Annotated in this window: 60 protein-coding genes and 1 pseudogene (1 of these 61 running past the window's edge); 22 read left to right on the forward strand and 39 right to left on the reverse strand. The window is 35.0% G+C overall.

Annotated features, from left to right (window positions below; translation table 11 throughout):
- Positions 1-221 precede the first annotated feature (221 nt).
- The 10 genes and pseudogenes from purT to tsaE all read right to left on the reverse strand — a co-directional run bounded on the left by purT (position 222) and on the right by tsaE (position 10942).
- Positions 222-1403 (reverse strand): formate-dependent phosphoribosylglycinamide formyltransferase, encoded by a 1182-nt coding sequence (gene purT / locus H3T83_RS08230; RefSeq protein WP_198215521.1) that lies wholly within the window; start codon positions 1401-1403, stop codon positions 222-224.
- Between the two features lie 90 nt (positions 1404-1493).
- The gene (locus H3T83_RS08235) at positions 1494-2792 is read right to left on the reverse strand and encodes an adenylosuccinate synthase (protein WP_086365684.1); all 1299 of its coding nucleotides are present in this window, start codon (positions 2790-2792) and stop codon (positions 1494-1496) included.
- A 19-nt stretch (positions 2793-2811) separates the two neighbouring features.
- On the reverse strand, positions 2812-3774 hold the full coding sequence (gene hflC, locus H3T83_RS08240) for a protease modulator HflC (RefSeq protein ID WP_065579016.1): 963 nt from the start codon (positions 3772-3774) through the stop codon (positions 2812-2814).
- A gap of 14 nt (positions 3775-3788) precedes the next feature.
- Entirely contained in the window at positions 3789-5003 is a 1215-nt protein-coding gene (gene hflK, locus H3T83_RS08245; RefSeq protein WP_198215522.1) for an FtsH protease activity modulator HflK, read from the reverse strand.
- 23 nt (positions 5004-5026) lie between these two features.
- Positions 5027-6322: a ribosome rescue GTPase HflX gene (gene hflX / locus H3T83_RS08250; protein ID WP_198215523.1), complete on the reverse strand. Its 1296-nt coding sequence runs from the start codon at positions 6320-6322 to the stop codon at positions 5027-5029.
- A gap of 21 nt (positions 6323-6343) precedes the next feature.
- Positions 6344-6589, reverse strand: coding sequence for an RNA chaperone Hfq (hfq, locus tag H3T83_RS08255; protein ID WP_065555596.1), 246 nt, complete (start codon positions 6587-6589; stop codon positions 6344-6346).
- Positions 6590-6901: 312 nt separating this feature from the next.
- Positions 6902-7813, reverse strand: coding sequence for a tRNA (adenosine(37)-N6)-dimethylallyltransferase MiaA (gene miaA, locus H3T83_RS08260; protein WP_198215524.1), 912 nt, complete (start codon positions 7811-7813; stop codon positions 6902-6904).
- The gene (gene mutL, locus H3T83_RS08265; RefSeq protein WP_198215525.1) at positions 7810-9669 is read right to left on the reverse strand and encodes a DNA mismatch repair endonuclease MutL; all 1860 of its coding nucleotides are present in this window, start codon (positions 9667-9669) and stop codon (positions 7810-7812) included. Before mutL ends, miaA begins: the two co-directional genes overlap by 4 nt.
- A gap of 20 nt (positions 9670-9689) precedes the next feature.
- A pseudogene (locus tag H3T83_RS08270) lies at positions 9690-10394 on the reverse strand (N-acetylmuramoyl-L-alanine amidase); the annotation flags it as partial.
- Between the two features lie 59 nt (positions 10395-10453).
- Positions 10454-10942: a tRNA (adenosine(37)-N6)-threonylcarbamoyltransferase complex ATPase subunit type 1 TsaE gene (gene tsaE, locus H3T83_RS08275; protein ID WP_086361140.1), complete on the reverse strand. Its 489-nt coding sequence runs from the start codon at positions 10940-10942 to the stop codon at positions 10454-10456.
- A 145-nt stretch (positions 10943-11087) separates the two neighbouring features.
- Between tsaE and tusB the strand changes: the two genes are divergently transcribed.
- The 3 genes from tusB to H3T83_RS08290 all read left to right on the forward strand — a co-directional run bounded on the left by tusB (position 11088) and on the right by H3T83_RS08290 (position 13198).
- Positions 11088-11369, forward strand: coding sequence for a sulfurtransferase complex subunit TusB (gene tusB / locus H3T83_RS08280; RefSeq protein ID WP_065579023.1), 282 nt, complete (start codon positions 11088-11090; stop codon positions 11367-11369).
- 154 nt (positions 11370-11523) lie between these two features.
- A complete protein-coding gene (locus tag H3T83_RS08285) occupies positions 11524-12087 on the forward strand; it encodes a Sua5/YciO/YrdC/YwlC family protein (protein WP_198215526.1) in 564 nt (187 codons plus the stop codon).
- A 4-nt stretch (positions 12088-12091) separates the two neighbouring features.
- Positions 12092-13198, forward strand: a complete 1107-nt coding sequence (locus H3T83_RS08290) for an anhydro-N-acetylmuramic acid kinase (RefSeq protein ID WP_198215527.1) — start codon at positions 12092-12094, stop codon at positions 13196-13198.
- A gap of 33 nt (positions 13199-13231) precedes the next feature.
- On the opposite strand, the gene H3T83_RS08295 is transcribed toward H3T83_RS08290, so the two are convergent.
- The 3 genes from H3T83_RS08295 to H3T83_RS08305 all read right to left on the reverse strand — a co-directional run bounded on the left by H3T83_RS08295 (position 13232) and on the right by H3T83_RS08305 (position 15160).
- On the reverse strand, positions 13232-14011 hold the full coding sequence (locus H3T83_RS08295) for a Cof-type HAD-IIB family hydrolase (RefSeq protein WP_086320017.1): 780 nt from the start codon (positions 14009-14011) through the stop codon (positions 13232-13234).
- A gap of 2 nt (positions 14012-14013) precedes the next feature.
- Positions 14014-14697 carry a DnaA inactivator Hda gene (hda, locus tag H3T83_RS08300; RefSeq protein ID WP_065579026.1) on the reverse strand — a complete coding sequence of 228 codons (684 nt, stop codon included), beginning with the start codon at positions 14695-14697 and terminating at the stop codon, positions 14014-14016.
- A 202-nt stretch (positions 14698-14899) separates the two neighbouring features.
- Positions 14900-15160, reverse strand: coding sequence for a hypothetical protein (locus H3T83_RS08305; RefSeq protein WP_086365807.1), 261 nt, complete (start codon positions 15158-15160; stop codon positions 14900-14902).
- A 523-nt stretch (positions 15161-15683) separates the two neighbouring features.
- Between H3T83_RS08305 and mnmG the strand changes: the two genes are divergently transcribed.
- Positions 15684-17576 (forward strand): tRNA uridine-5-carboxymethylaminomethyl(34) synthesis enzyme MnmG, encoded by a 1893-nt coding sequence (gene mnmG / locus H3T83_RS08310; protein ID WP_065579028.1) that lies wholly within the window; start codon positions 15684-15686, stop codon positions 17574-17576.
- Positions 17554-18153, forward strand: coding sequence for a 16S rRNA (guanine(527)-N(7))-methyltransferase RsmG (gene rsmG, locus H3T83_RS08315; RefSeq protein WP_198215528.1), 600 nt, complete (start codon positions 17554-17556; stop codon positions 18151-18153). Before mnmG ends, rsmG begins: the two co-directional genes overlap by 23 nt.
- A 30-nt stretch (positions 18154-18183) precedes the next feature.
- On the opposite strand, the gene H3T83_RS08320 is transcribed toward rsmG, so the two are convergent.
- Positions 18184-19416 carry an N-acetylmuramoyl-L-alanine amidase gene (locus H3T83_RS08320; protein ID WP_086320019.1) on the reverse strand — a complete coding sequence of 411 codons (1233 nt, stop codon included), beginning with the start codon at positions 19414-19416 and terminating at the stop codon, positions 18184-18186.
- A gap of 254 nt (positions 19417-19670) precedes the next feature.
- Between H3T83_RS08320 and miaB the strand changes: the two genes are divergently transcribed.
- The 6 genes from miaB to H3T83_RS08350 all read left to right on the forward strand — a co-directional run bounded on the left by miaB (position 19671) and on the right by H3T83_RS08350 (position 26958).
- Positions 19671-21098, forward strand: a complete 1428-nt coding sequence (miaB, locus tag H3T83_RS08325) for a tRNA (N6-isopentenyl adenosine(37)-C2)-methylthiotransferase MiaB (protein WP_086321121.1) — start codon at positions 19671-19673, stop codon at positions 21096-21098.
- A gap of 66 nt (positions 21099-21164) precedes the next feature.
- Positions 21165-21638: a zinc-ribbon domain-containing protein gene (locus H3T83_RS08330; protein WP_198215530.1), complete on the forward strand. Its 474-nt coding sequence runs from the start codon at positions 21165-21167 to the stop codon at positions 21636-21638.
- Positions 21639-21669: 31 nt separating this feature from the next.
- On the forward strand, positions 21670-22683 hold the full coding sequence (locus H3T83_RS08335) for a PhoH family protein (RefSeq protein WP_232351142.1): 1014 nt from the start codon (positions 21670-21672) through the stop codon (positions 22681-22683).
- 29 nt (positions 22684-22712) lie between these two features.
- Positions 22713-24653 (forward strand): penicillin-binding protein 2, encoded by a 1941-nt coding sequence (mrdA, locus tag H3T83_RS08340; protein WP_034900928.1) that lies wholly within the window; start codon positions 22713-22715, stop codon positions 24651-24653.
- A 2-nt stretch (positions 24654-24655) separates the two neighbouring features.
- Entirely contained in the window at positions 24656-25762 is a 1107-nt protein-coding gene (gene mrdB / locus H3T83_RS08345; protein WP_065579035.1) for a peptidoglycan glycosyltransferase MrdB, read from the forward strand.
- Between the two features lie 14 nt (positions 25763-25776).
- Positions 25777-26958 carry a serine hydrolase gene (locus H3T83_RS08350; protein WP_034900930.1) on the forward strand — a complete coding sequence of 394 codons (1182 nt, stop codon included), beginning with the start codon at positions 25777-25779 and terminating at the stop codon, positions 26956-26958.
- A 186-nt stretch (positions 26959-27144) separates the two neighbouring features.
- Here H3T83_RS08350 and fliR read toward each other — a convergent pair whose 3' ends face one another.
- From fliR to fliF, 13 genes are all read right to left on the reverse strand, one after another.
- A complete protein-coding gene (gene fliR / locus H3T83_RS08355; protein ID WP_198215531.1) occupies positions 27145-27948 on the reverse strand; it encodes a flagellar biosynthetic protein FliR in 804 nt (267 codons plus the stop codon).
- 5 nt (positions 27949-27953) lie between these two features.
- Positions 27954-28223, reverse strand: coding sequence for a flagellar biosynthesis protein FliQ (gene fliQ / locus H3T83_RS08360; protein ID WP_034900933.1), 270 nt, complete (start codon positions 28221-28223; stop codon positions 27954-27956).
- Positions 28224-28244: 21 nt separating this feature from the next.
- Positions 28245-28988 carry a flagellar type III secretion system pore protein FliP gene (fliP, locus tag H3T83_RS08365; protein WP_370528027.1) on the reverse strand — a complete coding sequence of 248 codons (744 nt, stop codon included), beginning with the start codon at positions 28986-28988 and terminating at the stop codon, positions 28245-28247.
- A 3-nt stretch (positions 28989-28991) separates the two neighbouring features.
- On the reverse strand, positions 28992-29393 hold the full coding sequence (locus H3T83_RS08370; RefSeq protein WP_110453951.1) for a flagellar biosynthetic protein FliO: 402 nt from the start codon (positions 29391-29393) through the stop codon (positions 28992-28994).
- 20 nt (positions 29394-29413) lie between these two features.
- Positions 29414-29794, reverse strand: coding sequence for a flagellar motor switch protein FliN (gene fliN, locus H3T83_RS08375; protein ID WP_198215532.1), 381 nt, complete (start codon positions 29792-29794; stop codon positions 29414-29416).
- Positions 29787-30824 carry a flagellar motor switch protein FliM gene (gene fliM, locus H3T83_RS08380; protein ID WP_034900939.1) on the reverse strand — a complete coding sequence of 346 codons (1038 nt, stop codon included), beginning with the start codon at positions 30822-30824 and terminating at the stop codon, positions 29787-29789. Before fliM ends, fliN begins: the two co-directional genes overlap by 8 nt.
- A 5-nt stretch (positions 30825-30829) precedes the next feature.
- A complete protein-coding gene (locus tag H3T83_RS08385) occupies positions 30830-31297 on the reverse strand; it encodes a flagellar basal body-associated FliL family protein (RefSeq protein ID WP_034900941.1) in 468 nt (155 codons plus the stop codon).
- A 214-nt stretch (positions 31298-31511) separates the two neighbouring features.
- Entirely contained in the window at positions 31512-32690 is a 1179-nt protein-coding gene (locus H3T83_RS08390; RefSeq protein WP_198215533.1) for a flagellar hook-length control protein FliK, read from the reverse strand.
- Positions 32680-33144: a flagellar export protein FliJ gene (gene fliJ / locus H3T83_RS08395; RefSeq protein ID WP_034900944.1), complete on the reverse strand. Its 465-nt coding sequence runs from the start codon at positions 33142-33144 to the stop codon at positions 32680-32682. The genes H3T83_RS08390 and fliJ overlap by 11 nt, the downstream gene beginning before the upstream one ends.
- A 17-nt stretch (positions 33145-33161) precedes the next feature.
- Positions 33162-34544, reverse strand: a complete 1383-nt coding sequence (fliI, locus tag H3T83_RS08400) for a flagellar protein export ATPase FliI (protein WP_198215598.1) — start codon at positions 34542-34544, stop codon at positions 33162-33164.
- Entirely contained in the window at positions 34528-35304 is a 777-nt protein-coding gene (locus H3T83_RS08405; RefSeq protein ID WP_198198743.1) for a flagellar assembly protein FliH, read from the reverse strand. The genes fliI and H3T83_RS08405 overlap by 17 nt, the downstream gene beginning before the upstream one ends.
- On the reverse strand, positions 35297-36295 hold the full coding sequence (gene fliG, locus H3T83_RS08410; RefSeq protein WP_034900950.1) for a flagellar motor switch protein FliG: 999 nt from the start codon (positions 36293-36295) through the stop codon (positions 35297-35299). The genes H3T83_RS08405 and fliG overlap by 8 nt, the downstream gene beginning before the upstream one ends.
- Positions 36295-37995 (reverse strand): flagellar basal-body MS-ring/collar protein FliF, encoded by a 1701-nt coding sequence (gene fliF / locus H3T83_RS08415; RefSeq protein ID WP_198215534.1) that lies wholly within the window; start codon positions 37993-37995, stop codon positions 36295-36297. Before fliF ends, fliG begins: the two co-directional genes overlap by 1 nt.
- Positions 37996-38170: 175 nt before the next feature.
- On the opposite strand from fliF, the gene fliE reads away from it, so the two are divergent.
- Entirely contained in the window at positions 38171-38473 is a 303-nt protein-coding gene (gene fliE / locus H3T83_RS08420) for a flagellar hook-basal body complex protein FliE (RefSeq protein WP_198215535.1), read from the forward strand.
- Between the two features lie 340 nt (positions 38474-38813).
- Here the strand turns inward: fliE and fliT are convergent, their stop codons facing one another.
- Genes fliT through fliD form a run of 3 tightly spaced genes read right to left on the reverse strand, consistent with a single transcriptional unit; the run spans position 38814 to position 40999 of the window.
- A complete protein-coding gene (fliT, locus tag H3T83_RS08425; protein WP_198215536.1) occupies positions 38814-39161 on the reverse strand; it encodes a flagellar protein FliT in 348 nt (115 codons plus the stop codon).
- Positions 39162-39178: 17 nt separating this feature from the next.
- The gene (fliS, locus tag H3T83_RS08430) at positions 39179-39556 is read right to left on the reverse strand and encodes a flagellar export chaperone FliS (protein WP_198215537.1); all 378 of its coding nucleotides are present in this window, start codon (positions 39554-39556) and stop codon (positions 39179-39181) included.
- A gap of 9 nt (positions 39557-39565) precedes the next feature.
- A complete protein-coding gene (gene fliD / locus H3T83_RS08435; RefSeq protein ID WP_198215538.1) occupies positions 39566-40999 on the reverse strand; it encodes a flagellar filament capping protein FliD in 1434 nt (477 codons plus the stop codon).
- Between the two features lie 559 nt (positions 41000-41558).
- Between fliD and H3T83_RS08440 the strand changes: the two genes are divergently transcribed.
- The 8 genes from H3T83_RS08440 to flgL all read left to right on the forward strand — a co-directional run bounded on the left by H3T83_RS08440 (position 41559) and on the right by flgL (position 49007).
- On the forward strand, positions 41559-42371 hold the full coding sequence (locus tag H3T83_RS08440; protein WP_034900970.1) for a flagellin: 813 nt from the start codon (positions 41559-41561) through the stop codon (positions 42369-42371).
- A 186-nt stretch (positions 42372-42557) separates the two neighbouring features.
- Entirely contained in the window at positions 42558-43274 is a 717-nt protein-coding gene (locus H3T83_RS08445) for an RNA polymerase sigma factor FliA (protein ID WP_198215539.1), read from the forward strand.
- A 190-nt stretch (positions 43275-43464) separates the two neighbouring features.
- A complete protein-coding gene (flhD, locus tag H3T83_RS08450; protein WP_034901072.1) occupies positions 43465-43785 on the forward strand; it encodes a flagellar transcriptional regulator FlhD in 321 nt (106 codons plus the stop codon).
- A 13-nt stretch (positions 43786-43798) separates the two neighbouring features.
- Positions 43799-44404: a flagellar transcriptional regulator FlhC gene (gene flhC / locus H3T83_RS08455; protein ID WP_198201501.1), complete on the forward strand. Its 606-nt coding sequence runs from the start codon at positions 43799-43801 to the stop codon at positions 44402-44404.
- A gap of 58 nt (positions 44405-44462) precedes the next feature.
- Complete coding sequence (gene motA / locus H3T83_RS08460; protein WP_034900975.1) at positions 44463-45350, forward strand: flagellar motor stator protein MotA; 888 nt, start codon at positions 44463-44465, stop codon at positions 45348-45350.
- Positions 45350-46246 carry a flagellar motor protein MotB gene (gene motB / locus H3T83_RS08465; protein ID WP_065579048.1) on the forward strand — a complete coding sequence of 299 codons (897 nt, stop codon included), beginning with the start codon at positions 45350-45352 and terminating at the stop codon, positions 46244-46246. The genes motA and motB overlap by 1 nt, the downstream gene beginning before the upstream one ends.
- Before the next feature lie 163 nt (positions 46247-46409).
- The gene (flgK, locus tag H3T83_RS08470; RefSeq protein WP_198215540.1) at positions 46410-48053 is read left to right on the forward strand and encodes a flagellar hook-associated protein FlgK; all 1644 of its coding nucleotides are present in this window, start codon (positions 46410-46412) and stop codon (positions 48051-48053) included.
- A gap of 15 nt (positions 48054-48068) precedes the next feature.
- Positions 48069-49007 (forward strand): flagellar hook-associated protein FlgL, encoded by a 939-nt coding sequence (gene flgL / locus H3T83_RS08475; protein WP_086353940.1) that lies wholly within the window; start codon positions 48069-48071, stop codon positions 49005-49007.
- 291 nt (positions 49008-49298) lie between these two features.
- Here flgL and flgJ read toward each other — a convergent pair whose 3' ends face one another.
- From flgJ to flgB, 9 genes are read right to left on the reverse strand one after another with little or no spacing between them, the layout of a single operon-like run.
- Complete coding sequence (flgJ, locus tag H3T83_RS08480) at positions 49299-50324, reverse strand: flagellar assembly peptidoglycan hydrolase FlgJ (protein WP_086353941.1); 1026 nt, start codon at positions 50322-50324, stop codon at positions 49299-49301.
- A gap of 15 nt (positions 50325-50339) precedes the next feature.
- Complete coding sequence (locus H3T83_RS08485) at positions 50340-51446, reverse strand: flagellar basal body P-ring protein FlgI (RefSeq protein WP_034900984.1); 1107 nt, start codon at positions 51444-51446, stop codon at positions 50340-50342.
- 11 nt (positions 51447-51457) lie between these two features.
- Entirely contained in the window at positions 51458-52135 is a 678-nt protein-coding gene (locus H3T83_RS08490; protein WP_110448819.1) for a flagellar basal body L-ring protein FlgH, read from the reverse strand.
- A gap of 22 nt (positions 52136-52157) precedes the next feature.
- Complete coding sequence (gene flgG, locus H3T83_RS08495; protein ID WP_034900989.1) at positions 52158-52940, reverse strand: flagellar basal-body rod protein FlgG; 783 nt, start codon at positions 52938-52940, stop codon at positions 52158-52160.
- A gap of 18 nt (positions 52941-52958) precedes the next feature.
- Positions 52959-53714, reverse strand: a complete 756-nt coding sequence (locus tag H3T83_RS08500) for a flagellar basal body rod protein FlgF (protein ID WP_198196295.1) — start codon at positions 53712-53714, stop codon at positions 52959-52961.
- 14 nt (positions 53715-53728) lie between these two features.
- Positions 53729-54940, reverse strand: coding sequence for a flagellar hook protein FlgE (gene flgE, locus H3T83_RS08505; protein ID WP_198215541.1), 1212 nt, complete (start codon positions 54938-54940; stop codon positions 53729-53731).
- A gap of 16 nt (positions 54941-54956) precedes the next feature.
- On the reverse strand, positions 54957-55676 hold the full coding sequence (gene flgD, locus H3T83_RS08510; RefSeq protein ID WP_034900995.1) for a flagellar hook assembly protein FlgD: 720 nt from the start codon (positions 55674-55676) through the stop codon (positions 54957-54959).
- A 13-nt stretch (positions 55677-55689) separates the two neighbouring features.
- The gene (gene flgC / locus H3T83_RS08515) at positions 55690-56097 is read right to left on the reverse strand and encodes a flagellar basal body rod protein FlgC (RefSeq protein WP_086353945.1); all 408 of its coding nucleotides are present in this window, start codon (positions 56095-56097) and stop codon (positions 55690-55692) included.
- Between the two features lie 2 nt (positions 56098-56099).
- Positions 56100-56510, reverse strand: a complete 411-nt coding sequence (gene flgB, locus H3T83_RS08520) for a flagellar basal body rod protein FlgB (protein ID WP_034901000.1) — start codon at positions 56508-56510, stop codon at positions 56100-56102.
- A 192-nt stretch (positions 56511-56702) separates the two neighbouring features.
- On the opposite strand from flgB, the gene flgA reads away from it, so the two are divergent.
- Both flgA and flgM read left to right on the forward strand, forming a co-directional pair.
- A complete protein-coding gene (flgA, locus tag H3T83_RS08525; RefSeq protein ID WP_198215542.1) occupies positions 56703-57329 on the forward strand; it encodes a flagellar basal body P-ring formation chaperone FlgA in 627 nt (208 codons plus the stop codon).
- Positions 57330-57407: 78 nt separating this feature from the next.
- A protein-coding gene (flgM, locus tag H3T83_RS08530) for a flagellar biosynthesis anti-sigma factor FlgM (protein ID WP_065579058.1) crosses the window boundary here: on the forward strand, positions 57408-57671 show its 5' portion. Its footprint extends 36 nt past the window's final position; only the first 264 of its 300 coding nucleotides appear in the window; it begins with the start codon at positions 57408-57410; the stop codon falls past the right edge of the window.

Genomic DNA, 57671 nt, shown 5'->3' on the forward strand with positions numbered 1-57671 from the left:
CCGTAGACTTTTAATTTTTCGTCTCGTAAGTGCCCACACAGATTGTCTGTTTCTTCTTTTTAAAGAGCTGACAGCGTTTTAATTTGCTTCACAATTTCTTGCTTCAGTTTGCTGTCTCAAGGGTTGCGTATGTTACTCATTTCACCTGTCTACGTCAACCCCTATTTTACAAAATTTGCTTTTTTTTCTTCAAGTGATTGCTTTTTACTCAATAAAGCCATTTAAAAGGTTATTTTTAGCTGTTTAATAGCATTAACAGCCTTTTCAACCGCTTTTTCTACAGTTGGCGCTTTAGCTAATGCAACTCCCATTCTTCTTATACCTTTTACTTCAGGTTTACCAAATAAACGTAGATCAGTGTCTGCTTCACTTAGTACTTTATCTAAATTAGAGAATGCAACTTTGTCAGAATCACCATTTGCGATTAATACTGCTGATGCACTAGCACCATATTGTTCTATTAAAGGTATTGGTAATCCTAAAATCGCTCTAGCATGTAATGCAAATTCAGAAAGATTTTGCGATATTAATGTTACCATGCCGGTATCATGTGGTCGCGGAGATACTTCACTAAACCAGACTTGATCACCTTTCACAAACAATTCAACGCCAAATAATCCGTAACCACCTAAAGCTTCTGTTATTTTGGTAGCAATATCTTTCGCTAAAGACAATGCGTTAGACGACATTGGCTGTGGTTGCCATGATTCTCGATAATCACCATTTTCTTGTCGATGACCAATAGGCTGGCAATATGAAACACCACTAATATGTCTAACGGTTAATAACGTTATTTCATAATCGAAGTCAACAAAACCTTCAATAATAACTTTACCACTTCCGGCACGACCGCCTTCTTGAGCATATTTCCATGAAGATTCAATATCAGCTTCACTTCTTAATAAAGATTGCCCTTTACCAGAAGAACTCATAACCGGTTTAACTAAGCAAGGAAAACCGATTTCCTTAACTGCGAGTTTATATTCAGCTTCATTTGATGCAAAACGGTATGGTGAGGTTGGTAAGTTAAGTTCTTCTGCGGCCAGACGACGAATACCTTCACGATTCATGGTTAATTGCGTCGCTTTAGCGGTAGGGATAACAGTAAAACCTTCTTTTTCTAATTCTACTAAGGTGTCAGTAGCAATTGCTTCTATTTCAGGAACAATATAATCTGGCTTTTCTGCTTCAATTATTTTTCTTAGCTCATTACCATCTAGCATATTAATAATATGACAACGATGGGCTACTTGCATAGCGGGGGCATTGGCATAACGATCAACAGCAATAACTTCACATCCAAAACGTTGTAATTCAATAACAACTTCTTTGGCTAATTCACCGGCTCCACAAAGTAATACTTTGGTAGCACTTGATGAAAGTGGTGTCCCTATTTTTGCCATAGTATCCTCTTAGAGATTTAATGATTATACTTTATTAACAAGCAAAAAATAAAAAATCGGGATAGTTACCCCGATTTTCTGTATGCTAAATTACACCGAATATGGATCACGTAAAATCATAGTTTCACTTCGATCTGGTCCAGTCGAGATAATATCAATTGGTGTTTCAGTTAATTCTTCAATTCGCTTGATATAAGCTTTAGCCGCTTGTGGTAAAGCGTCATAACTTTTTATACCAAAAGTTGATTCGCTCCAACCTGGCATAGACTCATATACTGGTTTAACTAAACTCCAATCTTCAGCGGCAGCCGGTGCATTTTTAATCACATCACCATTCGGTAATTGATAACCAACACAAATTTTTACCTCTTTAAGACCATCTAAAACATCAAGCTTAGTTAAACAAAAGCCAGAAACTGAATTAAGTTGTACCGCTTTGCGTACCGCAACAGCATCAAGCCATCCAGTACGGCGACGACGACCGGTGGTTGCACCAAATTCATTACCTTGCTTACAGAGATATTCACCAACCTCATCAAATAATTCCGTTGGGAAAGGACCTGCACCAACACGAGTTGAATAAGCTTTAACAATACCTAATACATAACCAACATAACGAGGACCAAAACCAGATCCTGTTGCTACGCCACCAGCAGTAGTATTTGAAGAAGTCACATAAGGATAGGTACCATGATCGATATCAAGTAAAGTACCTTGCGCACCTTCAAACATGATTCTTTCGCCATTTTTACGCGCATTTTCAAGTAATGTAGGAATATCAGCAATCATTGCCACCAAAATATCAGCAATCGCTAATGTTTCATCAAGTACTTTCTGATAATCAACAGCTTCTGATTGATAGTAATTGACTAAATGGAAATTATGATATTCCATAACTTCTTTTAATTTTTCAGCAAATGCCTGACGATCACGCAAATCACCAACACGTAGTCCACGACGGGCTACTTTGTCTTCATATGCAGGACCAATACCACGACCGGTGGTACCAATTGCTTTATTACCACGAGCTTTTTCTCGGGCTTGGTCTAATGCTATATGGTAAGGCAAAATTAAAGGACATGATTCTGAAATAAGTAGCCTTTCTTTCACTGGAATACCGTTATCTTCAAGCTCTTTCATCTCTTTCATAAGTGCTTCAGGACAAAGTACAACACCATTAGCAATAATACTTATGACATCATTATGCAAAATACCAGATGGTATTAAATGCAATACTGTTTTTTCACCATTAATAACTAAAGTATGACCAGCATTATGTCCGCCTTGATAACGTACTACATATTTGGCTTTTTCTGTGAGTAAATCAACAACTTTACCTTTGCCTTCATCACCCCATTGTGTACCTAGCACAACAACATTATTACTCATAGTTTATTTACTCATTGTATTATTTGTTAGACTTTAATTTCATGTATTGGAAAAATTCACTATCAGGGCTAATGACCATAACATCATTACCTGTAAAGCTTTGTTCATAAGCTTTTAAACTACGAATAAAGCTAAAAAACTCAATATCTTTACCAAAAGCGTCAGCATAAAGTTTAGCTGCATTTGCATCACCTTCACCACGAATTGAACGAGATTGACGTTCAGCTTCTGATATAATTTTGGTTTTTTCAAATGTAGCTTCAGCTCTTATTTCCTCAGCTTGTTTGATACCATCATAACGTTTGTCACGAGCAATAACTTCACGTTCGGCTCTCATGTTAGCATAAATTGATTCAGAGACTTCAGCAGGGAAGTTAATTTGTTTAATTCGAACGTCAATTACATCAACACCGAAAGCCCTCAAGCTAGTTTTACTGTTTTCAGGATCTTTTTTCGCATCAGTAACTAATTTATCAATCGGTAAATTTTCTTCACCCTCTTGTGATGAACCATTTAACGAATCTTTAACTCGCGCCATTAATGAATTTCTTGATTTGGTATCGGCATTAGAATCATTAATGATATCTCGATTATTTAGTTTACCAATCTCAGAACGTAAACGACCATTTAAGCGAGCTAAAATTAAGTCATTAACATCATTACCACCGGCAATAGTTTCGTAATAACGGTTAAAATCAACAATTTTCCATTGCACAAAATAGTCCACAATCAGTTCTTTCTTTTGTACATTAAAAAAACGTTGTTCATTATTATTATTTGAACTATTGGTAGTTTGGATTTTGGCATCAATAGTTTTAACGCTATCGATTAATGGCATTTTAAAATGTAACCCAGGTTCAGATAAACCAATAATTTTATTAAAACGTAAAACGACACCACGAGTACCCTCTTCTATCACATAGATACTTGAAAAAAGTACGCCAATTAAAATTAAAACTATAGGAATCAATAATTTTCGCATATTCTTTTTTCTCCTTATCGACCCATAGTTCGTCTAGTGCGATTATTAGAATTATTATTAGTAGTAGTTGAGCTATGATTTTCTGCTTCAACACCATTTTGTTGAGCATTTTCTGCATCTAAAGGATTTGGCAGATTAATATTATAATCACTATCAGAATTTGCTGTAGTTGATTCAGATGATTGCTCATTTTTATTTTTTAATAATTGTTCTAACGGTAGTACTAATAAATTACCACTCTTATCATTAACAATAACTTTTTGCGTTTTAGCTAATATTTTTTCCATCGTTTCGATATATAAACGATCTTTAGTAATTTCGGGCGCAGCTTTATATTGCGGTAACAATTTTTCAAACCGAGCAACATCACCAATTGCTTCTAATTCTACTTTTACTTTATAAGCATTTGCATCCGCTAGAATGGTCGCCGAACGACCTTCAGCTTGCTGAACTAATTGGACTTTATCTGCTTTAGCTTGTTTTATTTCACGTTCACTATCATTTTGAGCTCTAATTGCATCAGCATAAGCATCTTGTACCTCTACAGGAGGACGAGCAACTTGGAAGTTAAGATCGACAATAGTAATCCCCATATCATAATGAGAAATAACATTATTTAATTCATCTTTAGTACTATCTTCTAAATCAGAACGACCATCTGAAATGATGGCATCGATGTTAGAACTACCTACTGAAGTCCTCAGCGCACTATCAGCAGCTTGACGTAAACTATCTTCAACATTAGTCACATTAAATAAGTATTTAACTGGATCACTAATACGATATTGTACGTTCATTTCAACAAAGACTAAGTTCTCACCTTTTTCACTTGTTGTGATGATATCGCCATGCACATTGAAGTTATAAGTACCTTGCGTATCGACTTTATAAACTTTATCAATAAATGATGGATTCCAATTCAAACCAGGTTGGATAATTTCAGATTGAACTTGCCCAAAACGAGTTATTACCCCGCGTTGATTTTGTTTGATAGTATAAAAACCACTTACCGCCCAAATTAGGATAAGAACAACTATCACTGACAAAATAATTTTTGAACTATTCATTGATAGCTTAATATCAGAAGGTCCTCGATTATTACCTGAACTCCCTTTTTTGAAGAGATCTTTAATTTGGTCGAATATTCCTCCCGTCGAATTGGAAGGTTTCTTATTATTTCCCCATGGGTCGTTATCTTGTCCGTTATTACCGGGCTGATTCCACGCCATATTTTATATGCTCCATTTAACAATTAGTTGTTATTTTGCGTATTGATTAAGTATAACAGATCTGGCTCTTGTTTACAGAGGCGATTCCATTCAATTAAAGGCATTCTTATATTTAGCTCAAAACTGCCGTCATCTTTAATGACTTCATGTTCCACCGCATTTAATTTATATAAACGGCTTCTAAGTTTTGCTAGATGGATAGGCAAGTTTAATTGACAAACTTGAATCTTACCGGCAAGCCGTTCTTTTAATGCAGTAAATAAGAGATCTAATCCTAAACTATTTTGTGCTGAAATCCAAACTCGAATTGGCACACCATTTTCATCACGATCAATACTTGGTTGCTTACCTTCCATTAAATCAATTTTATTCATTACCAACAAAGTAGGAATATCATGGGCATCAATTTCAAGTAAAACTTCATCAACAGCTTGAATGTTATCTAATAAATTAGGATCAGCAGCATCTACAACATGTAATAGCAGTGATGCTTCTTGTGTTTCAAGTAAAGTCGCTTTAAAAGCTGCAACCAGATCATGAGGTAAATGACGAATAAATCCAACCGTATCAGCTAAAACAACTTCGCCAACATCATCAACCATAATGCGTCTTAAGGTTGGATCCAGCGTAGCAAATAATTGATCAGCAGCATAAACATCAGCATTAGTTAGTGCATTAAATAGTGTCGATTTGCCAGCATTGGTATAACCAACTAGTGATACCGTTGATAAATCTGCTTTTTGTCTAGATTGACGATTTTGATTGCGTTGTTTTTCAACTTTCGCAAGTCTTGATAAGATTAACTGAATACGATGACGAATTAATCGTCTATCGGTTTCTAGCTGAGTTTCTCCAGGACCTCGTAAGCCTATACCACCTTTTTGACGTTCTAAGTGAGTCCAACCTCGAACTAAACGTGTTGACAGATATTGTAATTGCGCTAATTCAACTTGCAACTTACCTTCATGGGTTCGAGCACGTTGAGCAAAAATATCCAGAATCAATCCTGTTCTATCCACTACACGACATTCACATAGTTGTTCTAAGTTTCGTTCTTGAGTTGGGGTTAAGGTATGATTGACTAGAATAACTGAAGCATTCAGTTCTTTTACTTTATCGGCAATTTCTAACGCTTTACCTTCACCAATAAAATATTTAGCTTGCGGGGACTTTCTTGAGGTTGTCACAATATCGAGAATTTCAATTTGAGCAGAAGAAACTAACACTTCAAACTCTTTTAAATCCTCGATATCGCTTTCTTGAGGGAAGAATACATGGACTAATAAAGCAGACTCGCCACCTTTATATCGCTCAAACAATCACATTCTCCACTCAAATAATTAGCTTTCGCTTTCCTCTTCAGGCTGAGATACTAAACCAGAAATTGGTCTTGAAGGAACAACAGTAGAGATTGCGTGTTTATATACCATTTGACTAACAGTATTTTTTAATAAAATAACAAACTGATCAAATGATTCAATTTGTCCTTGTAATTTAATACCGTTAACTAGATAAATTGATACTGGAATATGCTCGCGACGAAGCAAATTCAAATAAGGATCTTGTAATGACTGCCCTTTTGACATGAGTTTATCCTTTAAGATGAAATAAAAATATAAAGATAAAATAAATATACAATCGAAATGATGATTTATACGATTGCAACATAACATACTTATGTAGTATTTATCAAAATAACATAAAAAACCCAGCTCTTAAACTAATCAACTACAATTTATGCACAAATAACTAAAAATTTAAAAAATTAACGAAATTCATACAAAAAAACATACATGATAGATATTCTAAATTTAGAAAGGTTTCCTAAATGAAAAATTTCTGTTTATTATTATAATCAAATAGAAAAAACGCTAATACCTATTGCTGTAATTTATAATTTAAAAAATATGCTTAAAAACAGTATCTTTATTATCTTGATTTAACCATGTTATCGGTTGTTTCCAGCCTCTTAGCCAAGTAATTTGCCGTTTCGCTAATTGACGAGTAGCACAAATACCTTTGAACACCATCTCATCATAACTAGTATCGCCATTGAGATATTCCCACATTTGACGATAACCTACACAACGGATAGAAGGTAGATTGGTATGCAGATCAGAACGCTGCATAAGTGTTTTTACTTCTTCTTCAAAACCTTGATCTAACATCTGTAAAAAACGTTGCTCAATACGTTGATGTAACTCAGCTCGATCTTCCGGCATAATAGCTAGCTGCATAATGTCATAAGGTAATGCTTCACCACTTTCTTGGGTAAGCTCAGTTAAACTTTTACCAGAAATGAGATAAACCTCTAATGCACGATTAAGCCGTTGCGGATCATTTGGATGAATTCGCTGAGCTGACACTGGATCAACCTTTTTTAACTCCTCATGAATCGCTTGCCAACCTAATTTATTGGCTTTTTCTTCAATTTGCTGCCGTATATCACTATCCGCAGCAGGAAGAGGTGAAAGTCCTTCAATTAAAGCTTTAAAATACAGCATTGTTCCACCAACCAGTAATGGCGTTCGACCATTACTTAACGATTTTTCAATTTCTTCAATCGCATCATGCCGAAAATTAGCTGCCGAGTAACTTTCAGCTGGATCGCAGATATCAATCAATTTGTGAGGATATTTTTGCTGTTCTTGTTTAGTTGGTTTGGCACTACCAATATCCATACCACGATAAATAAGCGCCGAATCAACACTAATAATATCAATCGGATATTTGTCGTAAAGTTCCATGGCAAAAGCCGTCTTACCGGATGCAGTGGGCCCCATTAATGAAATAATTTTTGCTTTATTCATGATAAAATTGATTGTGATAAAGATTGAAGATCAATCGGATACAAAAACGTATCTTTTTTTAATAAATTAATATCTATCTGTTCTAGTTGTGCTAATAGCTGGATAGCTTTGGTTACACTCCAACTCTCCACATAATTATCACTACTATTTTCTGCCAACCACATTGCAATTTGCGTAGGATCGATAACAGACGATTGATCAGATAAAAGAAAATCAATTAAACTTGGTAATAATTGTTGCCAATTAGTAGTTCGCAACATTTTCGGCACATTATGCAAATGAAATTTGGCTTTATCAATATAAAAATCAAATCCTAAAAAATTTAATTGCGGTCGATAATCACTTAATACTTGTTGTTCTTTTTGATTGACTAAAATTGTTAGTGGAATCAGTAGTTTTTCTGACTCTTGAGATAATAATTTTATTGCTTTTACTTTTTGCTCAGCAATATTTAACTTCATAAGCATAAATGTTTGCTGACTATCTTGCAATTTTTCAAGTAAAGCTATATCAGGTTGAATAACGGTTAATACTCGACCAAACTGTACTAATGAAGAGCTATCAAGTTGCTGTTGCAGTGATTGTAATGGTACATTTCGTTTAGGAAATAACCCCTCAATAACCGCTTGTTGTGGTGCAGTTATTGAATCATTATCATCGGCTAACGGCAACTGATTAGATTGCGTTTTCTCAATTTCAAAGCTTGGTTTAGTATCAATTAACTGACCATAAATTGCATTTTCTTTAACATGATTAATCGGTTTTTTGGGTAATACGTTAGTCGTAGAATAGCTTTTAGGCTCCGCAGTTATTTTTTGATTAAAAATATTTTCACCAGCAGCTTGTCGATTTGGTGTTATTACCACTTTTTCATCATCGGCAAGCTGTTGGCTTGATTCAAGAGCCATAACAATAGCTTGATAAACAAAATCATGTACTAATCTTGCTTCATGAAAACGTACTTCGTGTTTAGCAGGATGAACATTAACATCAACCTGTTTAGGATCGATTTGTAGAAAAACCACATAACTTTGTTGCTCATTGGTTCGGCTAATATAAGCTTGGCGCAGCGCATGATTAATTAATTTATCTTTTATTACTCGACCATTAACGTAAAAATATTGTAGATCGCTTATTTCATTACTTGCTACCCAACCTTGAATTAACAAATCATCATGTTGCCAATCTAATTTTACTGCTTTTTGCACAAATGTACGTCCACAAACCAATTCAACGCGTTTTTCAAGTGCAGATGCTCGATACTGTTTAATTAGTTTTCCATTATGTTGCAGATTGAAAGTGACATCAGGCCGAGCCAGAGCTATACGCCTAACAAATTCTTCAATATGCATAAATTCAGTTTTTTCGGTCTTTAGAAAACGACGCCGAGCAGGGGTGTTATAAAATAAGTCCAGAACTTCAACCGAAGTACCAACAGGATGTGCCGCAGGTTTAATGGTTGGTTTCATATCTCGACCTTCAGCATAAACTTGCCATGCCTCAGATTGATCGGCGGTACGTGACGTTAAAGTTAATCGAGCAACAGAACTAATACTAGCCAATGCTTCACCACGAAAGCCTAAGCTCATTATGCTATCTAAATCATCCAACGAGCTAATTTTACTAGTCGCATGGCGAGCTAAAGCTAATGCTAATTCGCTTTTAGCAATACCACCACCATTATCACGGATGCGAATTAATTTACTACCGCCTTGTTCAATATCAATATCAATTTGCGTACTACCTGCATCAAGGCTGTTTTCAACTAACTCTTTAATTACTGATACTGGTCGTTCTACCACTTCACCAGCAGCAATTTGATTAGCTAGTTGCGGTGATAGAATTTGAATTGCCATTAATGCTGTTCTCCAAAATTAGGATTTTTTTTGACATAATTTTTTATGCCTTGATAAATCAGTTTAGCGATCTTGTCTTGATGAGCATTACTAGCCAACAAACTTTCTTCAGCTTGATTAGTAATAAATCCAACCTCAATCAATATTGAAGGGATATCAGGTGAACGTAATACGCCTAAACTAGCATGTTCAGGTACACCTTTATGCAATTTAATAACCCCTTTCATCTCTTTTAAAACCTGACTAGCAAGTTCATAACCAACACGCTGCGAATAAGAGAATTGTAAATCGAGTACTGCTTGGCTTAAATTTTGGTCGTGATCATCACTTAATGCATCACCAGCGCCACCTAATAACTGTGACTGTTTTTCATCCTGTTCCAGCCAACGCCCCAATTCAGTATCAGCGCGTTTAGTAGATAATACCCAAATTGATGCACCAGAAGCATTACGATTCGGTGCGGCATCAGCATGGATAGAAATTAGTAAGTTTGCCTTATTTTTACGCGCAATATCAGAACGCTGAGGAACTGAAATAAAATTGTCGGTATTACGGGTTAAAACCCCTTTAAAATTAGGATCTTTATTTAATAAATTAGTTAATTTTTTAGCTATCGATAACGTTACATTTTTTTCATATAAATCATTTTTACCAACAGCACCAGAATCCTTACCACCATGTCCAGCATCGACGGCAATAACAACTTTTGCCGCATAAGCTGAACTACATAGTAGTAATAATATAAAAAAAGTTAATATTTTCTTCATTGTTTTTTCGCTAATTTTTATTGTAATGGATTGATAATAGCTTGACCTTTTTCACTATTAGCTTGCACACTAACCGTACGTTCAAGTGCTGAATAGGCCAAATGAATTTCAATATCAGCAGCAGGTAACATACCTCTTGCCTGCATAGGCCATTCAATCAAACAAATAGATCTTGAGGAAAAATATTCACGAATTCCCATAAATTCTAACTCTTCTGGATCACCAAGGCGATATAAATCAAAATGATAAACGGAAAATGTATCAAATTGATAAGGTTCAACTAATGTATAAGTTGGACTTTTAACATTACCTTGATGACCTAATTGTTGCAAAAAACCACGACTAAAAGTAGTTTTACCAGCTCCGAGATCACCAATCAGATAAATAACAATTGCACTATCATGATTAGATAAATAATTTAAACACTGTTTTGCCAACTGTTTACCAAACAATATTGTCTCTTGTTCGTTAGCTAATTGTTCATTGGCTAAAATAATGGGTTTCATAACGAATTCTTTGCTCAATAAATAGCCCTTATTATATACTAATAACTATTAAAGATGTACCAACTAAGATTAAGTTGAATTTTTACCGAAAAAATTTTGAGGAACGGGGTTTTTTAAGGGTAAATTTGACGCTAAAAGAGGAAAAATGTTACATACCATTGCAACAGCGAACCAATCAACAATCGATCCAACGTTAATTTCAGCGCAAGATGCCGTACTATTTTGGCAAAATGGTGTAATTATGTGTTGTCAAGATAACCCTACATTAAATACTATTTTGCAAAACACCCATCATTGTTATGTACTTGATAACGACATTAATGCTCGAGGCTTAGGCGACCTAATTGATTCAAGAGTTAAAATTATCAACCTGCAACAGGTTATTGATTTAACAGTTAACTATTTTCCGCAAATGAATTGGGAATAATTTTGCTATTTTCGATAAAAGCTAATTTATCTATCACAGCAAATAAGCGATATTCATTGTAATAACATTATTAATTCTATTGTTGCCAATTTGCAAATAGTCTTACCTGAGTTTAATATAAATTTTAATAATATTGGGTAAACATGTAAATTTGATGGCAAACTTATTAACTCTACTAGAAATTAATCGACTGTTACAAAAAGGTGAAGTTGTTGCTTATCCAACTGAAGCAGTTTTTGGTTTAGGTTGTGATCCTGATAGTGAATCAGCAGTGTATAAACTGTTAAATCTAAAACAACGTTCAGTTGATAAAGGATTGATTTTAATTGCCAGTCATTATCAACAACTGATCCCTTATATTGATCAATCGGCAGTAACGAAAGAACAAATACAAATGGCGTTTAACAGTTGGCCGGGACCAAATACCTGGATTTTTCCCAAGAATACTAATACCCCTGATTTTTTAAGTGGAAAATATCAGTCCATTGCTGTTCGAGTTACCGATCATCCTTTAGTTTGTAAATTGTGTGATTTATTTGCTAAGCCATTAGTTTCAACCAGTGCCAATCTTTCTGGCCATCCAGCTTGTAAAACAGCGTTAGAAGTGGCGAACCAATTCGGTAATAATTTTCCCATTTTAGCTGGTCAAACAGGCAATCGTTCACAACCATCAATCATTCGCGATGTGTTAACTGGCGCTATAATTCGACAGGGGTAATATTATGCAAAATTTATATATTGGTGTAATGTCGGGTACCAGTATGGATGGAGTAGATATTGCATTAGTTGATATCAGCAATGGAAAAATTACTGCTATTGCTAGTGATTGCTATCCAATGCCAAACGAAATTAAAACTCGATTATTAACGCTTTGTAATAGTAAACAAACATCATTACAAGATTTAGGCGAACTCGATCATCAACTCGGCATACTTTACGCTAAAAGTATTAATCAATTTATAAAACAAAATAATATTGATAACAAACAAGTTAAAGCGATTGGCTGTCATGGACAGACTATTTATCATTCGCCGAATGGTGATAATCCATTTACTATGCAAATAGGTGATGCCAATATCATCGCCGCCCAAACAGGCATTACAACTATTGCCGATTTTCGTCGTAAAGATATGGCTTATGGTGGTCAAGGTGCGCCATTAGTTCCTGCTTTTCATAAAGCAATATTTTTAAACTCGGCAATTAACTGTGTAGTGTTAAATATTGGCGGTATCAGTAATATTTCTGTGTTAATACCAGACCAACCAGTAATTGGCTACGATACCGGCCCAGGTAATGTATTGCTTGATGGTTGGATAAATAAAAGCCTCGGAACAAGCTATGACAAAGATGGTTTATGGGCAAAATCAGGTAAAGTAAATCAAAACTTATTAAGTGAATTATGTAATGAAGATTATTTCCAATTACCCGCACCAAAAAGTACTGGCAGAGAATTATTTAATTTAGCTTGGCTGATGCAAAAATTAACTGACTTTGCTTTAAATGGCCAAGATATTCAAGCGACATTGGCAGAATTTACTGCTACCACAATTGCCCAAGAGATTAATAAATTATCAATAAAAATGCATTTACCATGTCAATTGTTAGTCTGTGGAGGTGGCGCAAAAAACCCACTCATTATGGAACGCTTATCAATATTATTACCCAAATGGCAAGTTTTAACGACTGATGTTAAAGGGGTGAACAGTGATGATATGGAAGCGATCGCTTTTGCTTGGCTTGCTTATTGTAGAATAAATAATATTCCATCCAATATTCCAGAAGTTACTGGAGCAAGCCAATCTGTATGTTTAGGGGTTATTTATCAATAACCTTATTTTATCTACTGATTTTTATATATAAATCTAAATTAAACCAAATTTTTGCAGTGCTTTAGCAATACCATCGTTATCATTATTATCGGTTATATACTCAGCTTTATCTTTCAAATCATCAACTGCATTAGCCATAGCGATTGGATGATCAACGGTTAAGAACATTTCTAAATCATTCATGCCATCACCAAATGCATAGGTAGGTACATTATCAAAACCTTTAGTTTTTATTAATTCATTAATGCCATTACCTTTCGATCCGCCATGGTTAAAAACATCAACACAATAATGAGTATTACGAATAAAAGTTAATTCAGGAAAGACTTCTCGATAAGCTGATTCACCTTGTTCACAAAGTAATAACAACATCTGAAGAGGTTCTTTTAAATAAATTTGATCATCAACAGGAGGAATTTGTAGTTTTAAAGAACGATAAAACTGTTCAGTAGCTTGATTAATTTCACTGACGCGCATTTTATTATAATTATAAAAAGACAAAGGAATATTCATCTTTTCTCGTGAAAATTCATACAATCTAGTAATAACATTTTTATCAATATTATTAGTAAATATGACTTCTTTTTCATAAATAACAACTTGGCCATTCATTGCTATAATCGAATTTATACCTGTATCTTTCATCAATTTAGCAGCTTCCATAGGTGTTCGGCCTGTTGCTATCATTGGTATAATATTATTTTGTTTTAATTTTTCAATTGCTGTATAAGAACTTGGCAACACTTCTATATTACTATCAAATAAAGTACCATCTAAATCAAAAAAAACGATAGCTTCAGGTTTTTTAGTCATTTTTATAAATCCAAAATATTTTTAATAAAAGGAATGGTTAATTTGCGTTGTTGAGCTAATGTTGCAACTTCAAATTTTTCCATTAAGGAAAACAATGTTCGCATATCGCGATTAACCCGTTTTAATAAAAACAAGCCAACTTCAGTTGATAACTCAAAACCACTCAATTGTGCTCTAAGTTGCAAAGCTTTTAGTTTATCTTCATCATTTAACTCTTTTAGCTGATAGACTTGCCCCCAAGTTAATCTTGAAGCTAAATCAGGTAAGATAAAAGGAATTTGTTTAGGCGGTGCGCAAGCAGTAATCAAAAGTTTACTAACATTTTTTTCAGTTAGACGGTTAAATAAATCAAATATTGCCTCTTCCCAATCTCGATGACCCGCTATAGCATCAATATCATCTAAACAAACCAAATCATAATTATCTAAACCTTGTAAAATTTCTGGAACCAATAACACATGTTGTTTTAATGGAATATAACTAGCTAATTTATTTTGGCTTGAAGCATGTAATAGATGCGTACGACCAGCTGCGCTTGCTGACCATATATAAAAGACATTAAAACCTTCCCTATCAAGTAAGGTTTGCAAAGAATCAAACAATAGCTGATTATCACCTACGTAGAAACTATCAAATGTTTCGTTATTAGGTAATATAAAAGGTAAAGGCAACTGTGAAAGAGTAATAAAATAACCTCACAATAAAAATACAATCGTACTAAGTATAAATTTGCTTTCACAAAAATCAATCACTTTTATAGAGAACAAAACAAGTTAGCAAAAGCAGCTATTAAAAGTCGATATATAAAAACTAGTTAATTTACAAAAAACCAAATAATAACATAGCTAAAATGCTATATAGCTATAAACTTTAACTTATTATTATTAATTAATAATAAAATAAATTATTTTCATCTTTTCTAGGAAAGAACCTTTTAGAAGGTTTCACACTATTATGCTGCTTTTTTTGTTTTAATTTAGCTACTTTTTTATTAGTAAAACGTCTTAAATCCATTCTAGCTATTTTCGGCAGATTTAAAGTTTTAAAAATTTTCTCGGCTATTTTTGCTTTTTTATTAACATTAGGTATAGATTCAATAATCATACCAATACTACAAAAAATACTACTACCAAAGAATATAGGTTTCATAAAAGAGATATATTCAGCTGTTAAATGAAGTAGTTGATAGAGACTGCCCAAGCTAAAATATAAAGAACATAAAAAAAACCATAACAACAAGGCTAATTTATAAACAATAAAAGATAAAAATTTAAGCAATCAAACTTATTTTTTGTGGATAACTCTGTGATAAACAACGATCATAAGCTGTTATAATCGCATTAATAACCTTAATTTAAATCAAGATTGTGGATAAATAAGATAGTTATAAACAAGTTTAATTAAAAAAAGATCCGATCAATTAACAGAATTAACTGATCAATAAGATCATATAAAATAAGCACAAAAATTAGTTATCAACAAAAACGATCTAACTTAATAATAGTAAAAATAAAAAGATCATATAAAAGATCTTATTTAATTTAGATCGCGATCAAAATAGATCATTTGACGTAATAAAAAAGATGAGTAAAATTCGTAACGCTAAATAAAACCAAATCACCTGATCAAAAATAGTGATCATCTATCAGTAATATAAAAAACGAGGCTTTATATGTTTTATCCAGATCTTTTTGATGTCATCGTCGTTGGTGGAGGCCATGCCGGAACTGAAGCTGCAATGGCATCAGCAAGAATGGGCCGAAAAACATTACTTTTAACGCATAATATCAATACATTAGGACAAATGTCCTGCAATCCAGCAATCGGTGGTATTGGTAAAGGGCACTTAGTAAAAGAAATTGATGCTATGGGCGGATTAATGGCTCAAGCTATAGATCGTGCAGGGATCCAGTTTCGGATCTTAAATAGCAGTAAGGGACCAGCGGTAAGAGCAACACGTGCTCAAGCGGATCGATCTTTATATCGTAAAGTAATAAGAACTACATTGGAAAACCAAGAAAATCTAATGTTGTTTCAACAATCTGTTGAAGATGTGATCATCGAAAACGATCAGATCACCGGTGTAGTTACCCAAATGGGCGTCTCTTTTAAAGCAAAAGCTGTAGTACTTACAACAGGTACCTTTTTAGATGGTAAGATCCATATAGGTTTAGATAATTATAGTGGTGGTAGAACTGGCGATCCCGCTTCGATCGGTTTGTCCAAATCTTTACATCAATATCCATTTAGAATGGGACGATTAAAGACAGGAACACCGCCACGTATTGATGCCAGAACAATAGACTTTTCGAAATTAGGCACTCAATATGGTGATGATCCAGTGCCAGTATTTTCATTTTTAGGCGATGCTAAACAGCATCCTAGACAGATCCCTTGTTATATAACAAGTACTAATGAAACAACCCATGAGATCATTCGCAATAGCTTAGATCGTAGTCCTATGTACACAGGTGTGATTGAAGGTGTTGGCCCGCGATATTGTCCGTCTATTGAAGATAAAATAATGCGTTTTGCTGATCGTAATTCTCATCAGATCTATTTAGAACCAGAAGGGTTAGATAGTAATGAGATTTATCCAAATGGGATCTCTACCAGTTTACCGTTTGATACCCAATTAGCTTTTGTCCGTAGTATGAAAGGACTAGAAAATGCGAATATAGTAAGACCTGGTTATGCTATTGAGTATGATTATTTTGATCCGCGTGATCTTAAACCAACTTTAGAAAGCAAAGTGATCAAAGGCTTATTTTTAGCGGGTCAAATAAATGGTACTACCGGCTATGAAGAGGCTGCTGCTCAAGGTATGTTAGCAGGTTTAAATGCGGCAAGATTTGTATATGATCAAGATCAATGGTTCCCTACTCGTGATCAAGCTTATTTAGGGGTGCTAGTTGATGATCTTTGTACTTTAGGCACAAATGAACCTTACCGTATGTTTACTTCGCGTGCTGAATATCGCTTAATGTTACGTGAAGATAATGCCGATATTCGTTTAACCGAAATAGGCCGACAACTTGGCATGGTTGATGATTATCGTTGGCAACGATTTAATGAAAAATTTGAAGCTATAGAACAAGAAAGAGCACGCCTTCGTGATATTTGGGTTCACCCTCATATTGAAACAATCGATGAAGTTAACGCGGTACTAAGTGCTAATTTAACCAAAGAAGCTAATGGTGAAGAGTTACTTAAACGTCCTGAAATGAGCTACAAAACACTACAATCATTATCGCTTTTTGCACCAGGTTTAACTGATACTCAAGCCGCTGAACAAGTTGAGATACAAGTAAAATATGATGGTTATATAAAATTACAGATTGAAGAAATTGAAAGACAAAAACGAAATGAAGAAACCCTTATACCTGAGCACATTGATTATGCTGAAATATCAGGGTTATCTAATGAAGTCGTTGCTAAATTAAAACAGCATAAACCTGTTTCAATTGGCCAAGCTTCACGTATTTCTGGCATTACGCCAGCGGCAATTTCAATGTTATTAGTTTATTTAAAAAAGAAAAACTATGTTAAAAAAGAAACTCATTAATCTTATTGATCAAACGGATCTTTCGATCAATTCTCAACAAATTGATCTGTTGATCGATTATGTTGAAATGCTTAATAAATGGAATAAGGCTTACAATTTAACCGCAGTGCGCGATCCTAGTGAAATGTTAATTAAACATATTATGGATAGTTTAGTTGTTTCACCTTATTTGGTTGGTAATACTTTTATTGATGTGGGAACGGGTCCTGGATTACCTGGGATCCCTTTAGCCATCATTAATCCTGATAAGCAATTTGATCTGGTGGATAGTTTAGGTAAAAGGATCCGCTTTTTAAAGCAAGTTCAATTTGAATTAAAATTAAAGAATATTCAACCAATTCAAAGCCGTATAGAAGAATATAATGAGAAAAAATTTGATGGAATCATCAGCCGAGCATTTGCTTCTTTGCAAGATATGCTAACTTGGTGTAAACATCTTCCTAACCCGCAAGGATCATTTTACGCATTAAAAGGTAGCGATCTTGATGCGATCCCTGATGGGTTTACTCTTAAACAAAATATTAAACTGACTATTCCGGAATTAAATGCTGAACGACGATTAATGATCATTCAGTAAAGGTAAAATTGATCTAAAAAAATTATTAGATCAATTTTTACGACGTTTTAAATAATCTTTAATACCATCAACTATTGCTTTAGATACTTGATTTTGGAAGGAAGCAGTCTTAAGTTTTTGCTCTTCATTGATATTACTAATAAAGGCTGTTTCAACTAAAACTGATGGGATATCTGGCGCTTTTAATACCGCAAAACCCGCTTTTTCAATCGATGGTTTGTGTAGTTTATTCACGTTTTTCATTCGATTTAAAATAGCTGAACCTAATAATACCCCATTAGACAACGTTGTTTTTTGTACTAAATCTAAAATCGTATTATCTAAATATTTATCACCACTTCTACTCACCCCACCTATTTGGTCGGCATCATTTTGGGTTTGTGCTAAATAACTGGCTGCTGAACTACTGGCACCACGGGTTGATAAAGCAAATACCGATGATCCTTTAACAGAGCGATTAGCAAAAGCATCAGCATGAATCGAAATAAATAGATCTGCATGTAAAGATCGTGCTTTTGCTACGCGAACTTTTAAAGGTATAAATACATCTTCATTACGAGTCATATATACTTTGATATTGGGTTCTTTTTTTAGCAAATTGTAAGTGCGTCGAGCAATTTGCAACACAATATCTTTTTCTCTAGTCTTTTTATAACCAATAGCGCCAGGATCTTCACCACCATGACCCGGATCAAGCATAACGATAATGGGTGAATTTTTCTTCTTATTGGATGGTGATTTTATTTGCGATTGTTTTTTATTGAGATCGCCTTTTTGATACTCTTCTAAGAGTGCTAACAGTGGATCATCATCAGTTATAGCTGGTTTAGATGGATAAAGATCAACAACTAATCGATGTTTGAATTCAGCAATTGGTGGTAATGTAAATGTATTTGGATCAATACCTTGTTTTAATTCAATCATCAAACGAACAGTTTTTGGATCTAACTGCAATGCCCGAATAGATTTAATAAAAGGATCTCGGCTTAGTACTTTTGTTGAAATCGTTTTTAGAATTGGATTTAAATTGAGATTATCAATATCAATAACAATACGGTCGGGGTTGTACAAATTTGCATGTTTATAATTAAGTTTGGCGTTTGATTCTAACGTTATTCGTGTATAAGTTGATGATGGCCAAACACGCACAGCAATAACCTGAGCCATTGCCGCAGCAAAGCCAACTCGCGTGACAGACAATAAACAAGTCGCAATAATGCCTTTAATTAAAAAGCGCTTTGTTGGACTAAATGTTTTTGACATACCTAAATACTTATATTGTTAAAAATATTAATAGGGCGAGAATAATAACATAAAATAAAAAGAATGATTATCATAATCAGTTGTTTTTTCGATAAATAAATAACTAATTGTTTATTTTTTATGTATAAAGTAATAAATATAGTTTTTTATATTTATTATAGACCCTACAATCACAAAGGATTACAATATGGCTCGCTAAAATCGCGGATTTAAACCCGTTTTCATTTTAACAATTAAATATAGCTGAGTTATTGATGAGCAAAAAATTACATATCAAAACTTGGGGCTGCCAAATGAACGAATATGATTCAACTAAAATGGCAGATCTCCTTGAATCCACCCATGGTTTAACCTTAACAGAAAATGCCGAAGAAGCAGATATTTTATTATTAAATACCTGTTCTATTCGAGAAAAAGCCCAAGAAAAAGTTTTTCACCAACTAGGTCGTTGGAAAAATTTAAAACAACATAACCCTAATATTATTATTGGTGTTGGTGGTTGTGTCGCATCACAAGAAGGTGCCCATATTCGTAAACGAGCGCCTTTTGTTGATATTATTTTTGGACCACAAACCTTTCACCGTTTGCCAGATATGATTGAACAGATCCGCAGTGGTAATGGCCAGCATGTTGTTGATGTTAGTTTTCCTGAAATTGAAAAATTTGACCGTCTCCCCGAACCTCGCAGTGAAGGTCCAACGGCATTTGTATCCATAATGGAAGGATGTAACAAATACTGTACTTATTGTGTGGTACCTTACACCCGTGGTGAAGAGGTAAGTCGACCTTGTGATGATGTAATTTATGAAATTGCTCAGTTAGCAGAACAAGGTGTTCGTGAAGTGAATTTATTAGGGCAAAACGTAAACGCCTATCGCGGACCAACCTTTGATGGTGATATATGTTCTTTTGCAGAACTATTACGTTTGGTTGCTGCTATTGATGGTATTGATCGTATTCGTTTTACCACTAGCCATCCAATTGAATTTACCGATGACATTATTGATGTTTATCGTGATACGCCTGAACTGGTTAACTTTTTACATTTACCAGTACAAAGTGGTTCTGATCGCGTATTGAACTTGATGAAACGAACCCATACTGCAATTGAATATAAATCAATTATTCGTAAATTACGTAAAGTTCGCCCAGATATTCAAATCAGTTCTGATTTTATTGTTGGTTTCCCGGGTGAAACCCAAGAAGATTTTGAACAAACTATGAAATTGATCGCTGATGTTAATTTTGACTTAAGTTATAGCTTTGTTTATTCAGCTCGTCCGGGTACGCCTGCTGCGGAAATGGAAGATAATGTTTCTGAAGAAGAGAAAAAACAACGGCTCTATATTCTTCAAGAGCGAATCAATCAACAAGCTATGCAATTTAGTCGTCGCATGTTGAATACCGTACAACGTATTTTAGTTGAAGGTCCATCTAAAAAGGATCTTATGGAATTAACCGGCCGAACTGAAAACAATCGAATTGTTAATTTTGCTGGCAATCCAAATATGATTGGTAAATTTGTTGATGTTGAAATTACCGATGTTTATCCTAACTCATTGCGTGGTAAAGTAGTGAGAACTGAAGATCAGATGGATCTACGGGTTAGTGAATCACCAATATCAGTTATTTCGCGAACTCGTAAAGAAAATAATTTAGGCGTTGGTATTTATCAACCATAATTATACAAATAGAAGTGTAATTTAATTAATAATTAAAGATGATAATTTATAAATAAGGAATATTAAATGTTTATTGTATTTGGTACAAAAGGACGTGAAGTTAATGAACATACAGGGCAATTTAATTGCCCAAACTGTTGTGCTCAGCAAAATATTGCTGGTGATCAAAAACAACATCAGTATACGCAAATAAAGGTAGCTAAATATTTTACACTATTTTTTATTCCTATTTTTAGTTTTCAAACTTTAGGTCGATATATTAAATGTCAACACTGTAATTCTGACTTTAATGAAAGTGTTTTAACTTATATACCACCTACATTTGAACAGCAAGTGGCATCTTATATTGAGCAAGAGTTAAAAAGTGGTACACCTATCACGATGGTTATCAATAAGTTGAAAAGCCAAGGATTAGATAATAATCAGGCAACTAGTGCTGTGAATAATATAGTTGGTGACGATATAGTGACTTGTCATCATTGCCATATGGATTTTTTAAAAGGTGTTGAAAAATGTTCTTTATGTGAAGAGCGTATTTAGTCATTAACCTGAATAATTAGAGGACTTATCATTGAATATTACGACCCATGAAACTATGCTAGAACCAGCAGATAATCAGCGACTTAATAGTCTTTGTGGTCCTTATGATGACAATATTAAACAACTTGAACGTCGTTTAGGGATTGAAATAAATCACCGTGGTAATCTCTTTGCCATCACTGGTGATACCATCTGTGTAAAAGCTGCATCTGAAATATTACAATCGCTTTATAAGCAAACTAAACAAAAAGATAATATTATCGATATTGAACCCGAGCAGATACATTTAGCCATTAAAGAATCTGGTGCATTAGAAAAAGCCAAAGAGCATCTTCCTGCGTATGTTGATCTGCATGGTAGTAAGCAAGTCATGATAAAAACCAAACGTGGAGTAATAAAACCACGTACGCCTAATCAGGCTCAATATATTGCTCATGTATTAGATTATGATATTTCTTTTGGTATTGGTCCGGCTGGTACCGGAAAAACCTATCTAGCGGTAGCCGCAGCGGTTGATGCACTAGAAAAACAGCAAATTAGACGTATCGTTTTAACTCGCCCTGCGGTTGAAGCTGGCGAAAAACTAGGTTTTTTACCTGGTGATTTAAGTCAAAAAGTCGATCCTTATTTACGTCCACTTTATGATGCATTGTTTGAAATGCTTGGTTTTGAAAAAGTTGAAAAACTAATAGAAAAAAGTGTTATTGAAGTTGCTCCATTAGCCTATATGCGTGGGCGTACGCTTAATGATGCATTTATTATTCTTGATGAAAGCCAAAACACCACAATTGAGCAAATGAAGATGTTTTTAACGCGAATTGGTTTTAATTCTAAAGCGGTCATCACTGGTGATATTACGCAAATTGATTTACCGCGTCACCAAAAATCAGGATTACGCCATGCTATCGAAGTCTTAAGCGAAGTTGATGATATTAGTTTTAATTTTTTCAAGAGTGAAGATGTCGTTCGCCATCCTGTCGTAGCTAGAATTGTTAATGCTTATGAAAAATGGGAACAACAACAACACAAGCAACAACAGTCATAAACAGAATTTAGAGGAGTTATATTATCTCTATTTCAGGTAAAACAAAAAAGGGCAATATTCGCGATCACTCAGCAGAAACAAACTTATTTTTGCGTAGAGCGTTGTTTGCATTTGTGGTAATTATTCTATTAATTTTTGTGTTATTAGCCAATTTAGCTGATCTACAAATTTCAAACTTTAGTTATTACAGTACCAAATCAAACAACAATCGTATTGAAATTATCCCTATTCCTCCTAGTCGCGGTATGATTTATGATCGTAATGGTACGCCATTGGCGATAAATAATATTACCTATCAACTTAATATTGTTCCTGATAAAACCAAAAACCTTAACGAACAGTTTGAACAGTTAAAAACGATTGTTGATTTAACTGATGAAGATATTGAGAATTTCCAAAAGGAACGCCGTAATTATCGGGCTCATCGACCCGTACCACTAAAAGAAAATCTAACCGAAAAACAAATAGCACGTTTTATTGTTGATCAGCATCGCTTTCCGTTTGTGTCGATTGTTAAAATTCAACATCGATATTATCCGTATGGCGCTTCACTTACCCATATTCTTGGCTATATATCTAAAATAAATACTCAAGATAAACAACGTTTAGAAGAAGAAAATAAAGCCAGCGATTATGTGGCTACTTTTAACATTGGTAAAATGGGGATTGAACGCTATTACGAAGATGTTTTACATGGTACGGCTGGTAATGAAAAGGTTGAAGTAAACAGCCGAGGTCGTATTGTTCGCTTACTTGAACAACATCCACCACAAGCCGGTGAAGATATCTATTTATCCATCAACCTAAAATTACAACTCTATATTGAATCACTGCTTGCTGGCCGAAAAGCATCAGTTGTTGCTATTGATCCCAATAATGGTGAAGTATTAGCAATGGTGTCTAGCCCTAGTTATGACTCAAATGATTTTGTTGGTGGTATTTCCAGTAAAAAATATAGTGAGTTACTTAATGATCCAAGTAAACCACTATTTAACCGAGCTTTACTTGGTGCTTATCCTCCTGCTTCAACGGTAAAACCATTTATTTCGATAGCCGCTTTAAGTGAAGGAGTCGTTTCACCCAAAAGTGTGGTTAATGATCCTGGCTGGTGGCAATTACCCGGTACAGAAAGACGTTATCGAGATTGGCTAAAATGGGGGCACGGCCATGTTGATGTATTACGAGCAATTGAAGAATCGGTGGATACCTATTTTTACCAGGTTGCTTATGATATGGGTATTGATCGCCTAAATTTATGGATGACTAAGTTTGGTTATGGTGAGCGTACCGGTATCGATATTTCAGCTAATGAAGAGACTCGTGCGGTTATGCCAAGTCGCGAATGGAAATTGAAGCGCCATAAAAAATCTTGGTTACAAGGTGACACCATTCCGGTTGGTATAGGTCAAGGTTATTGGACTGCCACACCTATGCAAATGGCTAAAGCCTTAACCACATTAATTAATAACGGTAAAACTTTTACGCCGCACTTTTTACTCTATAAAAAAAGTGACATTATTAATACTAATCAGAATCAACCAACTATTGATCCCGAAAAATATGTTGAAACTAATAGCCTAGTTGATGTTAATCCAGCCTATTGGGCATTAGCTAAAGAAGGTATGCATCGAGTTATGTTTGGTGCTCGAGGTACTGCACGTAAAGTTTATGCTGGTGCTAAATATCAAGCTGCAGGTAAGTCAGGTACTGCTCAAGTTTATGGTTTAAAAGAAAACGAAACTTATAATGCCCATAAAATACCGGAACATTTACGTGACCATGCCTTATTTATCGCTTATGCACCTTATGATAAACCGAAAATAGCGCTAGCTATAGTCCTTGAAAATGGTGGCGGTGGTAGCTCCAATGGCGGTGCAGTAGCCCGTAAAATATTGGATTATTATCTTGAGGGTGATAACTCAACAGAATTAGATGATGCATCATCATCGACGACAGGACATGAAGATTAATTATGAACAATATTAAGAAATCTTTTTGGCAAAAGATACATATCGATCCCCTTTTTTGCTTATTTATAACCTTACTACTTGGTTATAGTCTTTATATTTTATGGAGTGCTAGTGGCCAAAATGTAGATATGATGCAAAAACGAGTTATCCAAATAATTCTTGGTTTTTTTGTGATGATTGTTTTTGCCCAAATTTCACCGCGAAGCTATGAACAGTGGGCACCTTATCTCTATATTGCCTGTATTATTATATTATTATTAGTTGATATTTTCGGTTATACCAGTAAAGGTGCTCAACGTTGGTTAGATTTAGGCGTCATTCGTTTTCAACCGTCAGAAATTGCTAAAATTGCCGTGCCATTAATGGTAGCTAAGTTTATTCATCGTGATGGCTGTCCACCACCGCTTAAAACAACTTTGCAAACATTAGCTATTATTGGCGTACCTACCTTATTAGTAGCAATGCAACCCGATTTAGGAACGGCTATTTTAATTATTATGTCGGGTATTTTTATTATCTTTTTGGCTGGGATTAACTGGCGATTTATTCTTGTTGCTTTAATACTTATAGCCATATTTTTACCGATTATGTGGTTTTATTTGATGCATGATTATCAGCGTGAACGAGTATTAACATTATTTAATCCTGAGCGTGATCCTAATGGTGCTGGTTATCATATTTTGCAATCGAAAACCGCGATAGGATCGGGAGGAATATGGGGTAAAGGTTGGCTTGAAGGTACGCAATCTCAGCTAGAATTTTTACCGGAAAGACATACTGACTTCATCTTTTCAGTTATCGCTGAAGAGTTCGGTTTTATTGGCTCTATTGTTTTGTTAGTCTTGTTCTTATGTTTAATTATACGTGGATTAATTATTGCCGCACAGGCACAAACGACGTTTGGACGAATACTGTCTGGTGGTTTGATTTTAGTATTTTTTGTCTATGTATTTATTAATATCGGTATGGTCAGTGGAATCTTACCAGTAGTTGGTGTACCATTACCACTAATAAGTTATGGTGGCTCTTCTCTGGTCGTTTTAATGGCAAGTTTTGGCATTATGATGTCTATTCACACTCATCGATACATGTTATCTAAAAACATTTAACGGAATTTTTATAAATGAAAAAGAAATTAAAATTATCTTTTGGTTTGTTGGCGCTTGCAATATGTTCTTCTGCCTCTGCAGAGATGGCTTTTCCTATTCCAGCTATCCCTCAATTAGATGCAGAAGCCTATATTTTAATCGATGCCAAATCTGGTGAAATCCTAGCGCAATATAATGCTGAACAACAACGCGATCCAGCAAGCTTAACTAAAATGATGACAAGTTATGTTGTTGGCCAAGCATTAGAATCAGGCCGTATTAAAAATGATGATATGGTGCTGATCAGTAAAGATGCATGGGCAACCGGTAACCCGGTTTTAAAAGGCTCATCATTGATGTTTTTAGAGGTTGGTAAAACAGTTTCGGTTGCCGATTTGAATAAAGGTATCATTATTCAATCGGGTAATGATGCATGTATCGCTATGGCTGAACATGTTGCTGGTAGCCAAGGTGCTTTCGTTAATTTAATGAATGAATATGCCAAAAAAATTGGTTTACAACATACCCATTTTGAAACGGTGCATGGCCTTGATGCACCCGGTCAGTATACAACAGCTAAAGATATGGCACTATTAGGTCAAGCTTTGATTCGTGACTTACCAACTGAATATGCTATCTATAAAGAAAAAGAGTTCACCTATAACCTGTCTAAACCACAATTGAATCGCAATGGTTTACTTTGGGATACAACTTTAAATGTAGATGGTATTAAAACCGGTCATACGAATGCTGCTGGTTATAACCTTGTTGCATCAGCGGTTGATGGTAATACCCGTTTAATTTCAGCCGTGCTTGGTGGCCGAACCTTTAAAGGTCGTGAAGAAGAGAGTAAAAAATTACTCACTTGGGGATTCCGCTTCTTTGAAACGGCTAATCCAGTTAAGCCTAATGCGCCATTAGTGACAGAGTCAGTTTGGTATGGCGATGAAAACAAAGTAAATTTAGGGACTATTAATGGTGCTTATATTACTGTGCCAAAAGGTCGTTCAGCTGACGTTAAAGTACAATACACTATTGATGATTACATCTATGCACCAATCACCAAAGGTGCTGCGGTTGGTAAAATTCAATTTTTATTAGATGATAAAGTGATCAACGAACAACCTTTAGTTGCCCTTGAAAATGTTGAAGAAGCAGGCTTCTTTGGTAATATCTGGGATTGGATAAGCTTACAATTCCATAAATTATTTAATTAATTTTTAATTTATAATTAACTTGAACCGTTGTGTAACGCAAAGCTACACAGCGGTTTTTTATTATCTCGTATAAGCAACTATTAGTTATATACATGGTTAATAGCCTTTAATGTTAAGGCTAAAAAACCCCGTTCCTCAAAATTTTTTGTTAAAAAATACCCCTGAATTTTATTAAGCTTAATTGGCTTAATTATTGGTGGCTGTAAGATAGATTAAAATTTGCGAAGTAGTTGAAAATATCTGTTCTAAAATAAATTCAACAAATGAAGGCAAGGAGGAAAATAAATAACTTAACATCATCAAGCCACATAATAAGGTAAGTGGATAGCCAACTACAAAAATTGATAACTGAGGGGTAATTCTATTTAATAGCCCTAACGACAAATTAATAATCAGCAATAACGTCATTAATGGTAATGCCAACATAACGCCATTACTAAATAACAGACCGGTTGTTTCGATTAAGGCTAAGTGACCGTTGGCCTTTAAAGGTGAAACGCTAATAGGAATAATATCAAAGCTGTTAGCTAATCCATATAGTAGCCATAGATGGCCATCTAAGCTGAGAAATATCAACAAGGCAATAATGTTAATTAAACGTGACAGTACGGAAGTAGATGGTCCACCAATAGGATCATAAAAGGTCGCCATGCCTAACCCCATTTGCATACCAATTAATTCACCGGCAAATCTTACCGTTAAAAAAGTAAGTTGTACGGTAAAACCGATTATGATGCCAATCATGATTTGCTGGGCAATAACCCAGATACCGAGTAATGAATAAAGGCTAAGGTTGTCGTCTAACTTTGGTAACGGTAATAAAATGACGATCAGCACTGCTAAACCGATTTTTAAGCGATTTGGCACCTCTTTTTCACCGACAATAGGTGCGACCATAATTAGCGCTAAAATACGGGTAAAAGGCAGAAAACTTGATCGAACCCAAGCAAAAAAATCAATATTAAACAGATCGTGAATCGCGGTATCCATTAAGGTTAACTAGTTAAGTTAGGAATATCAGTAATAACCAGACGGATATAATCGATCATAGTTGTCAGCATTGAGGGGCCTAAAATGATTAATACTAACACCACCGCCAAAATCTTAGGAATAAAAGATAAGGTCATTTCATTAATTTGGGTTGCCGCTTGTAACAAACTGATAATTAGCCCAGTGACTAAGGCTGCAAGTAATAAAGGGCCTGCAAGTGATGCGGCAACTTTGATTGCTTGAATGGCAAAATGGCTAATATATTCAGAAGGCATATAATCCCTTTACTGTTGGCGTTAATTAAAAAAGCTTTGTGCTAATGAACCTAACAATAAATGCCAGCCATCAGCTAATACAAACAACATAATTTTAAAAGGTAGTGATACTGTTGCTGGTGGTACCATCATCATCCCTAATGCCATTAATGTACTGGCAACAACTAAATCAATGACTAAAAAAGGAATAAACAGCGTAAAGCCAATTTGAAAAGCGGTTTTAAGTTCACTAACCACAAAAGCTGGGACTAAAACTCGTAGCGGGATATCTTCACGGGTTTGAATATCACCAGAATGGGACATATTAACAAATAGCGTTAAATCACTTTCACGAGTTTGACTCAACATAAATTCACGCAGTGGTTTGCTTGCCTCTGTCAAACTTTGTTGCATAGTGATTTGTTGTTGTGAATAGGGAAGATAAGCATCTTGATATATTTTATCCAATGTCGGTGACATAATAAAAAATGTCATAAATAGGGCAATACCTAAAATTAATTGATTAGGCGGTGCTGATTGGGTACCAAGTGCACTACGTAATAGCCCTAACACAATAATGATACGAGTAAAACTCGTCATTAATAGTAATATAATTGGGATAAAGGTCAGTAGGGTTAAAAAAACTAAAGTTTCAACTGGTAATGACCAAGTTTGCCCTTCTGGTAGTGAGGTTTGAGTAACAATTGTTAACGGTGATAATTGAGCATAACTATATTGGCTGGCCAGCAATAAGCTAAATAAAATAATAAGTTTTAACCGCACAATTAATTACACCTTTTTACTGTTTAGCACAGATTTTAATATCTGATTGAACAGATTATTTTTTGACTGTTGTTCAACGTCAGCAGGATCTGCGAATAACATTTCAGTACGTTGTTCATTGATAGTATGGAGTAAAGTCATTTGTTGGGCTGTAACCCCGACCACTAGTAATTGATGGTCAACATAAACCAGCATAATGCGATCTTTGGCATTTATATTGTAAGTTGCTTTAACATCAATGAATTGCTTAGTAGATTTTTGCCAACCTAACCGTTTTATTAGCCAGGTTAAAACGAAAATAATGGTGATGACACTAAAAAAGGCTATTCCTATTTGGCTATATAAACTTGATTCAGTAGGAATAGACGAAAAGTTTTGTATACCGGAGTTGATTGTTGATTCGCTCATGGTTATCTCATTAATGGTTATTAACGACTTAATCTACGTACCCGTTCTGATGGGGTAATAATATCGGTAATTCGTACACCATAATTGTCACCCACCACCACGATCTCGCCTTGCGCAATTAAGTAACCGTTAATTAAAATATCTAATGGCTCACCAGCTAAACCATCTAAGGCGATAACAGAGCCTTGAGTTAAATTTAATAGGTCTTTAATGGCCATTTTGGTACGGCCAAGTTCAACACTTAAATTAACCGGAATATCTAAAATAAGATTAATATCTTGTTCTTTTACATTTGACTGTTGGGGTGAAAGGGTTTCAAAAATAGCTTCTGTCGTTACCGATTCTTCATCAGTTAAGTTAGTTGCTTGGCTATCATCACTGTTATTTGGCATATCACTCATTGAACACTCCTTCATTCAATTGTTCTAATACAGGGTTGCTTATTTGCTCTACTTGAATTGCATATTGTTTATTTACACTACCATATTGACCTTTTAAAACCGGTACGCCACCAATTGTGACATCTAGGCTGGTTGGTTTTTCAATATCCAAAATGTCGTTTACTTTTAATGCTAATAATTTGGCAACAGTTGTTTGAATATTTGTAAAATTAGCGACTAATTCAACCGTTGATTGTTTAATACCGCTAGTGAGTGAACTCATCCAGACATTATCATCTTGATGGGTTTGGCTTTCGATCGGTGGTTTAATTAATAACTCTTTAATAGATTCAACCATTGCATATGGAATGCAAATGCAGAAAGTTGCTTTAAAGTTACCAATTTCAATTAAAAATGTCGAAGTTAACACTACATCATCAGGAGAGCTGGTGATATTGGTAAATTTACTCTCTACTTCAGAACGAATATATTCAGTTTCAATGCTGTATACGTCAATCCATGAATTTTGGTATGTAGTTAAAGCAAGATCTAATACTCGTCTAATAATCTCTTGTTCAGTATGGGTAAATTCACGTCCTTCAGTATTCATATTGGTGGTATGTCCATCACCGCCGAAAAGCGTATCAACAACAATAAATACCAGTTCTGGTGAAAAAGAAAATAAGCAGCTACCCCGTAAAGGATTAAGATGAACTAAATTTAAATGGTAAGTTGCCGAGATATGCGAAAACTCTTTAAATGTTTTTGGCTCAATTGGCGAGGTAATAACATCCGTATTACGACGTAATAAATTAAATAAACCAATTCGAAATTGACGAGCAAAGCGTTCATTAATTATTTCTAATGCTGTTAGTCGTTCAGGGATAAAACTATGTTTAACTGATATATCATAAGGTTTTACTTCAGTCCGTTTGCTTTGCTGTGATTGATAATTTTGCACAATATCTTTTTCAATACTGGCAGCATTATCCGGTGAATGTTTAGCTAAAGATTCACTTTTATCGCTAGTAGATTGAAGCTTATCCGACATGATAATTACCTTATAATGAAATCAGTGAATAACACTTCATCAATTTTTACTGAATGTTTGGCATCGTATTGACGTGATAATGCTGTTTTTATTTGCTCTTGTAATTCGAGTTTGCCAGATTCTTTTTTCAAATTATTGACATATTGTTTTGAGGTTAACAGCAATACATCACTTCTTACTTCAGGCAAATATTCTAATAATACTGTTTTTTGATCTTCATCTTCGACGCGTAGCACCATACCAACATATAGAATTTTATTGATATCTAAATTATCTTCAGAAGGAGGTAATGTAATGGTAAATGGTTTTAGAGTTAAAAAAACCGGTGATGAAACTTGAGGTTCTTGATGAGTATGTGTCGTATTTTTAGCTTGATTTTCGAACCATAAATAAGCTGCTGAACCTATTGCGAGTAAGGTAATTAGAATAAGTATTAGGTTTAAAATTCTTACTTTTTTATTGGTGGTTTGCATATTTATTATTGTCTCAATGAAAATTAACGAAAGATTTGTAGCTATTTAAATAACCAAAAATTACCAAAATAATAAATCATGCCGTAAGAATTAATCGGAAGAATAGGCAATAAAAATATTATCTATTCAACCTTTTTAATATTAAGTTATCAACGTTAAACACTGTTAAAAACGTAGATATCAATTATTTTATAAATATTGCCATAACCATTATTTAGGCAAAAATACTTAATCCTGATTGAACAACCTTAGTATGATGATTAATTTTTTGTTGAATTGGATTGATATCATCTAATAGTTGCTCTGTTTCAAATTGTTGTGGCTGTTGATAAGAAGACGACTGTTTAGAATCATTCATCATTGAAAAATCACTAATGTTAGTGTGTTGTAAAGTGATACCTTGTTGTTCCAATGAGGTTCTTAACATGGGGAGTGCTGATTCTAACACACCCTTAACCATATTATGCGCAACCGCCATGTGCAGATCGATTTTGTCATCAACCATGGCTAATTTAATATGTAATGATCCTAGTTCTTGTGGATTTAATTTTATTTCGGCATTTTGAATACCTTGTCGACTGATTAAACAAATTTGTTCATTTAAAGATGCTTGCCACTTACTAATATCCATTGGCATCGGTAAATTTAAGTTTAATGTGGTTGGATTTGTTGTAAAGGTTGGCGGATTAAATGACGATGATTGGCCATTTAGATCTATTGATAAAGCCATTTCTGATGGTGTATTAGCCAAATTAGTAGTAAACAATTTATTTGTCAGAGTTGACGCTAAATCAGTTTGATGATCATAGCTATGATTATTTATCAGCGTATCTGTTGACTGTGTTTGATTAATACTCAAATGTGCATTTTTTGTCGTTTGTGGCTGATTATTTTCCCAAGCCAATAAATGACTAGGGTTTGGTTTATTGGTTTTGTTGATTAATTGCTCACTGTGATTAATTGAGGCAATAATTTCGGCAGCTTTTTCATCAATATTGGTGCGCTGTTTGATATCATCAGTACATTGTGTATCCAACTTTGGATCAATCATGGTTGGATTAGCTTCTAATAATAGTTTAGTTTCATATATTGGTTGGTTTTTCGGTTGAGTATCCGATTGTCTATTTTGCTGTATATCCTCTTGCGGATTGAGTGGCATAGAAAATAGTATGAACAACTCTTCACTTTCCATTCGTTCTTTCTGCTCTAACTCATTGTCTTTTAAGTTTGTAGCATTAACGTGATTATTATTATCACTTAGCCATTGTTGTTTTTCGGTAAGTTGTAATAATTTTTGGAAAAAATCATCATCAAGAATAGATAACTTGTTGTCGTTTAATTCAAATTGTTGAGATGAGATTAATGGAATATCGCTAAACTGATTAATATTCATTCAATGTTCTCCTTGCTATCTGCTGCTGAGCAAATTCATCGGTTAATTTTTGTTGTAAACGACTCTGTTGTAGTAACAGTTTTTTATGTTGTTTATCTAATAATGTAGTATAAGTATTTAGGCTTTTTTGTGATTGATTAAGCTCATTGGTGATCTGCTTTTGTTTTATATCTAAAGTTAATAGTAGTTTCTTTTGTTGAGCTATACCTTGTTCAATAGCTGTAATAAAAGCATTAAAATTATTTAATTCCGATCCTTTAATGCCACTGGATAAAGCATTATTTAGCCGTTGTTGGTACTCGTGATAATAATCATTTAATACATTTAGTTGTGATTGTGCATTACGTTTATTTTCGTGGGCATGTTTTAATTTAATCAATTTGTCATCAACTGCTTTTTCAGCGAGCTTTTTTAACGTTATAAATGCAAATTTACCATGATGTTGATTGGCCATAATTCTTTCCAAATTTATCAGCGAGCAGCAACAATATTGATTAATTGTTGATAAGCGTCTTGATAACTACAATGCTCATTGATTCCTTGTTGTAAAAATTGCTGCATAGCTGGAAAAAGTGAGATAGCTTTATCTAATAATGGATCGGTTCCAGCTACGTAAGCACCAACATTAATCAAGTCCCGATTGCGCTGGAAACTTGAAAATAATTGTTTAAATAACCGTGATTTTTTTTCATCTTCTGGTGGGGTAAGATCGGTCATTACACGACTGATTGACGCTTCGATATCAATGGCTGGATAATGCCCCGATTCAGCTAGTGAACGTGATAACACTATATGACCATCAAGAATTGCCCTTGCTGAATCCGCAATAGGATCTTGTTGGTCGTCACCTTCGGTTAATACAGTATAAAAAGCAGTAATTGCCCCTTTTCCTTTGGCATCATTACCTGCTCTTTCAACTAATGCTGGCAATTTTGCAAATACTGATGGTGGATAACCTTTGGTTGCCGGTGGTTCACCGATGGCTAAGGCTATTTCCCGTTGTGCCATGGCATAACGGGTTAGTGAATCCATGATCAGTAATACATTAAACCCTTGATCACGAAAATTTTCGGCAATTTTTGTGGCATAAGCTGCACCTTGTAGACGTAATAATGGCGATACATCGGCTGGTGCCGCGACGACGACTGAACGCGCTAAGCCTTCTTCACCAAGGATGTTTTCGATAAAATCTTTTACTTCCCTGCCACGTTCGCCAATCAGACCAACCACAATAATATCGGCTTTGGTATACCTAGCCATCATGCCAAGTAGGACACTTTTACCAACACCAGAACCAGCAAAAAGCCCCATTCGTTGACCTTGGCCAACGGTTAATAATGCATTGATAGCACGAATGCCGACATCTAATACTTGATGAATAGGCGTGCGAGTCAGAGGGTTTAGTGATTTATTGATTAATCCTTCATATTCAATATTTTCTGGTAAAGGTTTACCATCCAATGGTTTGCCCATTGCATCAACTATTCGTCCTAATAACCCCGTACCAATAGGTAAAACTTTATGGCTAAAATGGGTTAGATCATATTGTGAGGTATATACTCTGGCATCAAGTAATATGCCATCGGTTGATTCAAATGGCATCAGATATAAGGTTTTACCATTAAAACCAATAACTTCACACTCAACAGCTTGTACTTTTCCATCTAATTGCCGTTCGACAAAGCAGTTAGAACCTAAAGGTAATTTTAAACCCACGGCCTCTAAAACTAAGCCCGAAGCTTTAACTAAGCGACCATATTGACGGATTAACGATATTGACTGTAATTTTTGTTGCGCACTATCAATTTTAGTCATCCATTGCGTACAAAAGTCCACCTTAATGTTCAACTCCATGTACATTATCTGAGATGATTTGCCAATGATGGGTTACACTGGCGTCGATCTCATTGGTTTGGGTAAATATTTTGCAACCACCTAATTCGATATTGGCATCAGCTATAAACTGCCATTGCTGTGGTTGCAACTCATTATTTAGTTGTGGTTCAAGCCATAACAAGTCTGTTGGATTAATTCGTACTACAATTGGTGGATTAACAATTGTATTTTGTTCAATTAATGATTTTATAATATGTAATAATTGTTTTTGTTTGACTTTTGATAAGGAACCAACTGTTTTTTCGGCAGCAAGTAAAGCTAAGTCAAATAGCTTTGGTACAATTTTTTCATCAATTTGGCTAATCGATTGCTGAAAGCTGATTGCTAAATTTTTGATGGCATTTATGCTAGTTAATTTTTCTGCTGTTAACTGTTGTTCTATTGTGTCCAGCCCTTCTTGGTGTCCGAGTGTGAATCCTTGTTCATAGCCAGTCTGTTTGCCAATATTAAAACCTTCTTCTTTACCTAGATTAAAGCCTTCTTGGTAGGCTTCATCTCTTGCTTGTTGTTTAATATTTTCGAGTTCTAGCAATATTGCTGGGCTATTGATATCAAAAGAGCCCTCATCTTGATCATCTTGGTTATCTGGCTCTAATGGTGGCGCAAATTCTTCCAACTCTTCTGGCTGTTGTTGGCTGGTTAATGGTGACAATTCGCTAAGTGCCAAATCTTGGAAATGCAATGGTTTCCAACTTACACTATTAGTATGATTATACATATTCATCATCACCACTCGTTAAGATCATCTCACCAGTTTCTGCTAAGCGCCGTGCAATAACCAAAATTTTCTTCTGTTCGGTTTCGACTTGCGACAAGCGAACTGGTGGTCTGTTTTCTAAATCTTCTCGTAATATTGAGGCAGCACGTTGCGACATATTTGCTAATAGTTTTTCGCGTAAGGTTTCTGTTGCCCCTTTCATGGCGATAATTAAGGTTTCATTATCCACCTCTTTGAGTAGCCGTTGGATACTTCTATCATCGACATCCACCAGATTTTCAAATAAGAACATTTCATCAATGATTTTTTGAGCAAGCTCATTGTCATAATCACGTAATGCATTGATAACCAGTTCTTCTTGTTGTGATTTCATCAGATTGATAATTTCTGCTGCGGTGCGGATGCCACCCATGTTATTAAGTTTAATATTTTGTCCATGTAGTAAGGTTGATAATGATGTCGATAACACTTCTAATGCTGATGGCTCTACACCACCGAAAGTTGCAATACGTAGCATGACGTCATTACGTAATTGGTCATCAAATAAATTTAAAATCTCAGCAGCCAAATCGCGATTTAAGTGAACTAAAATGGTGGCGATAATTTGTGGGTGTTCTTTTTTAACTAAATCAACCGCGCGTGCAGCATCGACAAAGTTAAGCATTTTTAAACCATCAGTGGTATCTTCGATATCGGTATCTAATAGTTCATCAAGCAAGCGGTTAGCTTTATCACTACCAATTGATTTTTCTAGAACTTTTCTTAAATAGCCATTGGTATCCGTATTTAATACTGCACAATCATCAAGGGTAGTTTGACACTCATTAAGAATATTTTTCAGTTGTTCTTGAGTTAATTGTGGCAATCCCATCATGGCACTACTAATTTTTTGTACCTCTTTATGGTTTAAAAATTGCATTACTTTGGCTGCTAATTCTTCACCTAAAATCATTAAAATTGTCGCCGATTTTTGCGCTTCAGTTAAATTCATTACTCGGTGTCCTTCTTGTTCATCCAACCACGTATAATCAGAGCCATTACACGAGGATCTTTCTCGACAATTTTGCGGATGTATTGCTGTTGTTGCATATTATCTTCAAAAATTTTCTGTTGCAGTTTACTGTGTGCTTTGTAATCGAGTTTATCTTCACTAGCCATTGTGCTATCAGATGATCTGTTATCAGTATTAAGATATTGTCTTTGAATTTTAATCCATATCGAGCGTAATACTTTGCGCCATGCAAACCAGATTATTAAAATGTAAATCAGATATTTAATCGCGACTTTCAGCATGTCGAAAACTTCATGTTTTTGTAAAAAGACCATGGTGGCATTTTCATCTTCAATTTGATCGGTAAATTTCAAATTAGCCACCGTTAATGAATCACCACGCAAGTCAGAAAATCCCATCGCTTGACGGGCAAGTGCTTCAATATGGGTGAGTTCCTCTTGATCTAGTTTTACCCATTTTTCAACAGCTTCTTTTTCTGAATTTTCCTCATTTGCCGATGTGACTTCATCGGCTGAGATAAATTTATAATTAACTAAAACAGCGACAGATAAACGCCTGATACGACCTTCAGGGATTTTGCTATGAATAACTTGACGATTAACTTCAAAGTTCAATGTCTTATTTGACTGCAAATGATACATTTTTTGTTTATCGTCTTTATCTTTGGTATCGCCCTCACCATCAATTGGTGCACTAGGCGTTGGTACCGGTTGATTAGATAAAGCGCCCGGCACACCACCGATAGTGTTGCTTGATGCTAATTGGCTATTTTCAATGTGTTGCTTACTGCGAATAGTTTGGTTGCTGGCATCGCTATTGGGATCATAAATTTCCGATGTTGACTCTTGCCGACTAAAATCGATATCCGCATTCACTTGTACCTTAACATTTTGTTGTCCCAAAATAGGGATAATAATTTTTTCTACTCGTTCTCGAACTAGATTTTCAATCCGTTCACTATATTCTAATTGGGCAATATTAACGTTACTGTCACGGTATCTTTCGCCAGTTAATAAATTGCCTTTTTGATCAATAATCGTCACCTTATCCGCTTGTAATTCTGGCACACTACTCGAAATTAAATGAATGATGGCATCAATTTGACCTTGCGATAAAGCTCGACCTGGTAATAAAGTTAATGCAACAGATGCCGAAGGGAATTTTCTTTCTCGAACAAATAAAGAGGGTTTAGGCATCGCTAAATGCACTCTGGCATCATCTACACTACTAATAATGGCAATGGTTCTCGATAGTTCGCCTTCTAATGCTCGTTGATAGTTGATTTGTTCATTAAACTGACTCATGCCAAAACTTTCTTTGTCGAGTAGTTCAAAACCAATTGCGCCACCTTTAGGCAAACCCTGCTGGGCTATTCGTAAACGAGTATGATAAATTTGATTTTGGGGAATTAAGATAGTTGTGCCAGAGGATGAAAATTTGTAGGGAATATTTAACTTATCAAGTTGGCTAATGATTTCACCGCCATCTTTATCATTCAAATTACTAAATAATACGCCATAATTATCGTCTTTAAGCCATAAGTAACTAATACTACTAATTGCTATTACAATTACTCCTACAATAAGGAGTAGCATTTTACGATTTATTTTTAATTGATTAATAAAAGGTAACTTACTCAATATTGATTCGCCTTTGTTACCAACTGCCTGGCTATCCATATGTATCCTAACACTAAACTGACTAGATTAATTCTAGGGTTTATTATCTGTGTATTTAAAAAAATCAATAGCTAAAAAAGCATATGCTTTACCCTTTAGTTATCGCTTTTAGATTGTTATCTTTATGATAATTTACGCTATAACTTGATTAAGACGAATAACCGTGACCTTTATTATGAATAGTATTGATGCCTTTAATAGCACAACATTAACCCAACTTGATTTTTCACATAAGCAATCTGTTAATCATAGTGAACAAAATTTTATGGCTGAATTAAAAATGGCATTAGATAAAATCAGTCAAACACAAATGGACGCTAGCCAGCAAGCTAAAGCATTTGAGATGGGTGAAGCCAATATCGCATTAAATGAGGTGATGGTTAGCATGCAAAAGTCTTCAGTTTCTTTACAATTTGGTATTCAAGTTCGCAATAAATTAGTCGCAGCATATCAAGAAATTATGAATATGAATGTTTAAACCTTTATCGGATGGTTACTTATCGACTAGATGATAATATTTTGGTTTAAAAAATAGTATTAATTAATCACCAATTTTTATCCTAAATTGGCTTAAACTCACCACTATTGTTGTTACAACGACTATCGAGATACTCGCTATAAGATTATTTTTCAAATTAAAAATGCTTTAGTTATTGCGAAGTGAGCTAGTCACCAGTACAAGCAAAGTGTATACATTAACGATGTAAAATTAAGCAAAAAAAGTTTGCGGAGTGGGGTTTTTGGCAGATAAAACTAGCTAAAAAAACCCCGTTCCTCAATTATTTTTGTACTATTTTTTTGACTACTCTGTGAATAATCTAAACTAAATTGGCGATTGTTTGGTAGCTATCTATTTTTGCTTGATAATCAACCTGTTCACCAATTAATTGGCTTAATTCATTATGTCGCAGATGGATTAATTGCTTTAATTGCTCATGATAACTAAGAATATTATTGATATACATTTGAATTATATCTTGTTGTGATAATGGTATATTATCAATAGTAGTTAACCCATTTTTGAGTTGAATATCACGTGCTAACTGCTGATATTTAGTTTGCCAACTAATTAATAATTCCCAATTTTCTTGTTGTGCATTAATTAGCATTTGCTCAACAACATAATTAAGTTGCTCGTATTGTTCTAATACTAGATTCGTATTCAATTCTGCTACATCCATAACTATGCTATCTCACGCCAAGCTTGGGCAATATTATTAAGCAGATCAAAACAAGTTTGCAGTATTTGCGTATCATTATGTAGATTAGCGAAAACCAGTTGCTGACTGATGTATTGATATAACTGATCTAAATTTTTAGCAATTTCACCGCCTTGCTCTAAATCAAGGCAACTTTTAAGCCCATTATCAATGATATTAATAGCTTTAGAAATGGCTTTTCCTTTACCAGCAATATTACCCTTTTGTATATATAACTCAGCTAAGCGAATAGCATTTAATGCGCCATCAAATAACAAAACAATAAGCTGATGAGGTGAAGCCTGACTAACGCTAGTTTCTAAATTAACTTGTTTATAAGCTTGAGATCCCATTTTATACATTGTTATGCCTTATTTTTTTAAATTCGCCATCATTTCAAATTGGGTGGTAAGGTAATTGCTCATACCATTTAATTCATTGATTAAGATATCTAGTTTTGTGAATTGTACTCGATAACGCTCGATAGTTTGGTCAATAGAGTTATTAACTTGGTCATAACGTTTATCTAATGATTTTAAGGTAGAATTTAAACCGTTAGTTGCCGTATCAATCATGCCGTCGCTATCAATAAAGCTACTTACTTTGGCAAAGACTTCGTTGGCAATACCAGTTGTTTCACCATCACCGGTAAATAAAATGGCGACTGCTTCACTGTTTTCTTTAAGGGCTTTTTCTAATTCGTTTTCTTTAATCACCAGTTTGCCATTACTATCCATATTGATACCAATTTGTGCTAGTACCGATAATTCTCCTGTTTGACCTTTAGAAAATATAGAGCGAATACTTTGATCAATATTACGGAGAGTTGAATCACCAATCAGTGGGCCATTACTATTATTTAATTCATCTGAATTGGCATCACCAGCGGTAAATTGCGTTAAGCTGGATATGGTTGATTGTAATTGATTAAAGGCATCAACCCACTCTTTAAGGGCTTCTTGAGCTTTGTCATTGTCAGCGCTGATGGTTAAATTTTGCGCTGTTGTAGTGACTGCTTTTAATGTGATATCGACACCAGGAATAACCTCTTTAACGGTATTTGATGAGCTATTAATCGTTATACCATTAAAGCTAAATTTAGCATCTTGCGCTTTAGCTACTTCACTCATAGCTGATGAATCAGCTTGATTAGCATTAAAACCAATTAGTGAATTAAGCTTATCATCATCGGATGAAATTGAGGTAATGGCTTGTTGTTCACCGGTTTCTTTTGATGTGATAACCAGTTGATAGCTATCAGTTCCAGAACGGACAATAGTTGCGTTTACTGTTGTTTCACTGGTTGAACCATCTTCATTAATCACCTTAGCTTGATTGATTGCATTGGCTATCGATTCGAGCGATGTGTCATCTTTGCCTAACGTGATATTTAATTTTTGGCCATTAGCTTGTTCTATTGTGAGGGTACGGGTTTCATTATTATTACCTAACGCTGATGTTTTATCGTTAATAGCATTAGTAGCAACACTATGCGCAGTGGCAAGTTGTTCGACGCTAACCGCATAATTACCTAATTGGGCCTTGCTATTTACATTAGTGGTAAAATAGTTGTCATTACCAGATGCGGAACGCGCTTGAAACAGCTCTTTTTTTTGCAGTTTTGCTGTTGCGCTGTTGAATGTTGATAATGCACTTTTTAATTTACCAAAACCGCTTATTTTGTTATTAACTACTTTTTGTTGGGCCTTTATCGGTGTAAGACGATTTTTTTCAACGGCTTCTAATTGATCTAATACTTCATTTAAATCAATACCAGAACCAATTCCTAATATACTCATTGCCATGATTGATTATCCTAATATAAATTCTTTCATCCCTTGTTTTATCGACCAATGCCGTAAAAAGTTTAGCTGTTTTTAGTTTTTTATCTTTACTAATAAATAAGTCGGTTTTGGTAATGAGAATATTGATAATCAGTTTTATCTATTAAAAAACGAGTTAGTTATCTTAATCAATAGTGTTGTTAGCTGTCCTTTATGTTGCCTAACATTAAAATTGTGTAGTGAAACTTTCAATATCATTACTATTGATTAATTAGAAAATATATTGCCATGAATTAAACGGGGACAAGCTTAAGTTTTGTTGCCACAAATTAAGGCTATATTAACCAGTCGATTCAGCGATACATAACTTCAATTACTACACATATAAACAACTATGATGCCCTTTAATCATGTTCATCAAACGACTTAGTTATTCAGCTTTATTTAACCTCAATAAATAAAAATTCAAAAAAATATTAAAGTTTCCTTTTTTAATACCGATAACTAAACCATCAGCATATATATTGAATTATTTTTCAATATCTCGTTGATCTAACTAATCATATTAAAGGAGATAAAAATGGCACAAGTAATTAATACTAATACTATGTCTTTAATGGCAAGAAACAACCTTAATCATTCTCAAAGCGTGCTTGGAACTGCAATTGAGCGTCTATCATCTGGTATGCGTATCAACAGTGCTAAAGACGATGCGGCTGGTCAAGCAATCGCTAACCGTTTTTCTTCTAGTATTCGTGGTCTAACTCAAGCTGCACGTAATGCCAATGACGGTATTTCAATTGCACAAACTACAGAAGGTGCATTAAACGAAATCAATAATAACGTACAACGTATTCGTGAATTAACTGTTCAAGCAGCAAACGGTACTAACTCTGAAAGCGATCTTGTATCAATCCAAAATGAAATCGACCAACGTTTACAAGAGATCGACCGTGTATCAGCACAAACTGACTTCAATGGTACTAAAGTATTATCAGAAGACAAAACCCTTAACATTCAAGTTGGTGCAAATGATGGTGAAATCATTGCTATCAATTTAAAACAAATTGACAGCGACAAATTAGGTTTAGCTAGTTTTAATGTATCAGATGCGCCAACCGCAGATCCATTAAAAACAATTGATGCGGCATTATCAAAAATTGATGAATTACGTGGTGAGCTTGGTGCGGTACAAAATCGTTTTGAGTCAACTGTAACTAACATCAACAATACTGTAAATAACTTAAGTTCAGCACGTAGCCGTATTGAAGATGCAGATTATGCTGAAGAAGTATCTAATATGACACGTGGTCAAATCTTACAACAAGCTGGTACTTCAGTATTAGCACAAGCTAACCAAGTACCACAATCAGTATTGTCTTTATTACAATAAAACCATACAAGTACATAGATAGAATTTCGGTCACTCTAATTTTGTACGATAACAATAGTGGTATTTTTTAATACCACTATTGTTAATAATGTTAATTACCTATTTTTTAATATCTTATTCTTGCCATTAATTCAATCAATTATCGTCATAATAATCATTAGCATTTTTTCACATTGGTTCAGAAAAATGAGTGATAGCCTGTATAACTCTCAAGGTGTAGTGAATCAAATCGATTGGCAACAATATCTGTATTTAGTTCGTAATGAAGCGTTGAAATTAGCAGTTCGATTGCCAACCACGATTGAACTTGATGACTTACTGCAAGTTGGTTATATAGGTTTATTAGAGTCTATAAAACGCTATGATGCATCTCAAGGATATACTTTTACTACCTTTGCTACTCCGAGAATAAAAGGGGCTATGCTAGATGAATTACGCAGTCGAGATTGGTTGCCACGGCAAACACGGAAAAAAATTAAAGATGTCACTAAAGCTATTAATGAATTAGAGCAAAAATTAGGCATACCTCCCAATGATCAACAGATAGCTGCTCATCTGCAATTATCTCTTACTGAATATCACAAAGTATTATTAGATTCGAATTATAGCCAAATCTGTTCTTATGATGAGATTCACAAAAAACTCGGCGATAATTTGGATGCGTTAATTGAGCCTGACGCAGATAACAATCCTTTTGCTTCCATTATCAATGATGAAATTCGCAATATTATTGTTCAACAAATTGGTAACTTACCAGAAAAAGAAAAAATGGTTTTAGCTCTCTATTATCAAGAAGAATTAAATTTAAAAGAGATTGGAAAAGTGTTGGATATTAGCGAATCTCGAGTAAGTCAATTACATAGCCAAGCAATTAAACGAATACAAAGTAAAATTATTTTATAAAAAAAGAAATAAAACAGTAAAACATGGAAAAATAAATCGAAAATAAATTGAAATGATTTTTTTATTGACCTTTCGAATTTAAAAATGTAACTTTAAGTTTAAAAAAGTGGTGTTAGTTGTATTTTATTAATTTTGCGTTTTTTTATGCGAGCGCAAACAGATATGGATTGTGGTGGTTAAATTGGGAAATATACAAGATGACGATATTTTGAAATGTATTCATCATTTAAATCTTTCAACGCTTTTATTAAGTCAAAAGATGCTTGAAAAAGATAAAGTGATGGCGATGTATCGATTAGGAATTGATGAAAAAACAGCTGATATCTTGAGTAATTTAAGTGCTTCTCAAATGTTGGTTCTATCTGAAACCAATCAATTAACATTTCAATTTAGATTTAAAAATTCGGCAATGATGGAAAAATTAACTGAGGAATCTCGCGTTAGTGATATAAAGCAGATGCATACAGGGATCCTTCTATCAAGCTTACTTTTAGATTCAATTAATAAGTAGGTAGATAATAAAGATGAGTAGCACAAGTATTATTCAAAAGTATAAAGAAGTTCAATTAGCTATTCGATTAATTTCACTCGGCGCTAGAATCCAAATGTTGGAAAGTGAAACCAATTTAAGCCGTGGTAAATTAATTAAATTATATAAAGAAATTCAAGGATGTCCTCCTCCTAAAGGTTTACTTCCCTTTTCAACTACGTGGTTTATGACTTGGGAGCCCAATATTCACTCAAGTATGTTTTATAATGCTTACCATTTTTTAGTTAAAAATGGCATTAAACCTGGTGTTCAGGCCATTTTAAAAGCCTATCAACTCTATTTAGAGCAGTGTTCCTTTCCTCAAGATGAAGAGCCTATTTTAGGATTAACCCGAGCATGGATTTTAGTTAAATTTGTTGAAAGTAATGTTATGCAGCAGTCAAGTTGCAAGGAGTGCAAAGGGCGATTTATTACCCATGCTTATCAACCGCATAATAGCTTTGTGTGCAGTTTATGCCAGCCACCATCAAGAGCAGAAAAAAATAATAAAACACATAAAGAGAGTCATGCCAAATGTTTACAAGTTTTATCAATACCAAATGCATTTAATTTAGTCACAGCAAATCAGGTAACAATTTAAGTAAATATTAAGCAGTAAAACAGAGTTAGTTGTATTTTATGGAGATAAGGGAAAGCCAATGCTAATAATTATAGGATATATTGTGGTTATCGCTTCAGCCTTAGTCGGCTATGTGCTAAGTGGCGGGTATTTGGCGGTACTTTTTCAACCATTAGAGTTTCTCATTATTGGTGGGACAGCTATTGGTGCTTTCATTGTCAGTAACGAAAAGAAAGTTATCAAAGCGACACTTAAATCGCTAGGTAATTTATTTAAAACCTCAAAATATAATAAAACACTTTACTTAACATTAATTAATTTAATGTACACCATATTAACTAAAGTACGTCAAAGTGGTGGCTTATCGATTGAAGAAGATATCGATAATCCCAAGGAGAGTGAGTTATTTAAAAAATACCCACTTATTTTAGCCAATCCACAAGTTTGTGATTTTATCACTGATTATTTACGTTTGATGATCAGTGGCAATATGGAAGTATATGAAATCGAAGCACTAATGAATGAGGAAATAGAAACCTATACTCATGAACTTGAAAAACCAGCTGATGCTATTGCTAGCGTCGGTGATGGTTTACCTGCTTTTGGTATTGTGGCAGCAGTTATGGGGGTTATTAACACCTTAGCTCAAGCTGACCGACCAGCTAGCGAATTGGGTGAGCTTATTGCCCATGCTATGGTTGGTACCTTTTTAGGTATTTTACTGGCTTATGGTTTTGTGTCGCCTTTAGCAGCCTTATTAAGGCAAAAAAATGCCGATACAGTAAAAATTTTAGAATGTACTAAAGTGATTCTTATTGCCAGTATGCATGATTATGCCCCGCAAATTTGTATTGAGTTTGGTCGCAAAACAATTTTTTCCCACGAACGGCCATCTTTCTTTGAATTAGAAAAATATATTCAAGAAGTGAAAGATAAAAACGCTAACCCAACAGAAAATAATGAATAATGAAAAAGAAGTCAGTAAGAATAGTTATTTCTAAAAAGAAATCCGGTCATGGCGGTGGCCATCATGGTGGATCATGGAAGATTGCTTATGCTGACTTTATGACGGCGATGATGGCGCTATTTCTTGTCATGTGGTTAATTGCTAAGTCCAGTCCACAAGAGTTACAAGGCATTGCTGAATACTTTAGAACACCATTGATTTTAGGTCAAAATGGTGGCAAAAATATCAGTGATAGTGAAAGCCCGATACCGGGTGGTGGCGATGATGTATCTAAAAATGTAGGTGAAGATAAAAATACCATATTGAATGATCATCCTGTCGAATCTGATTTGAATCAAGATGAGAAACATCAATTAATTGATACAGCGAATAAAATATATGAAGTATTTGAACTTGATCCTCGACTACAAAAATTAGCCGCTAATCTTATCGTTGAACTAACAGAAATGGGGCTAAGAATTCAGATTTTAGCCACCGATGATAAACCGATGTTTGATGTTGGTAGTGCGGTTATTCATCCTAATATGCAAGAAATTTTGTATGCTTTAGCGCCAATCATAAATTCGTTACCTAATAAAATGACGTTATCTGGTCATACTGATGAGCGTCAGTATATAACCGGTGATCGTGGTTATAGTAACTGGGAGTTATCCGCAGATAGAGCAAACTCATCAAGAAGAGAACTGATCGCTGGTGGATTAGATTCCAATAAAATCATTCGTATTATTGGTTTAGCCGATACGGTGGGATTAAATAACCCAAATTACAGCAAAGATGCCAATCGTCGTATTAGTATTTTAATTTTGAACAAATCGGCACAGCAATATATTGAAGATGAAAATACCATGACTGGCATCGATTTTTTAAAACAGGCCAAACAAATTAAATCAGAATAATATCAACATAAATACTCAGATTAAGCTGGTTAAAAAATTAAAATCAAAAAAAATCCATTTTTATCTAAAAATAACTAAAGTTTTTAAATTGTAGGCCGATATAAATAATAACACTTTAGTTTAATAATTTTATTATTAACTGAGATTATATTTAGGAGCCTTTATGTCAAATTCATTGATGAATACCGGTATTAGTGGATTAAATACAGCACAAAATATGCTTAATGTGATTAGTAATAATATTAGTAATGCACATACAGTTGGTTATAACCGCCAGCAGCAAATTTTGCGTCAAGCAAACGGCACTAAATATAATTTTGGCTTTGTGGGTAATGGTGTTGCGGTATCATCAGTTAACCGCGCATATAACAGTTTTGTGGTTGGTCAATTACGTCAATCACAATCGCAAAATGGTTCGATAAAAGCCTATTACAATGAATTATCAAAAGTCGATAATTTACTAGCTGAAAACGAAAACAGTATTTCCTCACAATTAAATAATCTGTTTGCTAGCTTAAATAAGCTCTCTTCCAATGCGGGTGATGCTGCAACAAAACAGACAGTGATTAGCGATCTTACCTCTTTAGTCAGCCAGTTCAATAAAACGGAATTGAATTTAAAAAATCAAATTGCCAATATCAATACTGAACTGACGAATAACATAGATAAAGTTAATACTTATACCCAACAAATTGCCGATCTCAATCAAAAAATTGCCAAATTACAGGCTGTAAGTGGTGGTCATGAGCCTAATTCTTTACTAGATGAACGAGATCAACTGGTAACTGAATTAAGCGAACTGATTGGTATAACTGTTACCGAGCAAAATGGCCAATATAATATTTCGCTTAGCAATGGTTTAAGCTTAGTACAAGGCGCATCGACAAATCAGTTATCGGTGCAGCCTTCGGCCTCTGATCCAGCCTTAAATACGATTATTTACACCCATAATTCTGGTGCGACACAAGAACTGACAAGTCAAAATATCGCATCAGGCCGATTAAATGGACTATTAGCTTTTCGTGATGGACCACTCCTTGAAGCTCGTAATCAATTAGGGTTGTTGGCGTTAAATTTAGCTGAGCGCTTTAATGAAGTACATACGTCTGGCGTTGATGTTAATGGTGACCTTGGCGAAAAACTATTTGATTATCACAAACCGACTAGTATTGCTAATAGCAAAAACCAAGGTAATGCTACGGTTAAAATGGATTATAACTCAGTAACTGAAGTCAAAGCTTCTGATTATAAAATAGAGTTCAATGGCAACGATTGGGTAGTAACCAGATTATCTGATAATCAACAAATTACCCCACAAGTTAGCGATGGTAAGTTAGTGTTTGACGGCTTATCGATTGAAATTACTGGCAATGCTGTTGCTGGTGATAGCTTTTTACTTAAACCTGTTGCCGATGTAGCCTCATCATTACAGTTACTGGTTAAAGATGTAAATAAACTCGCGACCGGTATTAACGATGATGAAAATGGTAGTGGTGATAATCGAAATGTGGCTAAACTACTTGATATACAAAATGAAAAACTAGTTAATGGTACTAAAACCTTAAATAGTGCGTATACATCATTAGTTAGTTATGTAGGTAGTGAGACGCAGACCGCTAAAATTTCAGCACAATCGAGTCAAAATATCACTCAAGAAATTTATGAGCAGAATCAATCTATCTCTGGTGTGAATATCGAAGAAGAATATATTTCTATGCAAGTTTATATGCAATATTACCAAGCAAATGCCAAGGTTATTGATGCGGCAACGACAATATTTGATACCATTTTAGGTTTGGCCAAATAATAAAAGGATTTAGACATGCGACTTAGTACTCATTCAATGTATCAAAAAAATCTAAATAGTATTTTAAATACCAATACCAAATGGCAAAAGTCAGGATTACATTTGGCAACCGGCAAGAAAATATTATCACCTTCAGATGATCCGATGGGTGCTTCACAAACATTAATTTTAAAGCAAGCTCAATCAAGAAATAACCAATTTCAAGCAGCGCGAGATAGTGTTGATAAATCATTAAGTCGGCAAGATACAGTATTAAAAGAAGCGAATACTGTGATTCAATCAATCCAAGAAACTTTAGTTTATGCCGGTAATGAGACGTTAAATGATGAAAACAGACAAGATTTAGCCAATAAGCTACAAGGATTAAAAGATCAGTTAATTTCATTAGCCAATGCTAAAGATACCAATGGTAATTATCTGTTTGCTGGTAATAAAAATGATACCCCTCCTTTTGTGGTCGATGAAAGCGGTAAAGTGAATTATGTCGGTGGTTCAACTACGATTAATGTTTTCATCGATGATACCCGTGAAGTATCGCTAAGTTTTACTGGCCAACAGATTTTTATGACAGGCGCCAATACGGCAGTAGAAAGTGATGTCTTTGCGAGTATCGATTATGCCATAGCGGCATTGCAAATTGGTTTAGATGATAATGACCCTGAAGCTATTGAACAGTTTCGATTAGGTTTATCTAAAGCCAGTCAAGGTGTTGATAACTCATTTGAAAACATCTCTACCGTTAGAGCTGCAGGCGGAAATGTATTGGCTGAAGTCGAAAGACTAACCGCACTGGGTAAAACCTTAGATATTGATTTTGAAACGCAAATTAGTCAAATTGAAGATGTTGATTGGTATGAAGCGATTTCAGATTATGTGATGCTACAAGCAAATTTACAAGCAGCACAATATACATTTATGAACATGCAAAACATGTCATTATTTCAAATGAAATAATCTATTATTAATTTTCTTACGTCCTAAACATTACTATTCATCTAACAAACAGGGGGTGCAACCTCCTGATTATCGATTTGCTTACGGTTATCATTTTATAGTCATACTGTTTTTTATATTGCTATACTGATGACCAGCTATTTGCTAAAGGGTGAGAAATACGATTATAGGTGATCTCGATATATGTAACTAACGCATTATTGGTTATTTATTGACTATAGAGCAGAGTTTGGTCTACTTTTTGGCTGTGATAATAATGCAATTTATTTAACAGTTATATTTATTTAAGCACTATTTAAAGGCAATTTGTCTAAATCCAGATATTGATTTTTGCGGTGTATTTTTGGCAATTTGCTCGATTCGTCCAATAATTTGGATCAGTTTCTCGCTATAGTTAGGATCAGTTGCATAGTGTGCGTCTTGTAGTGCTTTGGCTGCTGTTCTAGCATCTGGAGCATTAACCACTGCACGATAACGTGGGCTTTTGGTTAATAAATTAAGGTAATCAGTTAATGCATGTTGTTTACTATTGTACACCCTAAATTCATCTTTAATTTTAACCATATTGTTATTTAGAAATTCTTGAGTCGTTAATCGAGTTGAATCACCTTGCCATGATGAGGTTGCTTTTATACCGAAATAGTTATAACTCGGCTTATTATCAGCCGTTTTTATCTGTTTTTTACCCCAACCGGTTTCTAAAGCAGCTTGAGCAATAATGACTTCATAAGGAATGCCAGATATTTTGGATGCCTGCTTTGCTGGCTCAAACCATTCGACGACAAATTGGCTAATATGGTCTTTATCAACTTCGTTGAGCGATGTTGCTAACGTTGATTCATTAACATTTGCTTTGGTTAAATTGTTGGCTTTATGCTGTTGATAAAGCATTTGCCCTAATGCTGCTGGCGATAAATTGGATGAATTATCACTAAATAAAGATTGTGCCAATCGCATATTGGTTTGATTATTATTCGCTTGAGCTTGTGAATGAATATTAAGCGTAGAATGTGGCTGATTAGTTAATTGTTTAACAATAACATTAGATAACCCTAAACCTTTACCTGCCGTTTGTTGAGCAATTTGTTGATCAAACATAGAGGTAAATAATTGCATTGCTGATTGATTAAATAAACCGCCATTGGGTACCGCTTTGCGCATAGATTGCATCATCATATTTACAAATAGTGTTTCAAACTGATCGGCAACTTGTTTGATGCTGTCAGTTGATCCACTAACGGCATTACGTTTTAATTGATTAATGCTAGAAAAATCATAAGCAAAACGGTTAACAGACTGATTTATTAGGTTTTTCATTTCAATGATTCTGCTTTAAATAGTTTCCAATGCGGCATGCAAACAACCTGCGGTTTTTAATGCTTCTAGTATCGACATTAATTCTGTAGGATTGGCACCTAATAAGTTAAGTGAATGAATAACTCGATTTAGATCGACGCCAGACGCTAAATTCTGCAGTGCACCACCATCTTGTTCGACAGTGACCTCATCATCTGGAACTACTGCTGTGTTGCCACCGGCGAGTGGCGTATTGGGTTGGCTAACTTTCAATTTATTATTTACCACCACGGATAAATTACCATGCGCAACGGCACAATTGTCTAATTGTACTTTTTGATTCATGACCACGACACCAGTACGTGTATTAATCACCACTTTAGCGGAAATAGGGCTAGCACTAATTTGGAGATTTTGAATTTTAGATAATAATTTAACTCTTGCTTGGCTGTCTTGTGGCATGGTCAATTTTACGGTCATGCCATCTAAAGCAATGGCGATATTTTTTTGCACTTTGTTAATGGCATCAGCAATTTTTGTAGCCACAGTAAAGTCAAAATGGTTAAGATGTAAATGAATAGTACTGTTTTCATCTAAGCGGGTAACTAATTCTCTTTCGATGGTTGCTCCGCTAGGAATGGTCGCACCAGCCATTTGGTTAACCGTTACACTACTGCTTCTACTGCTTGCCCCCATACCACCAACAAAAAGATTACCTTGCGCAATCGCATAAACTTGGTTATCGGCGCCTTTTAATGGTGTCATAATCAATGTACCACCACGCAGGCTTTTGGCGTTGCCTAATGACGAAACAACCACATCAATTTGTTGGCCAACACGCGCATAAGACGGTAATTTAGCCGTGACCATTACCGCTGCCACATTTTTTAACTGCATGTTGCTTCCTGATGGCACGGTAATACCTAATTGTGAGAGCATATTGGTGATACTTTGTATCGTAAATGGTGTCTGTGAAGTTTGGTCACCGGTACCGTCAAGCCCTACCACGATACCATAGCCGACTAAGGCATTTTCGCGAACGCCTTGTATTGTCACCAAATCTCTTATTCGCTCGGCATAACTAGAAGGGACAATCACTATTAGCAAAACAAAACAGATAAAAGTACGTAATTTATTTAGCATAATGATACTCATTAAAATGGCGAAAGATTAAAAAACAGGCGCTGTAACCAACCCATTGTTTGTGCTTCATCGATGTAGCCATTACCTACATATTCAATACGAGCATCAGCGACCTGAGTTGATATAACGGTATTACTACCACTTATTGTCCGAGGGTTAACAACACCTGAAAATCGAATAAATTCTGTGCCCTGATTTATTGCAATTTGTTTTTCACCAATCACTTTTAAATTACCATTAATCATGACATCTTGAACGGTGACGGTAATGGTACCGCTAAAGGTATTTTTAGCATTGGCACCACCAGAACCCTTAAAATCATTGCTACCTGAGATATCGGTATCGACTTTACCACGACCAACTAGCCCATCTAAAAAGTGCGGTACGGTTTTTACCCCTAAATTGACCCCACCATTACGGCCGGCATTAATCGATGAACTTTTACTTGCGCTAACATTTTCTTGTAAAACAATAGTTAATACATCACCAATATTGCGTGGTCGACGATCTTCAAACATCGGTTGATAACCAAAACTACTTGGTTGTGAGGCTTGATAAATGGAACCACTGCTGTTCACAATTTCTGGCATTTTTGGAACAATACTGGTGTCGCCTTCAACTAATGCTTTTTTGGGTAATTGACTACAACCAACTAACGACAAAGTTATTAAAATATAAAGATATCTCATTACCGCTATCATTTTGTTAGATTTATAATTGATTTAAACGTTGCAACATTTGGTCAGATGCCGATATTGCTTTACTATTAATTTCGTAAGCACGTTGTACTTGAATCATATTAACCAGCTCTTCGGCCACATTCACATTTGACGTTTCAATATAACCTTGGTATAGCAGTCCAGCACCATTGAGCCCCGGTGTATTTTCAGTTGGTGCACCAGAACTTTCGGTTTCTAGATATAGATTTTCACCAACGCTTTCTAATCCGGTGTCATTGATAAAAGTGTGTAATGTTAATTGACCAACTTGTACTTGAGTTGATTGATTAGCTAAGGTGACATTGACAACGCCATCACGTGCTACGGTCATTTTTATAGCATTGGATGGAATGTTGATTGTTGGTTGAATTTCATAACCGGCAGCTGTTACTAACTGACCATTTTGATTAACTTGAAAAGCGCCACTGCGGGTATAGGCTTGTGTTCCATCTGGCATAAGAACTTGGAAAAATCCTTGTCCATTAATGGCAATATCACTACTGTTATCGGTTAATTCTAAATTACCTTGGCTATGAATTCGTTCGGTTGCAACTGGTCTTACCCCGGTACCAATTTGTAATCCTGAAGGTAATGTTGTTTGTTCTGAAGATTGTGCTCCAGGTTGGCGAACTGTTTGGTATAACAGATCTTCAAAAACGGCGCGTTGGCGTTTAAAACCACCAGTGCTAACGTTGGCTAAATTATTGGAAATAATATCCATATTCATTTGTTGCGCAGTTAAACCGGTTTTTGCAATCCATAATGATTTAATCATTGCTGTTTCCTATTTTAGTTAAGTTAACGATAATATTTGGTTGGCTTTTTGGGCATTTTCGTCGGCAGTAGTAATTTGTTTCATCTGCATTTCAAATTGACGAGAATGGCTAATTAGATTCACCATTGCTGTAACCGGATTAACATTACTTCCTTCGAGTACTCCAGACATCAATTTTGCATTTGGGTTATCTTGTAACACGGCACCACGATTATTTATGGTTGCCTCAGTTGCATGGAAAAATCCATCATCACCACGTACCAATTCATTGCGTTCAAGGTGAACTTTTTTTATTTTTCCTACTTGGGCAATGGTGGTGCGTTTATCGCCAGCACCTAAAGCTGATAAAGTCCCATCAGTACTGACACTAACTTGTGAACGCTGAGGTACTGTTAATACGCCATTATCACCAAGTAACGGAAAGCCTTGAATGTTAAGTGTGCCGTTTTCATCGATTTGAATCGCACCATTACGGGTATATCCTTCACTGCCATCAGCTAATTGTACTGCTAACCAATCGTTTTGGGATAAAGCAACATCTAAATTGCGTCCAGTGTAATTAAAGGCACCGATTGTTGAATCATAGGTTGGCGTAGTTGCCGTCACCATGGTTCTTGTCGGCATACTACTACCGACAATGGGAACGGCTTTCATTGCTGTTAATTGCGCCCGAAAGCCAACTGTCGATACATTAGCTAAATTATGACTAGTTATGGACTGTTGATTTAATGTTTGGCTGGCGCCAGACATAGCAGTATAAATAACGCGATCCATAAATACTCCTTGAATTATCTTAAATTAACCAATGTATTAAGGATTTGATCCTGAGTTTTAATGGTTTGTGAATTAGATTGATAATTACGTTGGGCAACAATCATATTGACTAATTCTTGGCTCATATCGACATTGGATGATTCAACTGCACCACTGGTTAGCAAACCAAAAGTACCGGTATTAGCTGGGCCTAATACTTCACCACCAGATTTAAGCGTCGCCCGCCAGTTATTGTTACCGGCTGATTCTAGGCCATTAACATTGGCAAAATCAGCCATGGCAATTTGGCCTAATAACATCGTTTGTTGGTTAGAATAGACGCCATAAATTGAGCCATCATCACTGATACTATAGCCAACCAGATCACCAGCAGCATAACCATCAACGACAGGGGTTTTAATGCTACCGACTTCTTTACCCATATTTTGTTGCGTACTGTTTGCTAATGACAGCGTGAAGCTATTGGCGGCTGAACCATTAAGCCCATTAATATTAATCGTCATTTCTGGATCACTAATTAATTTGCCTGATGAATCAAACTCCATTTGCCCTAATGCTTGTAGGCTTGCGTTAGGATCACTACTATCAAGATAATGAACATCCCATTGATTATCAGCTGTTTTAACATAAAAAAGCTGAACATTACGTTGATTACCTAAAGAATCATAAGTGGTGATCGTGGTTGAATAATTAAAGGTATCAGCATCGGTGGCATTAATTGGTTGTTTTTCAGGTACTTTGCTATTTGAATTTAAATTTGTTTGCAAAGAGGCTTTATTGGTTGCTGATGCATTTAACATCTCTTGTGAAATCTTTAATGGGCCTGGTGCTGAACCTTGTTGGATCTGTGGTGGTGTGCCTGAGGCAAGATAACCGGTTAATTGAAAACCATCCGCTGAGATAATATTGCGATCAGCGTCTAATTGAAACTGGCCATTACGGGTATAATAGATTTGACCACTACTATCAACTAAGCGGAAAAAGCCATTACCAGAGATAGCAACATCTAGACTATTATTGGTTGAGGTTGTGGTGCCATCATTAAAATTTTGCATAACCGCAGCCACTTTGACGCCCATTCCTACTTTTGAACCAGCATAGATATCGGCAAATGAAATGCTAGCACTTTTAAAGCCAACTGTTGCAGAATTGGCAATATTATTACCAATAACATCTAATTGTTTTGATGCGGCATTCATACCACTAATTGCTTGAGAAAATCCCATATTAACTTATTCCCCTTTAAAGAATTTGACGTACTTCGTCAATACTAATTGAACCAAGTATCCCTAAATCAAGTAATACTTTATTATTAACTTTGCTATTAATTACGCCGTACACAACCGAGTAAGATAGTGGTGTGGATGATACTTTTTGCCCGTCATAAGTGGCATTAACCGAAAACGTATAACTACCATCTGGCGCCAGTGTCCCATCATTCAGTTCACCATCCCAAGTAAAAGAGCTAACCCCAGCAGGAATCGAACCTAAATCGACCTCACGTACAACATTGCCATTTTCATCTTTGATGGTAATGACCACTGACTCAGCATCACGCATAAGTTCAAAGCCAAATGGTGTGGTAATAGTTTCCTTTTCGCTTTCCGAACCTTCCACTTCTGATGTAGCAACCAAAATTTTATTACCTGGAACCATGACACCTTTACCAATCATGTTGCTGGCATTGACCGATAAGCTATCGTCAATTTGGCCTGAAACCATACCTAATGTGGTATTCAGTCGTTCGATACCTGCTAACGTATTGATTTGAGCTAATTGCGAGGTTAACTGACTGTTATCCATTGGATTGGTAGGATCTTGATTTTTCATTTGGGCAATAAGTAATGTTAAGAAATTATCTTGTAGTTCCTGACTTGAGTTACCATCAGACGAACCTTTCTTTAGCGCTTGTGGACTGGCCATATTAGTTGATTCTGAAACTGCTACATTTGAGATACCCATCAATTACGCCCTTTTATTGTCCTAGAGTCAGTGTTTTTAGCATTAAACTTTTTGCGGTGTTAATCACTTCTACATTTGCTTGGTAGCTACGAGATGCAGAAATGGTATTAACCATCTCTGCTACTACATCAACGTTAGGTTTTTGAATGTAGCCTTGTTCATCAGCCAAAGGATGATTAGGTTCATAAACTAAATTCATTGGCGCAGGATCTTCAATAACTTGTGCTACTTTTACTCCAGCAACACTATTGGAATAACCATTGTCATCGACTTGAAAGATAACTTGTTTGGCTCGATAAGCTTGACCAGAAGTACTGGTAACACTATCAGCATTAGCTAAATTACTGGCACTGACATTCATTCGTTGTGTTTGTGCCATTAAGGCTGAACCAGAAACCGAAAAAATAGAGAAGCTCATGATGATTATCCTTGCTGTAATACCGAAATGACATTTTTAAACTGTTCACCTAAAAAGGTTAAATTACTTTGATAGTGGATACTGTTATCCATAAAAGCCGTTCGTTCTTGATCCATCTCAACAGTGTTGCCATCAGCAGATGATTGATAAGGAATACGATAAAGAAGATTATAATTAGTGAAATCAGCGCTAGTTATTTGAATATGTTTTGCAGAAGTAATAGTTAGTTTTATATTATTGTGGGTCGATTGATTATTGATGGCTCTATTTAATTCAGTATTAAAATCAATGTCCCTCGCTTGGTAATTAGGCGTATCACTATTAGCAATATTGGTTGCAAGTATATTTTGACGTTTTTCACGAACATTGAGTGCTTGTTGGTGAAAATTAACGAAAGTATCTAATTTATTTAGCATAAAATCATCTCATCCTGATAGATAAAAAGAATTTTAAGCAAATCAAAAAAAAATCATCGTATAAATAACGATAAAAATTGCCCTTATTTCAACATTCGATAGGTGGGCTTATAAAGTACAATTTAGTTATCAATAATTACATGAACCCCAACAAATATGCCTCAGATTATTAGATTGTTGTTTCTTTTTTGTATGTTAGGTAGTTCAAAAATAGTTTTTGCCACTGCACTTGAAAAACAAATTAGTGATCTGATCCATCAACAACTTATTGATGTGAATGTTGATAAAGTTGTCATTAATTATCCAACTGCAAAACCACAATTAAGTTGTGACTCACCAACATTGGCGATATTGAACAAAAATAAACAATGGGGCAATTTAACCATTACCGCCAAATGCGAAAATATCACTAAATATATCCAGATATACGTCGCTGTGAGTGGCCATTATGTTATTGCTAAACAAGCCATTAGTGCAGGAACATTAATTACTGAACAACTGGTAAAAATGCAGTCTGGTCAGCTAGATAAATTACCAGCAACAGTAATTTTAAATCAATCTGAAGTTATCAATCATCTTGCTTTACGTAATATTAATGATGGTGAAGTAATAAAAAATTCAATGCTGCAGAAAAACTGGTATGTTAAAGCCGGTCAAACCGTAAAGGTCATTATTAATGGCGAAGGTTACTCAATTGCAACGCATGGCAAGACATTAAGTAATGGGGCATTGGGAGAATCAATTAATATTAAACTTAATACGGGTAATGTTGTTGAAGGTGTTGTTAGTGAAAAAGCTATCATTATTATTAATAAATAAAATTAATGATTTTTTGATTTTTGCCGATAATTAGACTAAACCAACCCTATAAACCTTGACTTGAATTAAAGGAATTTTATGAGTATAGATGCAACAAAATTGGTTACAGCAGTATCGGGATTGCTGAATCGTGATTTAATAAATGGACAAAATAAAGAAACTAAAGCATCTGTGCAAACGTCAAATAGCTTAAATTTGAATAGCAATGTCAAATTGAGCCAAAACACTATCGCATTATTACATTCGACAGAAAATGATATTGATATTAGTAAAATTGAGAAAATAAAACAGGCCATTACTAATGGTAACTTAGTCATCAATCCAAATAAAATTGCAGACGAA

It is taken from the genome of Gilliamella sp. M0320 (assembly GCF_016101635.1).
Lineage (GTDB): Bacteria > Pseudomonadota > Gammaproteobacteria > Enterobacterales > Orbaceae > Gilliamella > Gilliamella apis.

Coding starts and splice junctions, on each gene's coding strand:
- purT (WP_198215521.1), bottom strand. CDS start 1,403: ATGGCAAAAATAGGGACACCACTTTCATCAAGTGCTACCAAAGTATTA.
- H3T83_RS08235 (WP_086365684.1), bottom strand. CDS start 2,792: ATGAGTAATAATGTTGTTGTGCTAGGTACACAATGGGGTGATGAAGGC.
- hflC (WP_065579016.1), bottom strand. CDS start 3,774: ATGCGAAAATTATTGATTCCTATAGTTTTAATTTTAATTGGCGTACTT.
- hflK (WP_198215522.1), bottom strand. CDS start 5,003: ATGGCGTGGAATCAGCCCGGTAATAACGGACAAGATAACGACCCATGG.
- hfq (WP_065555596.1), bottom strand. CDS start 6,589: ATGTCAAAAGGGCAGTCATTACAAGATCCTTATTTGAATTTGCTTCGT.
- miaA (WP_198215524.1), bottom strand. CDS start 7,813: ATGAATAAAGCAAAAATTATTTCATTAATGGGGCCCACTGCATCCGGT.
- mutL (WP_198215525.1), bottom strand. CDS start 9,669: ATGGCAATTCAAATTCTATCACCGCAACTAGCTAATCAAATTGCTGCT.
- tsaE (WP_086361140.1), bottom strand. CDS start 10,942: ATGAAACCCATTATTTTAGCCAATGAACAATTAGCTAACGAACAAGAG.
- tusB (WP_065579023.1), top strand. CDS start 11,088: ATGTTACATACCATTGCAACAGCGAACCAATCAACAATCGATCCAACG.
- H3T83_RS08285 (WP_198215526.1), top strand. CDS start 11,524: ATGGCAAACTTATTAACTCTACTAGAAATTAATCGACTGTTACAAAAA.
- H3T83_RS08290 (WP_198215527.1), top strand. CDS start 12,092: ATGCAAAATTTATATATTGGTGTAATGTCGGGTACCAGTATGGATGGA.
- H3T83_RS08295 (WP_086320017.1), bottom strand. CDS start 14,011: ATGACTAAAAAACCTGAAGCTATCGTTTTTTTTGATTTAGATGGTACT.
- H3T83_RS08305 (WP_086365807.1), bottom strand. CDS start 15,160: ATGAAACCTATATTCTTTGGTAGTAGTATTTTTTGTAGTATTGGTATG.
- mnmG (WP_065579028.1), top strand. CDS start 15,684: ATGTTTTATCCAGATCTTTTTGATGTCATCGTCGTTGGTGGAGGCCAT.
- rsmG (WP_198215528.1), top strand. CDS start 17,554: ATGTTAAAAAAGAAACTCATTAATCTTATTGATCAAACGGATCTTTCG.
- H3T83_RS08320 (WP_086320019.1), bottom strand. CDS start 19,416: ATGTCAAAAACATTTAGTCCAACAAAGCGCTTTTTAATTAAAGGCATT.
- miaB (WP_086321121.1), top strand. CDS start 19,671: ATGAGCAAAAAATTACATATCAAAACTTGGGGCTGCCAAATGAACGAA.
- H3T83_RS08330 (WP_198215530.1), top strand. CDS start 21,165: ATGTTTATTGTATTTGGTACAAAAGGACGTGAAGTTAATGAACATACA.
- mrdB (WP_065579035.1), top strand. CDS start 24,656: ATGAACAATATTAAGAAATCTTTTTGGCAAAAGATACATATCGATCCC.
- H3T83_RS08350 (WP_034900930.1), top strand. CDS start 25,777: ATGAAAAAGAAATTAAAATTATCTTTTGGTTTGTTGGCGCTTGCAATA.
- fliR (WP_198215531.1), bottom strand. CDS start 27,948: ATGGATACCGCGATTCACGATCTGTTTAATATTGATTTTTTTGCTTGG.
- fliQ (WP_034900933.1), bottom strand. CDS start 28,223: ATGCCTTCTGAATATATTAGCCATTTTGCCATTCAAGCAATCAAAGTT.
- H3T83_RS08370 (WP_110453951.1), bottom strand. CDS start 29,393: ATGAGCGAATCAACAATCAACTCCGGTATACAAAACTTTTCGTCTATT.
- fliN (WP_198215532.1), bottom strand. CDS start 29,794: ATGAGTGATATGCCAAATAACAGTGATGATAGCCAAGCAACTAACTTA.
- fliM (WP_034900939.1), bottom strand. CDS start 30,824: ATGTCGGATAAGCTTCAATCTACTAGCGATAAAAGTGAATCTTTAGCT.
- H3T83_RS08385 (WP_034900941.1), bottom strand. CDS start 31,297: ATGCAAACCACCAATAAAAAAGTAAGAATTTTAAACCTAATACTTATT.
- H3T83_RS08390 (WP_198215533.1), bottom strand. CDS start 32,690: ATGAATATTAATCAGTTTAGCGATATTCCATTAATCTCATCTCAACAA.
- fliJ (WP_034900944.1), bottom strand. CDS start 33,144: ATGGCCAATCAACATCATGGTAAATTTGCATTTATAACGTTAAAAAAG.
- fliI (WP_198215598.1), bottom strand. CDS start 34,544: ATGGAGTTGAACATTAAGGTGGACTTTTGTACGCAATGGATGACTAAA.
- H3T83_RS08405 (WP_198198743.1), bottom strand. CDS start 35,304: ATGTATAATCATACTAATAGTGTAAGTTGGAAACCATTGCATTTCCAA.
- fliG (WP_034900950.1), bottom strand. CDS start 36,295: ATGAATTTAACTGAAGCGCAAAAATCGGCGACAATTTTAATGATTTTA.
- fliF (WP_198215534.1), bottom strand. CDS start 37,995: ATGGATAGCCAGGCAGTTGGTAACAAAGGCGAATCAATATTGAGTAAG.
- fliE (WP_198215535.1), top strand. CDS start 38,171: ATGAATAGTATTGATGCCTTTAATAGCACAACATTAACCCAACTTGAT.
- fliS (WP_198215537.1), bottom strand. CDS start 39,556: ATGTATAAAATGGGATCTCAAGCTTATAAACAAGTTAATTTAGAAACT.
- fliD (WP_198215538.1), bottom strand. CDS start 40,999: ATGGCAATGAGTATATTAGGAATTGGTTCTGGTATTGATTTAAATGAA.
- H3T83_RS08440 (WP_034900970.1), top strand. CDS start 41,559: ATGGCACAAGTAATTAATACTAATACTATGTCTTTAATGGCAAGAAAC.
- H3T83_RS08445 (WP_198215539.1), top strand. CDS start 42,558: ATGAGTGATAGCCTGTATAACTCTCAAGGTGTAGTGAATCAAATCGAT.
- flhC (WP_198201501.1), top strand. CDS start 43,799: ATGAGTAGCACAAGTATTATTCAAAAGTATAAAGAAGTTCAATTAGCT.
- motA (WP_034900975.1), top strand. CDS start 44,463: ATGCTAATAATTATAGGATATATTGTGGTTATCGCTTCAGCCTTAGTC.
- motB (WP_065579048.1), top strand. CDS start 45,350: ATGAAAAAGAAGTCAGTAAGAATAGTTATTTCTAAAAAGAAATCCGGT.
- flgK (WP_198215540.1), top strand. CDS start 46,410: ATGTCAAATTCATTGATGAATACCGGTATTAGTGGATTAAATACAGCA.
- flgL (WP_086353940.1), top strand. CDS start 48,069: ATGCGACTTAGTACTCATTCAATGTATCAAAAAAATCTAAATAGTATT.
- flgJ (WP_086353941.1), bottom strand. CDS start 50,324: ATGAAAAACCTAATAAATCAGTCTGTTAACCGTTTTGCTTATGATTTT.
- H3T83_RS08485 (WP_034900984.1), bottom strand. CDS start 51,446: ATGCTAAATAAATTACGTACTTTTATCTGTTTTGTTTTGCTAATAGTG.
- H3T83_RS08490 (WP_110448819.1), bottom strand. CDS start 52,135: ATGAGATATCTTTATATTTTAATAACTTTGTCGTTAGTTGGTTGTAGT.
- flgG (WP_034900989.1), bottom strand. CDS start 52,940: ATGATTAAATCATTATGGATTGCAAAAACCGGTTTAACTGCGCAACAA.
- H3T83_RS08500 (WP_198196295.1), bottom strand. CDS start 53,714: ATGGATCGCGTTATTTATACTGCTATGTCTGGCGCCAGCCAAACATTA.
- flgE (WP_198215541.1), bottom strand. CDS start 54,940: ATGGGATTTTCTCAAGCAATTAGTGGTATGAATGCCGCATCAAAACAA.
- flgD (WP_034900995.1), bottom strand. CDS start 55,676: ATGGGTATCTCAAATGTAGCAGTTTCAGAATCAACTAATATGGCCAGT.
- flgB (WP_034901000.1), bottom strand. CDS start 56,510: ATGCTAAATAAATTAGATACTTTCGTTAATTTTCACCAACAAGCACTC.
- flgA (WP_198215542.1), top strand. CDS start 56,703: ATGTTAGGTAGTTCAAAAATAGTTTTTGCCACTGCACTTGAAAAACAA.